The following is a 52,041-nucleotide window of genomic DNA, read 5'->3' as shown; positions in this document are numbered from 1 at the left end:
TTCAATGGCTTAACGGACAGTGTTCGCTATCCGTTCACGTCCAACTGTTCAAGTTGGGGTTGACAGCCAATCTGCGATCTGAAAACGTATAAAGTGCTCGAAGGGATACATTTGAGGAGATGTCCCCGCGGCCGACGAGTAAAGCCGCTCGCCTCGATGCGAAGCGGCATGGGAGAGAAACCTGGAGGATACCTATGACGAGGTTCACACTCGGCGGTGCCGTCCTGCGCGGCACTGTCTCCACTGCATTGATCGCATCGTTGATGTCCGCACCGGCTCTGGGCGCGGCGCCGGTCGACTTGAGCAAGTGGTCGCCGGAATATGTGCGCTCCATTGCGGGCACGCAGGAATTTGACACCGCGGCCGATTGCGCCAAGGTCACCCCGCTCGATTACAAGGGGCGGCTGACCTTCTGGTATCAGGGCGTGTTCGAGGGCGACCCCGATCTCTTGCGCCAGTACTACAAGGACTTCTTCGAGACCTTCCGCAAGACCTATCCGAACATCCAACTCGAGGAACAGGCCCTCACCTACAACGATCTCCTGGACAAGTTCCGCACGGCGCTCCTTGGCAATGCCGCGCCGATGGCGGTCCGCCTGCAAATCCTGGGTGGCACCGAGTTCGCTTCAAAGGGCTATCTGCAGCCGCTCAAGCCCGAGGATGTCGGCTATTCGACCGATGATTTCTGGCCCGGCGCCATGAAAGCCGTGACCTGGGACGGCGTGACCTACGGCATTCCAACCAACAATGAGACGATGGCGTTCATCTGGAATGCCGATATCTTCAAGCGCGCGGGCCTCGATCCGGACAAGGCTCCGGCAACCTGGGACGACGTCGTCAAGTACTCCAAGCAGATCCACGACAAGCTCGGCATTGCCGGTTACGGCCTCGTGGCCCGCAAGAATGCCGGCAATACCCCTTACCGCTTCATGCCTCAATTGTGGGCCTATGGCGGCGGCGTCTTCGACGAAGCCACGGCGAACCCGACCTATCAGCAGATCGAGCTCGACAGCCCGCAGAGCAAGGCCGCGCTGCAAGCCTCTTACGACATGTATGTCCGCGACAAGTCGGTTCCGGTTTCGGCGCTCACCAACCAGCAGGCCGACAACCAGCCGCTGTTCCTCGCCGGCCAGCTCGGCATGATGATCTCGCACCCGTCCGACTACAATGTCATGCTCGACCTGCAGAAGAAGGCGACCGGCACCGACAAGGACAAGGCGCAGACCGTCATCGACAACATGCGCTACGGCCTGATCCCGACCGGCCCTGACGGCAAGCGCGCGGTCGTCTTCGGCGGCTCGAACATCCACATCCTCAAGCCCGAATATGTCGAGGGCGGCAAGGTGGATGAACCGGCCGCGAAGGCCATCATCTGCATGTGGTCGAGCCCCGAATGGTCGCTGAAGATGGCCTATGCCGGCTCGAACCCGGGCAATCTCAACGGCTTCAAGACCAAATGGATGAAGGAACGCCTGGACAAGATCAAGTTCCTCGATGTCACCACCTCGATGCTGCCATACGGCATCCCGTTCCCGGCGCTGCCGCAATCTCCCGAGATCATGAACATCATCATCCCGGACATGCTGCAGAATGCCTTGACCGGAGCGATGACCGTCGATCAGGCAGCGGACGACGCGGCCAAGAAGGTGAAAGACCTGATGGGCGGACTCTAGTCCGAGCCTGACCTGCGATCTCAACCGGCTGCTCCGAGGATCAGCCGGTTCGTTCCGAAGAACAAGGGCACGCCAAAGTGACGATCGTGACCGGCAAGACCGAGGCTCGCCGAAGATTGCAACCCGGTAAATCCGGCGTGCTGCGCAATATCTGGGAGCATCGCGCCGACTATGCGTACGTGCTCCCAGCGATCGCCGTGATGCTCGTCGTCATCGCCTATCCGATCTACTACACGATCGAGCTGTCGTTCTATAATACGCCGCCTGGCCTGCAGCTCCGCGACAAGACCTTCGTCGGCTTCAACAATTACACCGCCATCCTCACCAGTGCGGTGTTCTGGAAGGTCACCTGGAACACGCTGATCTGGACGGTGGGGTCCACCGGCATCTCCTTCGTCCTGGGGTTTGCCGCCGCGCTGGCGCTCCACCGTGACTTTTTCGGCCGTGGTGTCCTGCGCGCCATCCTGATCATTCCCTGGGTCATCAGCGCGGTCGCCGCATCCTACATCTGGAAGTGGATCTACCATTCGGACTTCGGCATCATCGGCGCGGTGCTGGTCGGCCTCGGATGGGCAGACCGGCCGCCGAATTTCATCGACAGTGTCTCAACGGTGCTGCCCTCCCTGATCGTCGTCAACATCTGGCGCGAATTTCCGTTCGCCATGATCATGATGATGGCCGGCCTGCAGACGGTCCCCGACCAGTTGCTGCGCGCCGCCAAAGTCGACGGAGCCAATGCGTGGCAGCGCTTCTGGCACGTCACCTTCCCGCATTTGAGCAATGTCTCGACAGTGACGATCCTGCTGCTCGCGGTCGCCAACTTCAATTCCTTCATCATCCCCTGGATCATGACCGGCGGCGGGCCGTCGAACGCATCGCATATCTGGATCACCCACATCTATGAGCTCGCCTTCGGCCGGCAGCGCTGGGGGGTGGCATCGGCCTATTCGGTGCTGCTGTTCCTCATCCTGATGACACTGGGCTACTTCTACGTCCGCGCGCTGAGCGGCAACGACCGGAAGGATGGCAGCGCATGAGCACGATTGCCGAGACTTCTCCTCGTGGCCAGGCCCGTCGCCGCATACGCTTCGACGGATGGCGGTGGGGCGGGCGCATCTTCCTGGTGTTCATGCTGCTTTACACCGCGTTGCCGATGGTCTGGATGCTGCTCACCTCGATCAAGTCCGGCTTCGCCGCGATGCAGTTCCCGCCGCAATGGTGGCCGGACCAACCGACCCTTGCCAGCTACCAGAAGCTGCTCGATCCGCAGAACAGCGTCGGCCAGGATTTCCTCCGCTTCTTCTGGAACAGCCTTTTCGTCTCCACCGCCACCACCATCCTTTCGGTCATCGTGGCGGTTCCCGCGGCCTACGCGTTTTCGCGCTTCACCTTCCCGGGCCGGAACTTCCTGTTCTTCACCGTCTTGCTGCGCAACATGTTCCCGGCGGTGATCTTTCTCGTGCCGCTCTTCATCCTGATGCGCGCGATCGGGCTGGTGAACACGCATGGCTCGCTCGTTCTCACCTATCTGACATTCGGCCTGCCGCTGGCGATCTGGCTGCTCAAGGGCTTCTACGACAACATCCCGGTCCAGCTCGAGCAGGCGGCGCGCATCGACGGGGCAACGCGGTTCCAGGCCTTCATCCTGATCGTGATGCCGCTGTCGACGCCGGGCATCATCGCCACCGCGATCTATTCCTTCATTGGCGCATGGAACGAGTACATCTACGCCTACACCTTCCTCTCCAAGAACGAACAGCTGACGCTGCCGGTCGGCATCCAGCGCTTCTTCTCGGAAAACACGACAGACTTTCCGGGCCTGATGGCGGCCAGCTTCATCATGAGCGTGCCCGTCGTGGTGCTGTTCCTCGTCCTGCAACGATACTTCGTACGCGCCCTGACAGAAGGCGCGGTCAAGCACTAGGGAGTTGCCGATGGCCCATGTGGTCCTCAAAGATCTCGTCAAGACCTATGGCAGCTTCAAAGCCGTCAACGAGGTCTCGCTGACGGTCAATGATGGTGAGTTCGTTGCGCTCGTCGGCCCCTCGGGCTGCGGCAAGACAACGACGCTCAACCTCATCGCCGTGCTGATCCCGATCACATCGGGCGACATCGTCATCGGCGATCAGGTGGTCAACGACCTCGACCCCAAGGATCGGGACATCGCAATGGTGTTCCAGAACTACGCGCTCTATCCGCAAAAGTCGGTCTACATGAACCTCGCCTTCCCGCTGCAGATGCGCAAGCTGCCCAGAGCCGAGATCGACAAGAAGGTTCGGGAAGCGGCACGGGTGCTCGACATGACGCAGTTGCTCGAGCGCAAGCCGCGCGAACTTTCGGGCGGACAACAGCAGCGCGTGGCGCTCGGCCGCGCCCTTGTCCGGGATCCGGCGGTGTTCCTGATGGACGAACCGCTCTCAAATCTCGACGCAAAGCTTCGCGTGCAGATGCGGTCCGAAATCAAGCGGTTCCATCAGGACCTCAAGGCGACGATCATCTATGTGACGCACGACCAGCTCGAAGCCGTGACCATGGCGGACAGGATGGCCGTGATGAACGGCGGCTATCTGCAGCAATATGATTCGCCGGCGCAGGTTTTCGCGCATCCCGCCAACATGTTCGTCGCGAGCTTCGTCGGCAGCCCGGCGATGAGCCTTATTCCGCTGGAGGCATCGACCGCCAACGGCGACACCGTCCTGAAGAGCGCCGAAGGCTGGAGTCTCGGGCTGTCGCAACCCAACGCGCGCAAGGCGCAGGGAGCGACCAGCAGAAAGGTCGTGCTCGGTGCGCGACACTCGACGATCAAACTCCACAAGAGCGCGGTTCCCGGCGCAATTCCGGCCAAGGCCTATACGGTGGAACCAACCGGAGACGTCACGTTCGTGCAGGCGCTCCTCTCCGGCGCCATCGTCAACATCAGCGTGGCTCCCAGCATTGCCGTCAAACCTGACGAGCAGATCTGGCTCGAGTTCGACCAGGAGCGGATGCACCTGTTCGACGGCGAAACTGAAATGGCTCTCGAGGCCGCCTGAGACAGGCGTTTGGGACGTAGGCGTGGATGACGACGAAGCTCAAGATCACCGCGATCAAGCCCTACCCGGTGTGGGTGGGAACGCGCAACCAGATGCTGGTGAAGGTCGAGACCGACCAGGGCATCTTCGGCTGGGGCGAGAGCGGCCTGAGCGGTCGCGAGAGGGCCGTGACCGGCGCGGTCGAGCATTATCGCGAATTCCTCATCGGCCGCGATCCCCTGCAGATCGGCCGGATCTGGCAAGAGGCCTATCGCAGCCAGTATTTTGAAGGCGGGCGCGTTCTGCAGGCGGCGATTTCCGCCATCGACATCGCCCTCCACGACATCAAGGGCAAGGCGCTGGGGGTGCCGGTCTACGAACTGCTCGGCGGCAAGCAGCGCGACAGCATCCCCACCTTCGCCTCGACCGGAGACGAGGCCGAGGGCGATGTTGCCATCGAACGAGCCCGTGAACTGCACCAACAGGGATGGCAGGCGATCCGCTTCTTCCCCGCCGGGCAAAGCAGCAAGGACATCTTCGAGCCGCGCGAGTCGATCGGCGTGACCGCGCGGATGCTGAACAAGGCCCGCGAGGCGCTGGGCGACGATGTCGTCCTCGGCATCGACTATCATCATCGGCTGTCGGTGGCCGAGGCGGCGAGCTTCTGCAACAAGCTCGGCCGCGGCGTGCTCGATTTCCTCGAGGAGCCGATACGCGACGAAACACCGGAAGCCTACGAATCCCTGCGCACGATGACCGACATCCCCTTCGCCATTGGCGAGGAGTTTGCCAGCAAGTGGCAGTTCCTGCCCTACATCGAGCGCGGCATCCATCAGTTCAACCGGCTCGATGTCTGCAATGTCGGCGGGCTCACCGAAGCGATGAAGGTCGCAGGCTGGAGCGAGGCGCACTATGTCGACCTGATGCCGCACAATCCGCTCGGCCCCGTATGCACGGCCGCGAGCGTGCATCTTGCCGCTGCGGTCGCCAATTTCGCCTGGCTCGAGACCAGGGTGCCCGAAAGAAGGCTGGGCTTCGACAGTTCCGAGTTCTTCCCCGTGCAACCACAGCTCGACGGCCCCGCCTATCCGGTCGGCGATCTGCCGGGGCTCGGCGTCGAGGTCAACGAGGCGGCGATCCAGGCGCAGAGTTTCCGCTTCTGGGAAGCGCCCCACCTCAAACGCCGCGACGGTTCTGTCACCAACTGGTAGTTCAATTCAACCGGAGTCCACCATGACGCATACCTCCGACATCATCCGGCCGCCCAAGGACCTGATCGAGGGATTGAGGGAGATCGGCGCCGCGACCGTTGCCGGCACGCTCGGCCATATGGGCTTCCGCAATCCGCATATGGTCGGACCGGTGGCGCAGAACCACGGCAAGTCGATCGTCGGGCCGGCGCTGACGCTGCAGTTCATGCCGCAGCGGCCGGATCTCTTCAACGAGGGAGAGTATGCCGACCCGGAGACGCAACTGCACCGGCACGTGCTCTATCATGCCCAGGAAGGCGACGTCGTCGTGGTCGACGCGCGCGGCGACATGAGCTCGGGCGTCTTTGGCGATATGATGTCGACCTATTTCAAGGGCAGAGGCGGCGCGGGCATCGTCATCGATGGATGCATGCGCGACAGGCCCAATGTCGAGAAACTCGACCTGCCGCTTTGGCTGCGCGGCTGGACGCCGAACTATCATGTGCAGACCAGCATCTATCCCAATGCCGTCAACGTTCCGATCGCCTGCGGCGGTGTCGCGGTGATCCCCGGCGACATCATCGTTGCCGACGATGACGGCGTCGTGGTGGTTCCCGTCGCGATGGCCGCAAAGGTCATCGAGGAAGCCAAGAAGCATCACGATTGGGAAGAGTTCTCGCGAGAGAAGCTCATGCAGGGAGCCCCGTTGCAACGCTATTATCCGCTGCATGACGACGCGCGCGGAGAATACGAAGCGTGGCGCAAAACAAACGGCTTGGAGAACCCCAATTAATCTAGAGCAATTCCAGGAAAAGTGTGAGCGGTTTTCTCGGGAAAAGCGCGCAGCGCTTTCCCTAGGGAACTGCGTTAAAACAAAGAGTTAGAGCGGTTCGCCGTTTCCATGAAACGGTGAAACGCTCTAAAGAAAACGTGACGTATCGAGCAGCTCTGCCACGCCGTCCAGTTCCTTGTGCAGGCGATGCCAGCGACGGTCGAGATAGACCAGCGAATGCGCCTCCGGCGGGACCTCGTCCGGCTGCACCTCGCCTTCCAGGAGCTCCGCCGCGACCAGCGTCGCGCCCTCGATCGGCAGCAGGCCGAGCCGGCGGGCGCGGAACCAGGTCGAAACGCCGGTGTAGCGCGGTTCGCCCGTCGGCAGCCGCGCCCAGGTGCCCCCGGGCGGGAAGCGTTCCGCGCCGCTCGACGCGCAGAGTTGCGCAAGGTCGATATCGGTGAAGCGCAGCAGGTGGATCACCATGGTCTCTGCCCGCAGCAAGGGCTCGGACGAGGTCGATTTCATCGAAAGCGAGAAGGCGACGACCGGCGGCGCCGCACTCACCGAGATCAGCGAGGACACGGTCATCGCCACCGGCCTGTCGCCGGGATCGGCCGTGATCACGGCGACACCCGCCGGATGGCGACGAAAGGCTTCGCGGAAGGCGTTGGTCATCGGATGCGGCGCGTTCATCGACATATCTCTCTACGGCTTAGGGGGGAAGGCCGGACGGCATCCGCCGTCCGGCCCTTCGGACTACTTCTTCTCGATCAGGTCGTAGAACTGCCAGACGCGGTCGCTCCACATGCCGCCGATATCGCGGCCAGCCGAGGTCACGATCGACGGCGCGATCGTGAAGTGGTTGGCCGCCACCATCATCTCGCGGAAGGTGCGTTGGATCACGCCGGCGCGCAGCGACGCACCGCCGCCCGCGCGGTAAGCGAAGTTGCAGATATCGACGCCGACCTCGTGGATCTCGGACTTGGCCAGATGGACAAGGCTGATCTGCCGCGTCGACATTCTGTTGCCGGCCTCCACCGTCGCCTCGACGTCGCGCCAGGTTTCGAAGACAAAGGCGCGGGCGGCACGGTAACGGGCCTCGGCACGGCCATAGTCGTGCCAGAACTTCTCGCTCTCGCCGATCAATCCGGCGCGGCCCGACTTCGAGCGCGCGAACTTGGCGATCTCGTCCAGCATCCGCCGGCCGGCACCCAGAGCCCGGCCGGTATGGCCGATGGCGGCGAGGCCCACGACGCCGAGGCTGAAGAACTCCTTCTGCCGCAGCGGCGGCGCGGTCAGGATCGGGAAGACGAGATCGTCGGCGATGAAGACGTCCTCGGCCGCGTAGTCGATGCTGCCGGTGCCGCCGAGGCCCAGCACGTCCCAATTGCCGAGCTGCTTGTGCTCGGAGATCGGCGCATGCGCGCACATGACGATGACATTGCCGTTCTCGTCCTTGGCGGGCTTGCCGGTGCCGTCGTCGACGAAGGCGGCGCTATGGCTGTAGGTGGCGTGGCTGAAGCCGCTGCCATAGCTCCACTTGCCGTTCAGCCGGTAGCCGCCGTCGACTTTTTTGAGCATGCCCAGCGGCGCGCCCTGCCCCGAGAAACGGTTGTCGGTGCCCGGCGCGAAAAGCCGCGCGACCGCACTGTCTGGCAGGAAGGCCGCCGACATCGCGCCAATGCAGCAATGCACCATCGAAACCCAGCCCGCCGATCCCGAATACCAGGTGATCGCCTCGATCAGTTCGAGGCCCTGCGTGGGTGGCAGTTGCGCGCCGCCAAGGCTTTCGGCGGCGAAGATATGCGACATGCGCAGCGGCTTCAGCGCCTCGAACGTGGCCTGGGTCAGTTCGCCGCTCTCCTCGTCGGCGGCGGCATTGGCTTCCAGGATCGGTCCGATCTCCGCGATCTTCTTCAGCAGGTCGCGATGGTCGACGGTCGTTCCCCATGAACCATGCTTGATGGGTTTGTTCATCGTCTTCTCCTCCTTGTTTGAAATGTGATCAGCCGGCGAGGAAGTCGCCGATCTTGCGCAGCGTTTCGGGTTTTTCCTGCATGACGAAATGACCGGCATCCTCGACCAGGACCAGGCGTGCGTCCGGGAGCGCCTCGACGAAGAGTGGCGCCTGGCTGGCGGGCAGCAGACGGTCCTTGGTGCCCCAGACGACCACCGCCGGATTGGTGATGCGCGCCAGGAAACGGCGCAGGTTCGGGTGACCCATGCCGAATGGCGCCAGCAGGCGGCCCAGCGTCTCGCCTTCACGGGCGCGGTCGGCGCCGAAGGCCTCCGCAAAGGCGGGGTCCGAGCCGTCGGGGAAATAGCGCAGCGCCACCGAGACGTCATGCGCCAGATAGGCCGGCAGTTCCTGCGGCGCCACCGCGCCGAGATCCGTGGCCGGATGCGCGGGATCGTTGAGCCCCGCCGGCGCGATCAGCACCACCTTGTCGAAACGCTCGCGGGCAAGGCCGGCCAGCTCGGTCGCCATCCAGCCACCCATGGAAAAGCCGATGAGATGAGGCTTCTCCGACAGTTTCAGGGCATCGAGCAGGTTCAGATAGTGCAGAACCATGTCGGACATGCCAGCCACGTGCGGCGCGGCTCCCGAAAAGCCGAAGCCGGGATGGCTGGGGCACAGAACGCGGAAACGGTCGGCGAGACCTGCTGCGAAGTCGAAACCTTCCAGCGTCGAGGCGCCGTGCAGGAACAGCACGGGTTTGCCCTTGCCGATGGCCTTCACCACCGTCTTTACGCCGCCGACATCGTATTCGAGCGTTTCGAACTGAAGGGTCATTCTCATTCTCCTCAGACAAGGTCGGGCTGGATCAGCACTTTGCATTGCGTGGTGCGGCGGCGAAGGCTCTCGAAGACTTGCGGAACCGGCGAGAGGCCGATCCGATCGGTGATCAGCGCCTGCGGCGCGAAAGGTCCGCCGCGCAGCGCATCGAGGGCGACGCCGAACTCGTTGCGCTGATGGAAGAAGACCGAAAACAGCAGGTTCACTTCCTTGGTCAGCGCGATGAACGGATCCCATTCGTCGCCACCGATGCACAGGCCGACGCCGACCACCGTGCCCTGCAGCCGGACCGCCTTGACCGCCGCGTCGATGAGGCCGCGCTTGCCGACGCATTCGAAGACGATATCGGGTGCACCGCCGCAGAGATCGGCAAGGTTCTCGGCCAGCCTGTTGCCCGATAGCGCGAAACCGGTCGCGCCAAGCGCCAGCGCGCGGTCCCGCTGATGGCTGTGGACATCGGCCACGACCACGCACGATGCCCCCATCCGCCGCGCCCAGAAGGCGACGAGCAGGCCGATCGGTCCGGCACCCAGTATGGCGACCCGGTCTCCCGGCTTCATGCCCGAGCGGACGATGCAATGCAGCGCGACCGAGAGCGGCTCGGCCAGCGCGCCGTCCTCCAGTGCCACCTCTTCGGGCAGGACGTGGCACTGGCGCGCGGCGACGGCCGCGTATTGCGCATAGCCGCCACCAATCAGCACCATGTCGGGACAGCGGCCTGGATCGCCGCGCCTGCAAGCCTGGCATTGCCCGCAGCCGCGCATTGGAACGACAGCGACACGGTCGCCGATCCCAAGGCCCGCCACCCGCGATCCCAGCGCGATGACGTCGCCGGCGAATTCATGGCCGAGAACGAAACCTCCACCGATGCCGAAAGGCACCGGATCCTCGGTGATGTGCAGGTCGCTGCCGCAGATGCCGCAAGCGGCGACACGCAGGACGACCTCGTCGGGCGCCGGGGTCGGGTCCGGCACCGTGCCGATGCGCAGCGGACTGCCGACCGTGTCGAAGATGGCTGCTTTCATAAAACCCTCCCTCAGCGGTCCGGATCGACGAGCTTGCGTCGGATCGGGAACCATGGCGCATCCCATCGTTTCGAGATCAGGCCCCAGATCCCCGTGCGGGCGTAGAGCGCCACCAGCAGCGTCATCAGGCCGAGGACGACGAAATAGGTTGCGCCGTATTCACCGAACCAGCGGTCGGCGATGAAGAAGATCAGGGATCCGATCAGGACGCCCTCGATGGAGCCGATGCCGCCGACCATGACGATGAAGATCGCCACATTCGCCCACATCGGATCGAAGGCCGAACCCGGGGTGATCCGCAACTGCGCCATGAAGTAGATCGCGCCCGCAAGGCCGCAGCCGACCGCCGACGCGACGTAGACGAGGAAGCGCAGCTTTGCGACATTCACGCCCTGGCTGGCGGCCGCGACCGGATTGTCGCGCATGGCGATCAGCGCAAGGCCGAAGCGCGAGCGAAGCAGCCAGTAGCTGCCGCCGAGCGTGACCAGAAGCATGCCGGCGCAGAGCAGCGACATGGCGACATTGCGCTCGAAGGCCGAATAATCCTTCATCACCCGCAGCGACATGCCCGCGCCGGAATTGACCAGCGGCAGGTTCGAGGCGGTCAGCCGGAAGACCTCGGCCACCACCCATGTGCCGATCGAGAAATACGGGCCGTCCAGGCGATGAAGCAAAAGGTAGATCGGCACCGCCAGCGCCGCCGGCACCAGCAGCGACAGGAAGACCGCCGCGAACGGATTGATGCCGTAAGTCTGCGCCAACACGAAAAGCGCGTAGCCGGCCGCGCCCATGAAGGCGTGCTGACCCACCGAGACGAGGCCGGCATAGCCGGCGAGCAGGTTCCACATCTGCGCGACGGCGATGTAGCAGCACAACACCAGGATCGAGCGGATCGTTCCGGTCGAGGCCCACCACGGCATGGCCGCGACAGCGATCATCGCCAGCACCGCCAGCGTCATCGCGATGCGACCCGACCGGGTCTGGCGCTGAACCAGCACCTCGGGCGCCTCGGTTTCCACATAAGGGATCGCACTCATGCCAATGCCTTTCCGAACAGGCCCTGTGGGCGGGTCGCCAGCACGATCAGGAAGACGATGTGTCCGGCGAGCACGCCGAAGCCCGGATCGATGCGGAAGCCGATGGCCTGCGAGATGCCGAGGACCATCGAGCCGACGAAGGCACCCCACACCGTACCCATGCCGCCGATGATCACCGCCTCGAACGCGTAGATCAGCTGGGCCGGTCCATCGGCCGGCGCGACGGTCGACCGCAGCGCCTGGAAGACGGCGGCAAAGCCGAGGATTCCGACCGCGGCCGCCGTCGCCATCGCATAGACGGCGCGCGGGTTGATGCCGGTCATCGCCGCCGCCTCGACATCGGCCGACGCGGCGCGCAGCGCCCGGCCGAAGCGCGTGCGCTTCAACGTCAGATCGAGCCCCCAGGTCAGACCCGTGGCGACCGCCAGCACGATCAGCGGCAGGAGGCCGATATAGACGCTGCCGATCTCGATGGATTGGCTCTCGATCCCATGGCCGGGCAGCGACCGGCTGTTGGCGGACCAGATCTGAAGCATCAGGTTCTGAAGCGCGATCGACAGTCCGAAGGTCGCGATCAGCGAAGGCAGCGGATCGCCGCCCACCACCCGGTTCAGAACGGCCTTCTGCAGCAGCCAGCCCATCAGCACCGCCAGCGGCACCAAGACGATCAGCACGGGCAGCGGTCCCAGGCCCCAGGCCGTGGCCATCGAGATGCCTATCAGCGAGAGAAGGATCACCAGGTCGCCATGGCTGATGTTGACGATGCGCATGACGCCGAACATCAGCGCCATGCCGAGCGCGTACTGGGCATACATGCCGCCCAGCAGGATCCCCTGCACCAAGGCGTCAAACCACTCCATGGCCCGCTCCAAAATAGGCTTTGCCGATCTGCTCGCGCGTGATTTCGGCCGACCTGCCGGTCAGGGTCACGCGCCCCTCCAGCATGCAGTAGAGACGGTCCGAGGCGGTCCGGGCGAGGCCGACATCCTGTTCGACCACGATCATCGCCGTCCCGGTGGCTCGGATTTCGGGCAGAGCGGCATAGATCTCGCGGATCACCTTGGGCGCGAGGCCGAGGCTGATCTCGTCGCAGAGCAGCACGCGCGGCTGGCACAGCAGCGCGCGGCCGATGGCCACCATCTGCTGCTGCCCGCCCGAGAGGCTCTGCACCTGCGTGCGCGCCTTCTCCTTGAGGATCGGGAACAGCTGGTGCAACCGTGGCAGCGTCCATCCGCCCTTGGCGCCCATGCGCGCGGCCTGGTCGATGGCGACGCGCAGATTGTCCTCGACCGACATGCCGGTGAAAAGGCGGCGACCTTCCGGCACGATGGCGACGCCCTTCTGCACCATGCGGTCGGTCGCGGTGCCGCCGACAGGGTCGCCGTGCAGCCGCACCATCTCGCGTCCGACCGGGAGCAGGCCCATGATCGAACGCAAGAGGGTGGACTTGCCTGCCCCGTTGGCGCCGATCAGGGCCACGGCTTCACCCTGGTGCAGTTCGATGTCGATGCCGTAGAGCGCCTGGAAATCGCCGTAGCGGGCCAGCAGCCCGTGAGTGGAAAGAACGGCTGTCATGCCTCGATCCCCATATAGACGCGCTGGACCTCGGGCAGCGCGATCACTTCCGCCGGCACGCCTTCGGCGATCTTCTCGCCGAAGTTCAGCACCAACAGCCGGTCGGCCACCGCCAGCAGTGCGTGCAGCACGTGCTCGATCCAGACGATGGTGATGCCGCGGTCGCGGATGCGGCGAACCAGCGCCACCAGCGCTTTCGATTCATCGTCGGTCAGCCCGCCGGCGATCTCATCCAGCAGCAGCAGCTTCGGATCCGACGCCAGCGCGCGCGCCAGTTCCAGCCGCTTGCGGTCGAGCAGCGTCAGGGCGCCGGCCGAGACATTGGCCTTGTCGGAAAGCTCGCAATCGCGCAGCACCTGGGCGCAGAAGGCATAGCTTTGCTTCTCCGACCGGCCGCCGCCGAAAGCGGCGGCGACCAGCAGGTTCTCGAAGGCGGTCATGCCGGAATAGGGACGCGGGATCTGATAGGTCCGTCCGATCCCCATCTGGCAGCGGCGGAAGGGCGGCTCGCCGCGCAGCGCCGTGGCGCCGAGCTGGATCTCGCCGCCGGACGTCTTCAAATCGCCGCTGATCATGTTGAACAGCGTCGTCTTGCCCGCCCCGTTCGGGCCGAGGATGCCCAGCACCTCGCCCCGCTGCACGTCGAAGCTCACCTCATGCAGGACGCGGACGGCGCCGAAGGACTTCGACACGCCGCGCGCTGTCAGCAGGATTTCCCTGTTCATGGATCCGTCCGCGTCCCTGCTCATGTCACCAGGCGATCGGCTTGATCGCCTGTTGCGGCGCGAAGAGCTGATTGACCGTGTTGTCCACGATCTTCAGGTCGTAGGGCCATTTCTCGCCCTTCACCCACTGGCCGCCGAAGATCGGCGTCTTGCAGATGTTCTTGTGCGGCGAGCCGTCGAACTTGATGTGGCCGACCAGCGTCTGCAGATCGGTGGCGACCAGCGCGTCGCGGTTGGCCGTCCGGTCGAGCGGATTGGAGGAGCGCTTCAATATGTCCAGCGCGACCTCTAGCAAGGCATGCGAATAGCCCAGCGGCTGCGTCCACTGCCGCTTCGAATCGGCTTCCCATTGGCTGGCGATGTCGCTGCTGACCTGGCCGGTCAGCGACGACTTGAACGGGAAGGCCGGCGTCCACCAGACCTCCGAGGACATGCCGTTGCCCAGCGGACCCATCGCCTCGACGCCCCCCGGGAACAAGAGCGCCGCAGCCACCGTGACCGCCTTCGGCTTGAAGCCCTGTTGGTTGCACTGGGTGACGAAGGTCTTCAGATCGTCCGGATAAGTGATGCCGCCGATGATGTCGCAGCCCTGCTTCTTGAACTCGGAGATCTGGGCGGAGAAGTCATTGGTGCGCGGCTGGAAGTAGCCGGGCACGACGACCTCGTAGCCGGCCTTGCGGGTCGGCGCCGGCAGGCCGTATTCGTCGTTGCCCCAGGTTTCACCGTCGATGTTCTGGGGAAACAGCATCCCGACCTTCTTGTTGGTCTCCAGATGGTTCCAGAGCCCGACAAAGGTGTTCAGCGCCTCGTCGAGGCCCCAGAAGAAATGGTAGGTCCAGTCGAAGGTCTGCTTGCCGCCGCCGCGCGGCATGATCACCGCCTGCCAGGGCGCGCCGGAGGAGATGCACGGCGTCTCGTAGAGTTCGGACTGTTCGGCAGCGGGCAGGATCGTGTCGGTGGTCGAAGCCGGGACGAGCAGGTGCACCTCGTCGTTCAGGATGAGGTTGCCGGCGATTTCCGATGCCTTGTTCGGATTGGACTGGCTGTCGCGATCGAGGATCTCGATCTCGTAGGTATTGCCGTTGGCGCACTGCAGTTGGCCGCCGAGCAAAGCGCGGATCTTCTGCAAGGTGTAGCCGTCCGTTTCGCCGAAGAGGGCGAGCGGACCGGTGGTGGGGCTGAGATAGCCAAGCTTGATCTTGCCCGCCGTCGCGGCGCGCGCATAGCGCGGCATGGCCAGCGTACTCGCGGCGGCAACACCAGCTCCAAGCCCCTTCAGAACGGTCCGGCGGCTGGGCAGGCCCGATTTCACGAGTTTGTTGTAGTAGGTCATGGTCATTTCCTCCCTTGGTTAAGCCGGCCCGTCCCCTCGACGAGACCGGCGTCAGTTCAAAGCTTGTTCAGGTCATGCGCAGCAGCGAGCCGCCATCGATGACGATCAGCGAGCCGGTCACGTAGGATGCGGCGGGCGACGCCAGATAAAGCGCAAGGCCCTTGATCTCTTCCGGATCGCCGATCCGGCCGACGAGCGACTGGGCCTCGAAGGCCTTGCGGTCCGCCGGGTTGCGCAGCCTGCCGCCGGCGATGTTGGTGATGAACGGCCCGGGCAGGATGGCGTTGATGCGGATGTTGTAGGCGCCGAGTTCCATCGCCATGTGGCGCACGAGATGGTTCACCGCGGCCTTGGCCGGCATGTAGGGCGTGCCGACGATGCTCTCGTTGATCAGCGAGGCGATGGACGATGTGACGATGATCTGGCCGCCGCCATTCGGCTTCATGTGCCGCACGGCGTGCTTGATCGTGGTGTAGACCGAAGTCAGGTTGATCTCGATTACCTTGTCCCAGTGCTCGTCGGGCAGGTTCTCGATGGCGCCGTCGGGGTTCCTCTCGCCGGTCGGGGTGTTGAAGCCCGGGCCGGCGTCGATCCCGGCATTGGCGAACACGACATCGATCGAGCCCGCAGTCTCGGCCACCTTGTCGAAGGCTTGGGCCATCGCCGCGCGGTCGCCGACATCGACGACCTGACCCCAGATATCGCCACCCTCGGCCCTGATCTCGGCGACGGTCTTCTCCAGCCCGGCAGGGTTCAGGTCGAAGATGCAGACCTTCGCCCCGTGCTCGGCCATGATCTCTGCATAGGCCTGGCCGATGCCGCTGGCGCCGCCGGTGACGATCACCGACTTGCCTCTGACATCGAACATCTTCTCAAGTGCGGCCATCAGTTTCCTCCCTTTTGCGCGATACCGGCCTGCGTGCGGGCGCGCCTTCGCGGCCCCCGCGGCGCGGCGGTTCACTTCTTCTTTCGCGAAAGCACGAAATCGAACTCCACGTCGTAGAACGGCGCGGCCACCTTGGCCTTCGCCGCGGCGTCGGCATCCTCGACCTTGCGGAATTCGGCGAGCAGGCTCTGCTTCACACCGAAGACGGCGTCCGTATCGATATACGGGTCTTCCGGATCGAAGATGTGCGTGGTCAGCGCCTCGAAGCCCTCGGCCTCGACGATGTAGTGGAGATGCGCCGGCCGGTAGGGATGGCGTCCCAGCGCGCCGAGCAGCTTGCCGACCGGCCCGTCATCCGGGATCGGGTAGTATTTGGGCTTGGCGCCGCGGAACCAGTAGCGTCCGTCCGCGCCGGTGCGGAAGACGCCGCGCAGGTTGAAGTCGGGCTGTATGCCCTTCTGCTGCACGTCGTAGAAGCCTTCGTCATTGGCTTGCCAGACATCGATCTTGGCGCCAGCGATCGGCTTGCCCTCGGTGTCGAGGATGCGGCCATGCACGAACATCGGCTCGCCCTTCTGGTCGAGGCAGATGTTCGAGCCCATCGGCAGTTCGGGCGCGTCGGCGACATGGAATGGCCCCAGCACGGTGGATTCCGAGGCGCCCGACGGCTTGCGGTTGTTGATCGCGTCGACCAGCATCGAGACGCCGAGGATATCCGACAAAAGGATGTACTCCTGCCGCCACTCGTTGCAGATCTGGCCCGTCCGCGTCAGGAACATGATCGCCTCGAACCATTCCTCCTGCGTCGGCTCGATCTCCTTCACCGCCTCGTGCAGCTTGCGGGTGATGACCTCCATGACCTCAGCGAGCCGCTGGTCCTTGGCGTTCTTGTTGCGCGCCACGACGACTTCGGCCGAGTTGGCTTCGGTGAAATAGCCGTGTTCGTGTTCGTCGATCATGGGATCCTCCTCAGCGCGCCAGAACGAATTTGAAGACCCGGCGCAGTTCCGCCGCCGGATCGGCCGCCAGCGCTTCGGAGCGCCAGGCAAGGTGGTGGTCGGGACGCACGACCAGGCAGCCGGCGTCGCGGATTTCGCGTGCGCGCGCCCAGTCGCCGGTATGGTCCTCGATCGCGCGGCGCGGGCCGATTACATGGGTGCGGATCGGCAGGCCGAGTTCCGCGGAGACCGTCTCCGCAGCAGCGACCCACGCCTCGCCGCCAATGCCGGTCAGCAGCGTGAACTCGCCATGTCCGCAGAGGTCGAGTGTCGAGACCTTCCGGCCCGAGCGTTCGAAGACCCAGACATGCGGCAGGCGCGCGCCGGGCCAGGTCGTGGGCGCATAGTGCAGCTCGCGATCCTTCTCGAAAGCCGGCTCGCGCTGGCCGTCGGTCACCACGGCGCCCGACGCATAGCGCTGGTTCATCTCGACGCCATGGGCGTCGAACTCGTATTTCTTGAAGGCGATGGCCTTGCGCAGCGCCTCGCGCTGCGCCTCGGCGGCAGGCGTGGCGTCGGCGCGGGCCTCCATGTTCCTCTGGATCTTGTCGTGATCCACGCCGCCATCCATGCCGAGCGCCTCGAAGATCGGGCCGAATTCGGCGATCGACTGGTTCGCGCGCGTCACGATCTGGCGCGCGATCGGTGCTCGCTCGGCCGAGTAGCTGTCCAGCAGCCCGATCCCCGCCTGCCCCTTGACGACCTTGGCGAGTTTCCAGGCGAGGTTGAACCCGTCCTGGATCGACGTGTTGGAGCCAAGCCCGTTCGAGGGCGGATGCCGATGCGCGGCATCGCCCATGATGAACACCCGCCCCTTCTGCATGTGCGTGGCGAAGCAGTTGTTCACGGTCCAAGTGTTGGCGCCCAGGAGTTCGATCTCGAGCTCGGGATCTCCGACCAGCTGGCGCGCGACGCCGGTGGCCAGTTCCGGTGTCACATCGGGCGGCGGCTGGTTGATGTCGTAGCCCCAGACGATGAGCCACTCGTTCCACGGCCGCACCATGCGGACGAGACCCATGCCGATCCCGCCGACATCGGCACCAGGCTGCATGACCCAGTAGAGGACGCTCGGCCGGTGAGCGACGTATTTCGAAAGATCGGCCCGGAACAGGATGTTCATCGACCCGCCGACGCCCATCTTGCCTTCGAACGGCAGGCCCAGATGCTCGGCCACCAGCGAGTTGCCGCCATCGGCGCCGACGAGGAATTTCGACCGCACGGTGAAATCCTTGCCCGACAGCCTGTCGCGGCAGGTCGTGGTGACGCCGTCGGGATCCTGGACATGGCTGACATATTCGGTGCTCATGCGCGCCTGCGTGCCGCGCGCGCACGCCGTCTTGAACAGGATCGGCTCCATGAAGGTCTGGGGCAGATCGTTCATGAAGGACGGCGACGATTGCAGATGTTCGGCCTTGGAGAGCGGGTCGGTGCCCCAGCTTTTCATCCGGCCAAGCTCTTCGCCGGCCAGGCTTTCGCAGAACACGTTCTCGCCCATCAGTTCCTGCGGCGAGGCGTGCATCACGGCCTCGGCCTCGACCTCCGGCCCGAGGTCGCGCAGCACCTCCATGGTGCGCTGGTTGGTGATGTGGGCGCGCGGCGTATTCGACAGCCAGCGGTAGCGGTTCACGACCATGTTGGCCACGCCGGAGCTGGCGAGAAGCGCCGCGGTGGCCGAGCCGGCCGGGCCCGTGCCCACGACCAGCACGTCGGTTTCGATATCCGCCATCAATTTCCTCCCTCGATCTTCGGACCGGCCAGCCTGCGGCGGACCGGAAACAGGTGCAGGCCGGTGCGGGCCGAGATCAGCCCCCACAGCCCCTTCGGTGCGAACAGCATCACCGCGATGGCGGCGAGGCCGAGTGTCATCAGGTACCAGCTGCCGTAGTCGGCCAGCGCCGAACGCAGCGCGAAGAACACCAGCACCCCGACGATGGGTCCCTCGATGGTGCCGATGCCGCCGATGACGACGATGAAGATGACGTAGGCCGTCCAGTCGGTGACGGCGAAGGCCGCCTCCGGCGAGATGCGGGCCGTCTGCACGAAGATCAGCGCGCCGGTCAGTCCGGTGGCGGCCGCGGCGATCAGGAACACCGCCCATTTGAGCCGCCCGACATCGACGCCGACCGCCTGGGCCGCCTCGACATTGTCGCGCACGGCCGCAAGCGCCAGCCCGAGGCGACTGCGCAGCAGCCAGTAGATGCAGCCGGTGACGACCACGACCAGCGCCAGCGCCAGCCAATAGGCGAGAATGTCGCGCGCGGCCGCCTCGCGCACGCCGAACAGCGCCCGGATCGCGTCCGTGCCCATGATGTTGCTCGTCGCCTCGCGTGGCAGCGAGGTGCCGGTGCCGCCGCCGAGCGCCTTCCATTGCGCGATCAGCAGCCGCGTCACCTCGGCAATCACCCAGGTGCCGATGGCGAAATAGGCGCCCTGCAGGCGGAAGGCGAAGAAGGCCGTGGGAACGGCGAGCGCCAGCGCCGCAAGGCCGCCCAAAAGGATCGCGGCAACCGGGTTCCAGCCCAGCAGGATCACGCCGGCGAACATCGCATAGGCGCCGATGCCGACGAAGGCCTGCTGGCCTACCGAGACCAGACCGCCATAGCCCGCCAGCAGGTTCCAGATCTGCGCCAGCGTCAGCATGGTGAGGATGAAGAACAGGTCCTGTATGACACCGCGCGGGGTCACGGCGGGCAAGGCGAGCCCGGCCAAGACGAGAACGAGCACGGCGATCTCCGTGGCGGTTCCGGCGCGGGTGCGGGTTGTCAGCCGATACATGCCGCCCTCAATCCACTGCGCGCGGGAACAGGCCCCGCGGCTTGAGCAGCATCACGACGAGAAAGGCGATGTGGCCCGCCAGGATCTGCCACTCCGGATTCACCGCCGCGCCGGCCGTCTGGGCCACGCCGATGATGATCCCGCCCGCCAGCGTTCCCCACAGGCTGCCGAGGCCGCCGATGATGACCGCCTCGAAGGCATAGATCAGCCGCGCCGGCCCGATCGACGGATCGAAGTTCGCCCGCATGCCGAGATAGAGCGCCGCCAGCGTCACCACGACCATCGCGATACCGGTGGCGATGGCGAAGACCCGCTTCGGCTCGATCCCCATCAGGCCCGCCGTCACGGCGTCGTCCGAGGTGGCGCGGAAGGCACGACCGAGGGCGGTGTGATAGAAGAGCCCGTTCAAGGCCATGATGGCAAGGATCGCCGACGCAAAGGTCATCAGCGGCATCACCCCCACCGTGACCAGCCCGAGATCGAGCGAGGCCCCCTCCAATGCGCCTGCCGGAATGCGCCGGCTGTCGGCGGAAAAGGCCTCGAGCAGCCCATTTTGCACGGCAACCGACAGGCCGAACGTGACGAGGAGCGGCGGCAGGATATCCTTGCCCAGCACCCGGTTCAGCACCGCGGCCTGCAGCAGCCAGCCAAGCGCGAACATCACCGGCATGGCGATGAGCGCGGCGACCCAGGGCGACAGGCCGAGCAGCGTCACGCCCGTCAGCACCAGATAGGCGGCAAAGACGATCAGGTCGCCATGGGCGAGGTTCACCAGCCGCATGATGCCGAAGACGAGGCTCAGCCCCGCCGCGAACAGCGCATAGAGCCCGCCCAGCAGCATTCCCTGCACGAGGGTGTCCAGCCACATCATCGCCGCGCCCCCGTCATCAGGCGGCGGGAAAATTGCTGGGGCACGCGGAGCTGCCTCGTCATGCCGCGACCCCGAAATAGGCGGAATGGATTTCTTCGCGCGTGACCTCGGCCGCCTTGGCGACCAACGTGACGCGGCCCTCCATCATGCAATAGACGCGGTCGGCCACCGCCAATGCCTTGCCGATGTCCTGCTCCACAAGCACGATCGCGGCGCCGCCTTCGCGGACCTTGGGAAGCGCTGCGTAGATGTCGCGGATGACGACGGGGGCGAGGCCGAGGCTGATCTCGTCGCACAGCAGCAATTCAGGATTGGACATCAGCGCCCGGCCGATCGCGACCATCTGCTGCTGGCCGCCCGAGAGCGCCGTGCCGGGGTTTTTGCGCCGCTCGCGCAGGATCGGGAAGAGGTCGTAGACCGCCTCGAGGCTCCACGGCCCCGGCGCCTTGCGCGCCTGCCCGCCGATCAGCAGGTTTTCCTCGACGCTCAGCGAGGCAAAGAGCCGGCGCCCTTCCGGCACCATGGCGATGCCGCGCTTCATGATCTCGGCCGAGGACAGCGCGCCGATGGGCTCGCCCCGGTGCAGAACCATGGCGGCCTCGTTACGGATCACGCCGGTGATCGAGCGCATCAGCGTGGATTTGCCGGCGCCATTGGCGCCGATGATCGCCACGCATTCGCCCGCCGCGACAGTGATATCCACGCCGAACAGCGCCCGGAACTGGCCGTAATTCGCGGTGAGGGCGCGCGTCTCCAGCAGCATCAGACCTCGAGCCCCAGATAGATTTCGCGAACCTGCTGCGAGGCCATGATCGCGTCCGGCGCGCCGATGCCGATCACGCGCCCGAAATCCAGCACGAGAAGCCGCTCGACCACCGACGTCAGAGCATGCAGCACATGCTCGATCCAGATGATCGTGGTTCCCTTGGCGTGGATGGCCTTGATCGTCGCGACCAGCGCCTTGCATTCGCCCTCGGTCAGCCCGCCCGCGATCTCGTCCAGAAGCAGCAGTTCGGGTCCCGTCGCCAGGGCGCGGGCGAGCTCCAGGCGCTTGCGGTCGAGAAGGCTCAGCGATCCGGCGAGGACATTGGCCTTCCTGAGAAGTTCGGTCTCTTCGAGGATGCGAGCGCAATCGTCGACCATCTCGGCTTCGCGGCCGCCCCGCCCGAACGCGGCGGCGGTCAAGAGGTTCTCGAACACGCTCAGCCCCTCGAAAGGCTGCGGGATCTGGAAGCTGCGGCCGACACCCATGCGCACCCGATCCATGGCCGGGGCGCGGGTCACGTCGCGGCCGAGCAATTCGATACGGCCCTCATCCGCGAGCAGATTGCCGGTGATCAGGTTGAAGAGCGTCGACTTCCCCGCCCCGTTCGGGCCGATGATGCCCAACGCCTCGCCGCGCGGAACCGTGACGGTCACGCCATCGGTCACCTTCAAGGCCCCGAAGGACTTCGAGACGTTTTCCAGCCTGAGTATCATCGCTGTCATCCTCGGGTCGCGCCGAACGGGGGCGGCGGCATTCGCCGCCCCCGTTCGGCGTCAGGCCAGGGCTTCCATCTTGCCTGCGGTGGGGATTTCGGAGGCGGTGGCGTTTTCGACGATCACCAGATCGAAGCCGCCGCCTGCCTTCTTGCGCCACTGGCCGCCGACGAGCGGCGTCTTGCAGACGTTCTTGGCGGCGAAAGGCGGCAGCCCCGCACCGCTCCAGGCCACCTTGCCGACCACGGTCGTCATGTCGGTGGCCGCTATCGCCGCCGCGATCGCCTCGGCACTCGTCGGATCCGAGACGCGACCCATGACATTGGCGGCCACCTCGAACAGCGAATGGACAAAGCCGATCGGCTGGGTCCACGGACGCCCGGTCTTGGCGGTGAAATCCGCCGCGAGGTCCGCCGAACCCTGGCCCGTCACCGACGACTTGAACGGATGCGAGGCCGACCACCAGACTTCGGACGAGAGGTTGTGGCCGGCGTCGCCGAGCGTCTCGACCGATTGCGGGAAGAGGATCGCCTTGGCCACCGTCACCGCCTTGGGCTTGAAGCCTTGCTGGCGGGCCTGGTTCCAGAAGGTGGTGAAGTCGGGCGGGATGACAACGCCGGTGACGATCTCGGCATTCGCCGCCTTGAAGGCGTTGACCTGCGCCGTGAAATCGTCCGAGAGGTTCTGATAGCGGCCCGGATCGCTGAGACCGAAACCGGCGGCATCGAGGCCGGGCTTCAGCCCGTTCTTCGGATCGCCCCAGGCATTGCCGTCGGCGTCGTTGGGGAACAGCCCGCCCACCTTGCCGTTGGTGGAAAGCTGCTTCCACATGCCGGTGTAGACGGCAATGATGTCTTCGAGGCCCCAGAAATAATGATAGGCGAACTTGAAGGGCTTCCACGACGATGGATCGGCCGGATTGCCCTGTTGGCCAATGAACCAGGGTTGCCACGGCGCCATGGTCGAGATGACCGGCACGCCCTCCGCCTCGCAGGTGGTGGCGACCGGGTTGGTGTTCTCGGGCGTCGAGCCGACCAGCATCAGGTTGATCTCGTCGTCGACGATCAGGCTCTTGGCCACTTCGGCCGCGCGATTGGGGTTCGACTGGCTGTCCTTGACGATGACGTCGAAATTCTTGCCCGCCTCGGACGCGAGGAAGGCCTTGATGTTGTAGGCATCGCTTTCGGCGAAGCCGGCGAGCGGCCCCGTCTGCGGCGAAACATAGCCCAGGCGAATCTTGGCGCCCTGCGCGATCGCCGGCGTCGCCAGCCGAGAACCGGCAAGCGCAAGACCTGTCGCCGCCGACGCTTTCAGTAAGCTCCGTCTCGTAATCATCTGCTCTTCCTCCCTCTTGCCTCTTGTCAGCCCCCCGGACGGCGTCCCTCAAACGCCGCCTGGAGGAGTTCCCTTATCGACCCCAAATCGATTGGCCTCGGATTCGCATAGGCGTTCTTCACCGCGATCGCCGCCGCGCGGTCGAGATCGGTTTCCTCGATGCCGATCTCCTTCAAGCTCAGCGGAGAGCCGACGGAACGCGCGAAATCCCAGAGCCCGCCGCCCGCCGAGCCGCCGCCGAAGGCTTCGGCCATCGGCCGCAGCAGATCGGGAACCGCCGCTTCGTTGAAGGCGGTCGTGTAGGGCAGCAGGATGGCGTGGGTTTCGGCATGCGGCGTGTCGAACGAGCCGCCGAAGACATGCGCCAGCTTGTGATGCAGCGCCATCGAGACATAGCCGAGCGCGGTCGAGCAGCACCAGGCCGCATAGAGCGCTTGCGTGCGCGCCGCGCGATCCTGCGGATCGGCGATCAGCCGCGGAATGCCGTCCCGGAACGCAGCCATGGCATCCCTGCACATCAGCACGATCACCGGGTTGCGGTCGGGGGCGTAGAAGGCCTCCATGGCGTGGGCGATCGCGTTCATCGCCGAGGTTACGGTGAGACCGACCGGAAGGCTCAGTGTCAGATCGACGTCGTAGATCACCGTCTCTGGACGGATGTCCGGCAAGCGGCGGGTGGTCTTCTCGCCGGCCGCCGTCTCGCCCAGGATGTCGGTCATTTCCGAGCCGGCATAGGTGGTCGGGATCACCACCTGATCGGCGCCGGTGCGCACGGCGATGGCCTTGCCAAGCCCGGTGGTCGAGCCGCCGCCGAGGCTGACGACCGCCGTGGCGCCGCTGGCGCGGAAGGCGTCGACGGCCTTTTCCGTGACCTCGACGGGGGTATGCATGACCGCGCCGGCAAAGACCCCGGCGGCGAGGCCGCCAAGGCTTTGAGCCAGCTTTTGCGCATCGGCCTTCTGATGCGGCGTCGACAGCACCAGCGCCTTGTCATGGCCCAGCCGCCGCACCTCCTCCTCCGCGCGGGCCATGGTGCCGGCACCGAAGATCACCCGCGTCGTCAGCCCGGGAAAGGTGAAACTGTCCATCATCGCGCTGCTCCCATGCGTGCACCCCGGCCGGCCTCGAGGTCGGCGATGATGGTGCCCAGCATTGCAATCTCGGCATCCGAAACCTCATGGCTCCGGCCGGGAAACAGATCGGCCCGCAGGCTCGCGCCACCGCGGCCCAGCGACTGCGCCGTATCGGCAAAGGCCGAAACCGGAATCCAGGGATCGGAGTCGCTGCCGGAAAGATAGACCGGCACGCCGGCCGGCACGGCTTCGGAGCGCCCGTCCGCTGGCACACCGACGCGGCAGCCCGTGAAGGCCGCAAGCGCGTCCGGCGGCGGCAGCCCGGCGCAGAGATATTCGATCGACAGGCACGCCCCTTGCGAGAAGCCCGCCAGAAGCAGCGGCAGTCCGGGCAATTCTGCCCGTGCCGCCACCACGGCGGCCGCCAGGTGGTCGAGCGCGTCGGAAAGGTGCGCGCGGGCGACTGGCGTCAACGGGTCGACGGCGCGCGCCTCCCACCACACGCCGAGTGGCGCGCGCGGCAGGATGAATGCCACGGCCGGCGCGGAAAGTCGCGACAGCACATGCGACTGCATCTCCTCCGGCGATTGGCCGCGGCCGTGGACGAAGACGCAGATCGCCTTCGCTTCCGCGCCCTTTGGCCCGAGCCGAAGTGGACCGCTGCCTGAACTCACGCGAAATCCGCCTGTTCCAGACCGGCCTGCAATTCGCCCTCGCGGTCCTTGAACCACGGCGGGAAGACCAGCGTCTTGCCGATCTGGCCCGGGGGTTCGTCCTTGGCCCAGCCTTCCGGCGTGGTCCAGGCAAGCTCGAACAGCGCGCCGCCTGGCGAGCGGACATAGCAGGACTTGAAATAGTTGCGGTCCTTCTGCTCCGAGATATCGGTGAAGCCGAGGCCTTCGATATGGGCGCGCAACTTCAACTGGTTCTCTTCGTCGCCCGTGTTGAGTGCGAGGTGGTGGATCGTCCCGCCCGCCAGCGTCCAGGTGCCCTGCGCGCTGTCGCGATCGACGATCACCTCGACCCGCTGATTGACGCCTGTCGCGTCCGGAACGCGGAACACGAGCCCCTCGTGATTGTCGGCCTCCTTCTCCAGCGGCAATGCGATGGTCAGGAAGTCGTCCATCGCGGTGCGATCCATCACCGCCACGACGGCGCCGTATATGCCCTTGATGCCGTGGGCCTTGCCGATGCCTTGCGCCTCGTTGGTGATGGGCGCGCGCGGATCGCTGTCGCTTTCCACCAGCTCATGCGAGATGCCGCAGGGATGCGCGAAAGCCACGCGGTCGGCGCCAAAGCGGGTGAGCTTGGTGGCCTTGATGCCGCGCGCATTCAGCCGGTCCACCCAGAAATCCGCGGCCCCCTTGGGGATGGATTGCATGATGGTGCGCGACTGGTTGGTGCCGCGGCGGCCATAGACGCCCGGCTTGCGGAACGGGAAGGTGGTGATGATCGTCGAGGCATCGCCGTCGGGCGAGCCGTAATAGAGGTGATAGACGGGGATGACGCCGTCGAACAGGACGGTGCGCTTCACCGAATGCAGGCCGAGCGCCTTGGTATAGAAATCAAAATCTTCCTGAGCACCATCAGTCGACAGCGTCAGATGGTGGTAGCCGCTGACACGGGCCATCGGTCATCTCCTCCCAGAGGTTTCGGTTTCGCCCGGCCGCTGCGGGCAGAGCACGAGATTGAGGTCGAGCGCGTGCTTCCGCTTTCCTCCATGGGGCGGCAGCGCGCGGAACTCGGCCATGAGTTCGGGTTTGACCCCGAAAATGGCATCCCGGCCGATCGCGGCGTCCGACCGGTCGAAAATGTGGGTCGTCAACGTTTCGAAGCCCGGTGCCGAAACGCGAAAATGGATGTGGGCCGGTCGCTCGAGGCCAAGACCGAGCGCGGACATCAATTGACCGACCGGGCCGTCCGCCGGCAGCGTGTAACCCTTCGGCTTCACCGTCATGAAACGGAACCGCCCCTGCGGATCGGCACGGAAGCGTCCGCGCAGGTTGAATTCCGGTTGCCTGTCCGGCTCCTGGTTCTCGTAGAGGCCCTCGGCATTGGCCTGCCAGATCTCGACCATGGCATCGCCGATCCCCGCGCCGCCGAGCGCCACGATCCGTCCCGTAACCTCCAGTGGCTCGCCCTTGTGGTCGCGCGAGATGTTCCCGCCGAGCGGCATCTCCGGCACGTCGGCCCGGTAGAAAGGTCCGGCCAGGGTGTTGGGGGTTGCCCCGGCGGGGCGTGGACTGTTTTGATCCTCGATCAGCGACGAGACGCCCAGCACATCGGCGAACAGCACCCATTCCTGGCGCCGCGCATCGGCGTAATGGCCGACCTCGGTCAGGAAATCGATCGCCAGCCGGAATTCCTCGCCGGAGGGTCGCAACTCCACGATCAGCGCGTGCAGACCGTCGACCGCGGCCTGTGCCGCCGCCGCCAGGCGGGACTGGCCCATTGCCGCCAGGCGCCGCGCGAATTCTTCGGCCTGCGTCGAGATCGCCTTGGGGAAGTCATCCCTCTGGGGGTCGTGCTGGCCGTCCATTTCGCCGGGGCCTCCCTTCCCCTTGCCAAACGGGATAACACGGCCCGACACGATGCTTGATGAGATGTGATGGCCCTTGTATAGCGTTTTGCTATGAAGCTGAACGAGCGCCACTTGATGCAGCTCGCCGCGGTGCTGGATGCTGGCGGCGTGTCGGAAGGAGCCGCCATGCTGGGCCTGACCCAGCCCGCGGTCAGCCGATCGCTGGCCATGCTGGAGGCGCGCGTCGGCGAGCCGCTCTTCCTCAAGGGCCGTCGGCCGCTGCAGCCGACACCGCTCGGCTTCCAGCTGGCTGCGCAGGGCCGCACGATCATCACGGCCTCGCGCAAGGCGTCGGATGCGGTGCAGGGCTTCATGAAAGGCACCAAGGGTGTCGTCCGCGTCGGCGGCGTGCCTTTCTTCATGGATGCGATGATCAGCCGGATGATCGGGGAATTCCAGAAGCTCGAACCCGAGGTCACCGTCCAGCAAAGCTATATGAATCTTCCCGAGATGGTCGCGGCGCTGGAGAGCAACCAGATCGACCTCGGGATCGTGCCGATCGGCGTGCTCGACCTCGGACCCGGCTTCGAATTCACTGAGATCCTGCCCGGACGCAATGTCGTGGCTTGCCGGCCGGACCATCCGCTGCTGCGCAACCGCCGCCTCAGGGCGCATGACTTGACCAGCTTTCCCTGGGTAGCCCCCCTGCCCGGCTCGCCGTTGATGTCGGACCTGCAGATGATCCTGATGAGCATCGGCATGTCGGACTTGAACGTGCGCTATTCCGGTGGCTCGCTGATGAGCGTGATCAACTTCCTCGCCGAAACCGATGCACTGGCCGTGCTGCCGTTTTCCGTGGTCTTCGCGCAGCGCAAGGAGAACCGGGTGACGGTGCTCCCTTATGAAATCCCCCAGCCCAGCCGCTCGCTCGGCATCCTGCGCCGGGTTGGCGGGCCGCGCTCTCCGGCGGCGGAGCGCTTCGCGGGACACGTCACGACCGCTTTCGAGAATCTGAAGCACATCATCAAGCGGCACGAGAATGCCGTTGTCTGGGGCCGCTAGCAATTCCCGGAAAAGCGGTTTTCCGTCAGGAAATTGCGTCAAAACAAGGAGTTAGATCGGTTCGCCGTTTCCATGTACGGTGAACCGATCTAGCGGGCTCGACTGTCCGCCCTCGGCCTCACCGAGCGCGAAGGCGGACTGATATCACGATTGCGGCGGGAGTGCCGCGCAAACGCCAGGGATCCAACGGCAGTTAGCCGCCGGCACGGGCCGCAGAAATGCGACGCGAAGCCGGAGCATTCCTATGTCACGCTTGACTTGCTCATATTTTTCATAATAAATCATACATAATAATCGTAAAAAAGACGACGCACCTGGGAGCATCCATGAAAATTACGGCCATCAAGGCGCTCGTCTGCAATGCGGAAATGCGCAACTGGGTTTTCGTTCTGGTCGAAACCGATGAGCCCGGTCTGTTTGGCTGGGGCGAGGCAACGCTGGAATGGAAGACGCGCGCCGTCGTTGGCGCGCTTCAGGATCTTGAGGCACTGCTCATCGGGCAGGATCCGCGCAATGTGGAGCAATGCTACCAGATCCTGACGCGCCACGGTTTCTGGCGTCTCGGCGTCGAGGGAATGTCGGCCGTCAGCGGAATCGAGATCGCGCTCTGGGACATTCTGGGCAAGTCGCTGGGCGTCCCGGTCTGGCGGCTTCTCGGCGGCCAGGTCCGCGACTATCTGCGCACCTACACGCATCTTGGCCTGGGCGACATGAAGGCGGTCTATGAGAGCGGGTCGGCGGACACGATCGTCGAGCGCGGACGCATCGTCACGCAGGCCGGCTACGACGCGGTCAAGGTCGTCTGCATTCCCTACACCCACTATGTCTCACCGGCCAAGGCGGTCGACTCCGTCGCCAACATGGTTGGCGCGCTGCGCGAGGCCGTCGGTCCCGATATCGACATCATGGTCGACTTTCACGGACGCCCGGCCTCCGTCAACGCGGCGATGGACTATCTCAAGGCGATCGAACCGGCCCGCATCATGTTCGCCGAAGAGCCCGTGCCGCCTGAAGACGTCGCCGGCCTGGCGCATATCACGGCGCGATCGGCGATCCCCATCGCGTCCGGCGAGCGGCTGATCGGGCGCCGCGAGTTCACGCAATCGATCGCGGCGCGCGCGTTCAACATTGCCCAGCCCGATATCTGCCATACTGGCGGTCTGCTCGAGACCAAGAAGATCGCCGCTCTGGCCGAAACCGCCGGCATCGGTCTTGCGCCGCACAACCCGCTCGGCCCGATCGCCGGCGTCGCGGCGCTTCACTTCGGCATATCGACGCCGAACGTCATCATCCAGGAAGAGATGTCGGGCGCGGTCGCCTGGTACGACGACGTCGTCACCTGGCCGATCGATCGCAAACCCGGCCGCTGGGACGTGCCCGACCTGCCGGGCCTCGGCGTCACCGTGAATGAAGACGTCATCGCGCGCCACCCCTTCAAGCAGGAAGTGCTGCATGCCCGTAACGCCGTCATGCCCGACGGCACCGTGGTCGATTGGTGAGCGCCATGACAGGCAGGCTTCAGGGAAAGATCGCAATCGTCACCGGCGCCGGCCAGGGCATTGGCGCCGCCACCGCCTGGGCCTTTGCGATGCAGGGGGCAAAGACCGTGATTGCCGAGCTCAATGCGGCAACCGGCAAGGCGATCGCCGACGAATTGCGTGCCAGGGGCGCCGACGCCCTTTTCGTCGAAACCGATGTCACCGACACGGCGGCAGTGGCCGACATGGTGGCCAAGACGATCGCGGCCTATGGCAGCGTAAACGTGCTCGTCAACAATGCCGGCGCCAACGTCTTTTACGAACCCTTGTCGATGCCGGACGAGGAATGGGACCGCTGTCTCAGGCTCGACCTCCAGGCCGCGTGGTTCTGCGCCAGGGCGGTGTTGCCGACGATGCTGGCGAACGGTTCGGGGTCGATCGTCAACATAGCCAGCTGCCACGCCTTCAAGATCATTCCCCACACATTTCCCTATCCGGTCGCCAAGCATGCGCTCGTCGGCCTGACCCGCTCGCTCGCCATCGAATACGCGGCGCGCGGCATCCGCGTGAATGCGATCGCCCCAGGCTACATCGAGACGCCGATCGCGGAAGCCTATTGGAACACGTTTCCAGACCCGGCCGAGGAGAAGCGGCGGGCCTACGACCTTCATCCGCCCAAGCGCATTGGCCAGCCGGACGAAGTTGCAATGACGGCGGTTTTCCTCGCTTCGGACGAAGCGCCGTTCATCAATGCCGAGACGATCACCATCGATGGTGGACGCTCGGTTCTCTACCACGACTGACAACCAAGCAGGGAGGATCCACATGAAAACGACGACAAAGGCTCTGGCAACATTGGCGCTACTGGCTGCCGGACTGATGGCTGGCGCGGCAAGCGCCGACGACATCAAGATCGGCTACATCAACAAGATGGGCGAGCATCCATGGTTCGTCGCCGAAGTCGGCGGCGCCAAGAAAGCGGCCGAGGCGGCCGGCGCCACCTTCGTGTCGCAAGACGTCCAGTTCGACTCCAATCTGACGATCACCACCTTCGACACGATGGTCGGCGACGGGGTGAAGGGCATCGCCATCGTGGTTCCCGACAAGGCGCTGGGACCGGTCATCGCCGAGAAGGCCAAGGCGGCGAAGATCCCCCTGGTGGCGGTCGATGACGATATCTACTATCAGGACGGCACCCAGGTCCCCTATGTCGGCATGAATGCCTACAATATCGGTGCGCGGGTGGGCGAAGAACTGGCCAAGCTCTACAAGGCCGACGGCTGGGCCGGCAAGGAGGTGCGCATCGCCTCGATCGAGGACCGCAAGGCCGACACCTGCATGCAGCGCAACAAGGGTGCGGAAGAAGCGTTCCTGAAGGCGGTGCCCGATTTCAAGCCGGCGAACATCCTTCGCGTCCCCTATGACAACACGATGGTCAACGCCATCGACGTCATGACCACCACATTGACTGCCAATCCCGGCGTCACCAACTGGATCTTCTATTCCTGCAACGATGACGGCGTGCTGGGTGCGGCGCGAGCGCTGGAAAACGCCGGCTATGCCGCGGACCAGGGCATGGGCATCGGCATTGACGGCAGCCGCGCCTGCGAAGCCTTCGGATCAGGAAAGCCTTCGGCATTCCGTGGTACGATGTGGCTCAATTCGGCAAACCATGGCGCGCTGGCGGTGAAGATCCTGCTGGCCTCGATCAAGGACGGAACGAAGCTGCCCGTTCAGTCCTTCACCGACCCGGAATACATCACCGCCGGCAATTTTGCATCGGACTACAAGGCCAAGCTCTGCCACTGAACCGGACCTGCGTCATGCGCCCCCAGGGCGCATGACGCTTTCCAGTCGGCAGGTTCGCTGGCCGCCATGCCACCGGACACGGATCGATCCTTGGGAGTGAGCCTTGACGCAACCGGAATTCTTCTCGCTCGACGGCATATCGAAACGCTTTGGCGTCGTGCAGGCGCTCGACAACGTCTCGATCGCTTTCCGGCCAGGCGAGGTGCTCGCTCTGGTCGGCGAGAACGGGGCCGGCAAATCGACGATGATGCGCATTCTCGAGGGCGTCTTCGGGCCTGACAGCGGCACCGTGCGGCACGGCGCGACGCCGATCGTTTTCGGCGAACCGCGCGACAGCCACCGGGCCGGGATACGCGTCATCCATCAGGAGCCGGAGATCGTGCCGAACCTGACGGTGGCCGAGAACATTTTCGTCGGCGAATTGCCGCGCCTGGCAGGCGTCCTGCTCGACTGGCGCAAGCTGGAGGAGCAGACCGACCGGGTGCTTGCGACCTTCGGCATGCAGCACGACATGCGGCCACGCCAACTCTGCGGCACGCTCGGCCCGGCGCAGCGCCAGATGATCGAGATCATGCGCGCCATTCGTGCCGGCGGCCGGCTGATCGCCTTCGACGAGCCGACCTCGTCACTGACCGGTGATGAAGCGCGTCGCCTGTTTTCCGTCATCCGCCGGCTGCGCGAGAAGGGCACGTCGATCATCTACATCTCGCACCGGCTGAACGAGATCATCGACCTTGCCGACCGCATTGTCGTTTTGCGCGACGGCAGGCTGGTCGACGATTCGCCGGCGGCCGGCGCTAGCGAGCAGACCATCGCCAGGCTCATGGTCGGCCGCAACATCGCCGATCTGTTCACCCGCGAGACCTGGCGGTCCGGGGAGCAATTGCTTGACGTGGCGGGATTGACCACCGACCGCGTCAGCGATGTCAGCCTCAGGGTCCGTCGCGGTGAAGTGCTCGGCATCGCCGGTCTCATGGGCGCGGGCCGCTCAGAACTGGCAAAGGCGATTGTCGGCTATGACCGGCGCATCGCCGGCACCATAGCCATGAACGGCGTGCCCGTTGTCCCCAACAGTCCGCATGCGGCGATCGTCGCGGGCATCGGTTTTGCTCCCGAGGACCGCAAGCACGAGGCGTTGCTCCTGTTCAGAAGCATTCTCGACAACGCTTCGCTTTGTGTGCCCGACAAGACGTCGAGCTTCGGCTTCTTCAACCGGCGCAAGGCGCTGGAGATTGTCTCGCCGCTGGCAGCCAAGATGTCGATCAAGGCACCCAACCTCGACGAGCAGGTTTCGAAACTGTCGGGCGGCAATCAGCAGAAGGTCGTTCTGGCGCGCTGGCTTGCCCGGCAGCCGATGCTGCTCATCCTCGACGAACCGACGCGCGGCATCGATATCGGCGCCAAGGCGGAAATCTATCGGCTGATCGATGAACTCGCGGCAAGTGGCATTGGTATCATCCTGATTTCCTCGGAAATGCCGGAACTGATCGGTCTCGCCGACAGGGTTCTTGTCATGGCGGGCGGCCGGATCACGGCAGAACTTGCTCGCCCCGACATCGACGAGGCGACGATCCTCAAACACGCAATGCCGCAATCCGCACCAGCGCCCGGAGACCACATTCAATGAACAGCCTCGAGCTTCGCGCATCGAAAGCGCAGACCGACGCCAGGGGCGCGTCCACGCGCCTTGTGGAGCGCCTTGGCGTTCACAACATCAGCCTTCTGGTGGCGCTTGCCATTCTCATCATCATCTTCGGCTCGTTGCGCGGCGACGTGTTCTTCTCCAGCCGGAACCTGCTCAACATCGGCCTTGGCGTCACCATTCTCGGCGTGCTGGCGATGAGCCAGACCGTGGTCATCGTCGCCGGCGGTCTCGATATCGCCGTCGGCGCCACTGTCGGCCTGACCACAGTCTCGACGGCAATGGCCATCCAGGCGACCGGATCGCCGGCGGCCGGCATTGTTGCCGGCCTGGTGCTTGGTGGTCTTGCCGGTCTCGTCAACGGCATCATCATCACCTACGGGCGGGTCAACGCGGTCATTGCCACGCTTGGCACCATGGCGATCTTTCGCGGCATCGCCTTCATCATGTCCGACGGCCAGTCGATCGCCATCTTCAGCGACACGTTCCGGTTCATCGGCATTGGACGCATCCTCGGCCTGCCGCTGCTGGTCTGGATTCTGGTGCTGACCGCGATCGCATTCCACCTCTTCCTCGCGCGGTCGATCGTCGGCCGCAACATCTATGCGCTCGGCGGCAATCCCGTTGTCGCCCGCTTCTCCGGCATCAACATCAATCGCTACCGCGTCGGCATCTACATCATGAGTGGCGTTGCCGCCGGGTTGGCCGGGATCCTGCTGGCTGCCCGTACCGGTTCGGGTCAGCCCGTATCCGGATCCCAGGGCCTGGAACTCGAGGCTATCACCGCGGCCGTGCTGGGCGGCTGTGCCTTGCAGGGCGGCAAGGGCACGATTGTCGGCGCGCTGCTCGGCGTCGCCATCATTGGCGTCCTCAACAACGGAATGATACTGACGTCCGTTCCAACCTTCTATCAATTGCTTGCAAAAGGCTCACTGCTGATCCTTGCTGTGGTCATTGCCGAGTACCACTTGAACAGGACATGACGATGGACGCGGCGACTGCTGCAATCGATCAAGGCAAGCAGGACCTTCCTGCCGGGGATGGCGCCACCTCGTCCCTGAAGGATCGCATCGCACGCGATCTCGGACAGCGCATTCTCGCCGGCACCTACGCGCAGCACGCGGTCCTGCCGACGGAGGCTGAACTGTGCGTCATCTACGGCGCCAGCCGCACGGCGCTTCGCGATGCGCTGCTGACACTTTCGGCCAAGGGGCTGATCGAGGCGCGCAAGCGGGCTGGCACGCGTGTGCGCGCGTCGAGCGAATGGAACAGGCTTGACGCGCAGGTCCTCGAATGGATGCGCGATATCGAGCCCGATCTCGATTTCGTCCGCGGCCTGATCGAGGCGCGGCTGGTCATCGAGCCGGCTGCCGCCCAGCTTGCGGCCAGGATGGCGACCTCGGCCGATCTCGCGGTGATCGAAGCCGCATATGAGGCCATGCGCATCGCGCCGGAGGACGACCTCGCGGCCTGTCTCGATGCCGATGTCCGCTTTCATACCGCCATCCTGCGCGCCAGCCGCAACCCGGTTTTCGCCAATCTCGGCAATATGCTGGCAGCCGCACTCAGCTTCTCGTTCCGACTGACCACATCGGCCACCGCCAACTATCAGCAGACACTCAGCGCCCATGGCGATGTGCTGGAGGCAATCCGCATGCGCAGGGTCGACGAGGCTCACGACCAGATGAAAGCGCTGATCGGCATCGCCTCGAACGACCTTCTCGCTGTCGCCCGCAAGGGCCACCACCAACAGTCGGTCCCCACCGCCAGTGCCGATCCCATCTGAGTTTGATGATCCGCACCATCGAGATTCGAAATGGCGACCTGTCCGCCGAAATCGTTCCGTCGCTTGGCGGCGGTGTGGCGCGGCTCGACCGTGGCCGCGCGCCGCTGTTCAGGCCGTGGCCTGACGGCGGCAGCACGAACCCAATCGACTTGCGATCGCGACGGGAACCGCTATGAGCGTGTTGCACTTTAGGTAACGGCGCCTTGGCATGGCAGCTCTGAGTCTTTGGACTTGCCATTTCGGCCAAGTTCAGTAATTGCGCCAGTTGACCACCCGGCAGGGCAGCCGGAAGATACAACGAGGGCTTGAACAACTTGGTCGATCTCAACACCCACACTGCGGATGCTGCGCGCGATCGGAACTCCCCGCGAGTCGTCGCGGTTCTTACAACACGGAACGAAGAACGGTTCGTCGCCGGATGTCTTGAGAACCTCTTTCGTCAAGGCGTACAGGTCTACATTTGCGACAATCAGTCGACGGACCGAACGCTTGAGATTGCGCTACGCTACCGCGGGGCCGGATTGATAGGATCCGAAAGCTTCCCGCATAACGGCTTGTATTGCTGGGAGCAGCTTCTTCGTCGCAAAGAGGAACTATTTCAGTCGCTCGAGGCTGACTGGTTCATGCATCTTGACGCTGACGAGATTCACCTTCCGCCTGCTTCGTACTCATCGTTGGTCTCCGCAATTGCGGCAGCCGACGCACTCGGTTTCAATGCGATCGAGGCTTCCGAATTCACGTTCATTCCCACCAGGGAAGCCCCCGATCACGACAATCCCGATTATCAACAAACGCTTCGCACCTATTACCCGTTCCGGCCGACCTCCCCACACTGCGTCCGTGCGTACAAGAAACAGGACGGCCCCATGGAGATCGCGTGGTCAGGCGGCCATCGCGTACGCTTCAGGGGTCCGGTGAGGCTCTCCCCCGTGCGTTTTCGCATGAAGCATTATCTGTTCCTGAGCGCAGAGCACGCCGCGCGCAAATATGGTGGCCGCCGCTTCCGGAGCGAGGAGGTCAACGGTCTTGGTTGGCACGGATGGCGACCCCGCTTGCGACCAGGCGATATCCAACTGCCGAACACCACCCAGGTGCGCACCACCACGACGGACGATGATCTGGACGAGGCCAATCCATGGTTGGCCCACTGGCTTGAGCGGTACGCCTCATGAGCGATGTACACCTCCCCCGCATCCTGGCGATCGCGGACCGACCCGGCTGGGCGATCGATAGAAAGACCCAGAATCTTCAGCGCGTGCTGGCAAGAAGGTTCGAGATCGTCGAACGATTTCAACATGATGTGACTGAGTCCGACGTGAACGCGGCGGACATCGTGCTCATCTTCTATTGGCTCCAATTCGCGAAACTGGCCCTCCCGGAATCGGTCTTCGCCCGGCGGTCTGACAGGCTGGTCATCGGGATCTGCAGCCACAGAGAACTGGAGGGCGAGTTCCGCGAGCCCGGGCTCGCTACCCTGCAGCGGTTGGCGCGCGCTGTCTTTGTCAACAATCGGAAGCTCGAGCACGAATACGCTCCTCTGCTGCGTATTCCGGTCCACTACACGCCCAACGGAGTCGACACGACATTCTTTTGCCCCCCGCCAGAGCCGCAACCCCGTACTGGCGAGCTCCGCGTCGGATGGGCGGGAAGTCTCGGCAACCATGGTCCAACACATCGCGGCTTCCACGACGTCATCGAGCCCGCAGCCGCTGCGGTGCCGGGCGTGCGACTGCTGACTGCGATTCGGGAGCAACGCTGGCGTAGCGCTGACGAGATGCTCGACTTCTACCGGGATCTCGACGTTTATGTCTGCGCCAGTCGCAGCGAAGGCGCTCCCAATCCTTGCTTGGAGGCGGCCGCGTGCGGTGTCCCGTTGGTGACGACCCGTGTGGGAACCATGCCCGAACTGGTTCGGGATGGCGACAACGGGCTGTTCTTCGACGGAACCGCGGAAGGGCTCGCGAACAAGCTCGCCCTGTTGCGGGACACGCCATCGCTCGGGCCGCGGATGGCCGCCCGCATGCTCGAGACCATCCGAGAGTGGGATTGGGGTGTGCTGGCGGAGAACTACGCGCACATGTTTACCTCGTTACTGCAGGCGGAGCAGTCGGGCCTGTGAGCCGTGCCTGACCTTTGGCGAGAGCCGCATCGGGGATGACGCAGGCTTGCGGCCGCACGACTACGGTCAGAGCTGCCGTTCAGACAGCTTTCGACATCGACAGAGTGAAAAAAGCTGCTGCCCGCCCGGTCCATGGTCGTGCAGAAATCGTCGATCGGCTCACCAGCCTGTGGCGCGCGCCCCCTTGGCCGGCCGTCGAACCAGGGTCATTGTGCGGCGAGTAAGCATTCACTAGTCTTCCGGCCGGGTCGAGGATCGCACGCATGACGCCGAAACTGAACCGCTGGAAGCGCTTCGCCGACTGGGACGAGCGGCCGTTGCGCCTGGACAGGTTCGCGGCGGAAGACCCCGCCAACGGCTTCTCCGCCTTCTCCAGTCCGGCCGATCCAAAACCAGGCATCGGCATCAAGGACGGGCGCGTCGTGTCCCTCGATGGGGTGCTCGAACACGACTACGACATGATCGACCGCTTCATCGCCCGCCATCACATCGATCCGGAGGTGGCGCCTGAAGCGATGGCGCTGGACTCGGCGACCGTCGCACGCTGGCTGGTCGACATGAACGTGCCGCGCGAAACGCTGGTGCGGCTCGCCCATGGCATGACACCCGCCAAACTCGCCGAAGTGGTGTCGCAGCTCAACGCGCTGGAGATCGCCTTCGCCTACTCGAAGATGCGGGCCCGCAAGACGCCGGGCAACCAGGCGCACGTCACCAACGCCAAGGACGACCCGCTCCAGCTCGCCGCCGATGCGGCGACCGCCGTTGCCTTTGGCTTCGACGAGATCGAGACGACGATGCGCGTGTCGCGCAACGCCTGGTCCAACGCGGTGGCGTGCGCTGTGGGCGGCGCCGTCGGTCGCTGGGGAACGCTGTTCCAATGCTCCAGCGAGGAAGCCGAAGAGCTGCGCATCGCCATGGCCGGCTTCACCTCCTACGCCGAAACCGTTTCCGTCTACGGCACTGAAAAGTCGTTCACCGATGGCGATGACACGCCGTGGTCCAAGGGATTCCTGGCCGCCGCCTACGCCTCGCGCGGCGTCAAGATGCGCTGCACGTCGGGTGCCGGCTCCGAGTTGCTGATGGGCTTCCACGAAGCCAAATCGCTGCTCTACCTGGAAGCGCGCTGCCTCTGCCTGCAGCGCGGCATGGGGGTGCAAGGCACGCAAAATGGCGGTATCGACGGAGCGCCGTTGACCGCCACCATACCCGGCGGTGTCCGCGAACTGATGGCCGAGAACCTTATCGCCGTCTGGCTCGATCTCGAATGCGCCTCGGGCAATGACGCGCGCTCGACCGAATCGGAAATTCGCGTCGGCGCCAAGATCCTTCCCTACCTGATTGCCGGCTCGGACCTGATCTGCTCCGGGATGGGATCGATCCTGAAATACGACAATTCGTTCAACCCGTCGCTGATCAACGGCGAGGAGCTGGAAGACTATCTGGTGCTGCAGCGCGATTTCGAGGCCGATGGCGGGCTGACGCCGCTGCCCGAGTCGCGCGCGATCGAGCTGCGTGAGCGAGCGGTGGAAGCGATCTCCGCCGTGTTCGAGGAACTCGGCCTGACGACGCCGACCGAGGACATGAAGAGCAGCGTGGTCTACGCTTCCGGTTCCGACGATACGCGCAGCCTGATGCCGCGCGACGTCAGCTTTATCAGCGAGGCCATCAAGGAGCGCGGCATCACCGTGATCGACGTGGTCAAGGCGCTGGCCAAGCGTGGGTTCCGCGAAGAGGCGGAGAACCTCCTCGACGTGGTCAAGCTGCGCCTTTCCGGTGACTATCTCCAGACATCGGCGATGATCCGCAACGGGCGGATCGTCAGTGCGGTCAACGATCCAAACGACTATCTCGGCCCGGGTTCCGGCTACCGCGTGTCCGAAGAACGGCGCCTGCAGCTCAACGACATCCGCGATGTGCTGGACCAGAAGGAAGTGTTGCGCTCGGAAGCCCTGCACGAGAAGGACGAGGCAAGGCACATCCGCTATCGCAACCTTGGGCCGGCGGCCAACGGATCGGCGAAGGACGATGTGGTCATCGGCATCAGCCCGGCCTTCGGGCTGAAGCTTTACCGGACGACGGCCGGACATCGGCTCTCCGAGGTGCTCGGCGCCATGCTCGATGCGATCCGCGCGCGCGGGCTCAAGGCGCGCGTCGTCCGCTTCCGCCATACGGCCGATACCTCCTTCCTCGGCCTGTCCGCCGCCCGGCTTGCCGGCAGCGGCATCGGCATCGGCATCCAGGCCAAGGGCACGGCCGTCATCCATCAGCGTGACCGCCAGCCGCACAACAATCTGGAACTGTTTTCCAATGCGCCGATCACCCGGCTCGAACACTATCGCGCGCTCGGCGCCAACGCGGCGGCCTATGCGTTGGGCGAAATGCCGGAGCCTATCGTGGTGCCGCAGCGCGGCGAGGCCATGGGGTCACGCCACCATGCCCGCGTCGCCCTCATCTACGCCATCGAAACCGGGCTGACCGAGGCGGGTGCTGCTCCCGAAGAGGTCGACATCACCCTGACGGGAGCGAAATCGTGACCCATACGCGCGCCGACTATCCGCTTGCCGAAACCCAGCCCGGCGCCGTCACCGGCAAGCACGGCAAGGCGCTTCCGGAGATAACGCTGGATGCGGTGCTCGCCGGCCACGTGACGATGGAAGACCTTCGCATCACGCCGCAAGCGCTGCAGGCTCAGGCCGATGTGGCGCGCGATGTCGGCCGGCCGACTCTCGCCCTCAACTTCGAGCGCGGGGCGGAGCTTGTCGAGGTGCCGCAGGATTTCATCATGCAGGTCTACGAACTGCTGCGTCCCGGCCGCGCCAAGTCCAAGGAAGAATTGCTCGAGGCCGCCGCCACGATGCGCGATACCTACCAGGCCGAACGCATTGCCCGTTTCATCGAAGAAGCCGCCGAGACCTATGCGGCGCGCGGCCTTTTCACATTCCGCTTCTGAAAGGACCGCATGAGCTGGAAAACCGGATTCCGTTCGCTCTACTACCTCGGCGCGCCCGAGCCGGATGATCCGGAGCTGGTGCCGGCGCAAACCGCCATCCTGGTCATCGACGTTCAGAACACTTACCTGGAACGGCCGGATCGCGCGTCCCTTTCGCCGCAGGAACAGCACCGCTACGATCTGTGGACGCCGTTCCACGAGCGCATGCACGCCACGGTCATACCGAACACGGCAAGACTGCTGGCGCTGGCACGGCAAAACGGCATCGAGTGCCTTTTTGCCCGCATCGCCTGTCACACGCAGGACGGGCGCGACCGCTCGCTTTCCCAGAAAATGCCGGGCTGGAACAATTTGCTGCTGCCAAAGAACGACGCGCCATCGCAGCTCGTTCCGGAGCTTCAGCCGGCCGGCGACGAAATCGTGGTGACCAAGACCACCGATTCGGCGCTGACGGGAACGAATCTGCGCCTGATCCTTCACAATCTCGGCATCAGGAATGTCATCTGCTGCGGTATCTTCACGGACCAGTGCGTGTCCTCGACGGTGCGCAGCCTGGCGGATGAGAGCTATGCCGTCATCGTGCTCGAGGATTGCTGCGCGGCGGCGACCGAGGAGCTTCATCGCAAGGAGCTCGAGATCATCAACATGATCTATTGCCACGTGATGTCGAGCGGCGAGCTATGCAAAATCATGGCCTTGGCAAAGTGACGCAGCGTCCGTAGTGTCATGGCTGCACGAGCAGGCTGGGACACATCGGCCGCCCTGTGCGGGGAACTGCATACAGCTGTCACGAATGGAGAGGGCTTCATGGCCATAGAAACTGCACGCGGGACGATCGACGTCTCGAAGAGTAACAGCATCAATCTTTTGCACTCCAAGGCCGTTGGGCTCGCCGGAGTGCTCTTCCTGGCCGTCACCGGTGCGGCGCCAATGTCGGCGATGCTGGGCAATGTCCCGTTCGCGGCAGGCTACGGCATCGGCAAGTACACGCCGGCAGCCTTCCTGATGGCCACGATCGTGCTGACCGTCTTCTCGATCGGCTATGCCGCGATGGCATCGCGCGTATCGTCGGTCGGCGGCTTCTACTCCTTCATCAGCCAGGGGCTCGGCCGTGAAGTCGGCATGTCGGCGGGCATCGGCTCGCTCGCCTGCTACTCGCTATTCGAAGCTTCCCTCACCGGACTGTTCGCCTTTTTCGGCAATCTGTGGCTTTCCCAGCATTTCGGCATCAACGTGCCGTGGATCGTGCTGGCGCTCGCCATGATCGTGGTCATCGCGGCGCTCGCCTACCGCGATGTGAAAGTGTCGGCACGGCTGCTCGGCATAGCCCTCATTCTCGAAGTGATCATGCTGGTGATCTTTTCGCTGGGCGTGATCTTTGCCCATGGCGGGACGAATTTTTCCGGCGATTCGCTCAATGTGTTCAAGGTGTTCACGCCTGTCGCCGAGCAGAAGGTCGGCACTGTCGCCATACCGGCGGGCGAAGCGGCCGTCGGCATCTTCATGGCGTTCTGGTCGTGGGTCGGCTTCGAGATGGCGCCGAACTATGCCGAGGAATCCCGCGATCCGAAGCGCATCATTCCGCAATCGCTGCTGATTTCGGTCATTGGCCTTGGCCTGTTCTACACCTTCGTCAGCTGGTGCGCGGTGGCGGCCTATCCGACCGAGGCCGACATGGTGGCCAAGGCCTTCTCCGACGGCGTGAACTTCTTCCTGACGCCGGTTCAGAATTTTGTCGGCGGCTGGGGCTACCAGCTGATGTCGCTGCTCATCCTGACCAGTTCCTTCGCCTGCGGCATGGCCTTCCATAACACCGCTTCCCGCTATTTGTATTCGCTGGCGCGCGAAGGCGTCCTGCCGCAGGCGATCGCCGAGACGCATGACCACCACAAGAGCCCACACAAGGCATCGGCGCTGCAGTCGGTGCTGGCGGCGGTATGGGTGCTGCTCTACGGTCTGGCCTACGGCTTCGACGATCCGTCGGGACAGGCCTGGCTTGGCGTCTATACGCTGTTTGCCGTGCTTGGCACCGGACTGCTTCTGGTGCTGCAGGCCGTTGTCTCGCTGGCCATCTACATGTGGTTCAAGAAGAACGGCGGCGGCAGCATGCTGACAACTGTCATCGCGCCGTTCATCTCGCTGGTCGTGCAGCTGGTCCTCGTCTACACGCTGGTCGCCAATCTGGCGACTCTGGGCGGCACCAATGGTTTCGCCACGAGCATCCCCTATGTCGGGCTTGCAATCCTTGTCGTCGGCCTGATCTGGGGCTTCGTGCTGAAGTCGGCCAACCCCAAGGCGTATGAGAACATCGGTCACATGGTGAACGAGGGCTAGGGCATTCCTCGCCCTGGCTTTCCAGCGTCAACGGGGGCGGAGCATCACTCTGTCCCCGTCTCATTTTGGAGCTTCAAATCATGACCCAGTCTTTGAAGGGTCGGTCCGTCGTCGTTACCGGCGGGTCGAAAGGCATCGGCAAGGGCATAGCGCGGGTGTTCGCGCTCTCGGGTGCCAAGGTCGCCATCATTGCGCGCCATCCCGACCAGGCCGAAGCCGCGGCCGCCGAGATCGGCCATGGCGCCTTTGGCGTGGTTGGCGACGTGACCTCGCTCGCCAGCATCGAGAGCGCGCTTGCGGCGGCAGCCGCGAGAAACGGTAGTATCGACGTGTTGTGCGCCAATGCCGGCATCTTCCCGCAGGCGCGGCTCGAAGACATGACCTCGCAGCAATGGGACGAGGTTGTCGACACCAACCTCAAAGGCACTTTCCACGCGGTCAAGGCAGCGGTTCCCTATCTCAAGACATCCGACCAGGGCCGCATCGTGCTGACGTCGTCGATCACCGGCCCGATCACCGGTTTTCCCGGCTGGTCGCACTATGGCGCCACCAAGGCTGGGCAGCTCGGCTTCATGCGAACGGCCTGCATCGAACTGGCGAAATACGGCATCACCGTCAACGCCGTCATGCCGGGCAACATCCTGACCGAGGGCCTTGTCGGCCTGGGCGAGGACTACCAGAAGACCATGGCCGCCTCGATCCCGCTCAAGCGGCTCGGAACCGTGGAGGACATCGGCTACGCCGCGCTCTACTTTGCGTCGAGGGAAGCCGGCTACGTGACGGGGCAGACAATCATTGTCGACGGCGGCCAGATCCTGCCGGAGAGCCTGGAGGCACTGGCATAGAATGGTTCAAAACTTGCTCAGATAGGCCTCGCACAGCCCGACCGTTCCCTCGGTATAGGGAAGGCCCATCGACTTGGCGAGGTCGGTCTCGGCGTGCGAGCCGATCCACGCGACCAGGAGCAGACGGCGCAGCATCACGAAGGTCGGGATCTCGTCTTCGTCCGCGCTCGGCAGGTCAAGCACACGGCGATAGCCGGTCGTCCATGACCGGATGAGATCGGCTGCCTGTGGCTCGTGCTCATAGAAAGAGATGGGCGTCGCCGCGTCGTACATATACCAGCCGAAGCCGCAGTCGTCGAAGTCGATGACCTTCACCGTCTTGCCGTCGATCAGAAGGTTGGCGAGCCGCAGGTCGCAATGGATGAGGCCGAAGCGGTCATGGCCCTTGCCGAAGGCGGCGAGCCGGCGGCCGACCAACTCCGCGGTGCGGCCAAAAAGCCTGGCTTTCGCGGCGTCGACGCCGATGCCGTCACGCCAGCGTCCCCAATGCGGCCTCTCCTCACCAAGGCTTGTTTCGAAATCCCACACATGCCGGCTGAACCAGGCAGGGCGCTTCCACTGCCTGGCGTGGATGTGCATGCGGGCCGTCACCTCGCCCAGCAGCTCGAACGGTTCGCCAAGCGCCTCGCCTATGCCCGGCTCCGAACCGGTCTCCCATTGCGACAACACGACATGGCGTGGTTGCGCCAATCTGGCATGGCCGACACGCTGGATCTGTTCGCCGTCCTTGCCCGCGACAGGCACGGGCGTGGGGACGATCCCGGTCTGGCGCAGATCGGTCAGCCAGGCCAGTTCAGATTGAATGGCCGTCCTTGAATGGTAGCCGTCGCGATGGATGCGGAGCGCCCAGCGCCGGCCGTCGCGAGCCGCAATCTTGTAGGTCGCGTTCTCCGACAGGTTGATCATGTCGACGGAAACGTCCGCTGGCAGATCGTAGTTGGCGATGGCCGCTTCCGCCGTTTCCTGCAGGATCCCGAGTTGCTGGTCGTGGGTGAGCGCGTCGAAATCCATCACTGTCCGTCCTGCCCTGTCCCAGCACACCTGTCTCCTGCCGGAATCCGCGCGATCCCGGCCGGCCCAGCCGCCTGTTCGCGCTGGACGCCCGACAATTTCAACGAGGGTTGGACCATGTCAACTCGCCTTGCCTGCCTGATGCAGCAACGCCCGGGCGCGCGGCATTGCCGCGTCGAAGCGATCCATGATGTCCCGGCAGGTTTCGTGATCCAGAAGAACACCGGGCTTCCACTGCAGCACCCGCTTGTCGAGCGACGAGAAGATCGCCCAGACGCCCTGCTCGTAGAGCGCACGCGACACGAAGACGGCGCCTTCCGGGTGATTGCCGAATTCCAGCCCGAGGATCACGCCTTTCTGGCGTACCCCGGTGAAGATATCGCCGTGACGAACCAGCATCTCGCGCATGGCCTGCGCCATGAACTCGGTCACGGTGCCGACATTGGCCACCAGTTCGGGCCGCTGCAGCATCTCGATGACCTTATGGGCGACGACACAGCCGAGTTCGGCCCCGCCGGTGGTCGAAATGTGGGCTGCCCCATCCTCGTTGAGCCAGCCGCCGGCCCTGTCGTTCACCAGCGCCGCGCTGATCGGATAGAGGCCGCCGGACAGGCCCTTTGCCGTCACCATGATGTCCGGCTGGATACCGTAGGCCTGCCAGCCCCACATGCTGCCGGTGCGCATCAGGCCGGTCTGGACTTCGTCGGCGATGTACATCGCGCCATGCTTTTCGCACAGCGCCTTGCAGGCGCCGAGATAACCATCCTTCGGCATCGGGAAGCCGTAAGTGGCGGGGATTGTCTCCATGATCAGCGCCGCGACGTCCTCGCCTTCGAGCACCCGTTCCATGGCGTCGATATCGTTGAAGGGAACCTGGATGAACGTCTCCGGCTGGTCGGAGAGAAAGATCTTGGTGAAGCGATCGTCGCCGGTCGCCACCGCGAGCCCCGAATGCCCGTGATAGCCCTTGATGATCGACACGATCTTGCGCCGCTTGGTGGCATAGCGGGCGCTCTTGATGGCGATGTCCACCGCCTCCGCGCCGCCTGGTGCGAAGATCGCGTATTTCATTCCCGGCGAGACATTGACGAGGGATTCGGCCAGCGCCGTTCGCGCCACGGAAGGGAACCAGTGGTTGCCGATGTCGAAATAGTCGAGCGCGCTCTTCAGCGTCTCGACCAGCTCCGGGTTGCGGTGACCGAGATTGTAGGTACCGCCATTGAGGTGCAGGTCGATCAGGCGGCGCCCCGACATGTCGTAGAGGAAATAACCCTCCCGCCTGCCAATCACCAGATCGATCCCGGCCTTCTGCCAGAACCTGGTCTTGTCGGGATTCCAGAAACGCATTGCCTTGTCGAAAAAATCCTGCTTCGACTCGAACTCGAAGGGGCCGAAGTCGTACATGCCTGTCTTTTCCTCAAAGGTTGATCGGCGCGCACCGGAGCGGGCGAGGTTCGCCCGCCCGATGATGCAGGATTACAAGCCGGCGAGAAAGGGTGAAGAGGGATGATCCTGAAGGACAGGACCGCGATCGTAACCGGGGCGGGATCGGGCATCGGCAGGGCGGCGGCGCTGATCATCGCGCGCGAGGGTGCGGTGGTCGGCGTGGCGGATCGCAGCGCCGACGGCGCCAACGCGACCGTCGAACAGATTCTTGCCGCCGGTGGCCGGGCAAAGGCGCTTGTGTTCGACCTGACCGACGATCAGGCGCTTGAAGCCGGTTTTCACGATTTCATCCACACTCAGGGCAGGATCGACATCCTGCACAATCATGCCGGCGTACAGGTCGAAGGCGACGTGCTCGGTGTGAGCGTGAAAGGCTTCGACACCTCCTGGGCGCTCAATGTGCGGGCTCACTTCCTCGGTGCCCGCATCGTCATGCCATTCATGAAGAAGGCAGGCCGCGGCGTGATCCTCAACACGTCGTCGAGTTCCGGCGTGCTCTACGACCGCGAGATGATCGCCTATACGACGACCAAGCACGCGGTGATCGCGATGACCAGGCAGATGGCCGGCGACTATGGTCGCTTCGGCATTCGCGTCAACGCGCTTTGCCCGGGTTGGGTGGACACGCCCTTCAATGCCCCTTTCATCGCCCAGATGGGAGGCAGGGAAGCCATCGAAGCCTACATCCGCGAAAAGGTGCCGCTTGGCCGTTGGGCAATCGTCGAGGAGATCGCGGAGGCAGTGCTGTTCCTGGTGTCTGACCGGTCCTCCTACATGACGGGTCAGATCCTGGTTGTCGATGGAGGAGAAACGGTGATCTAGCCCTGAGCCTTCAGGAGGCTGTCAATTCGTCCTGGAGATAGGATCTTTGATTTCATTGGCTTTTTCGCGAGCCAAAACTGAAGCCTTTCCGCCTTCCGCGCCAATCCAGCAATGTCAACGCCCCTCCAGGAGGGTGGCTGGCGACGTGAAGATCATGCCGCCGATCGAGTGCAGATGAGACCAGCAAGGACGAGGCGACCCTCGCGAGCGGCGACATCAACAAGATGCCGTCTACTCGATGGTGGCCTTGGCCTCAAATCCCGACTTGGCTAGAGTTCCTGGCATGCTGAATGCCATTCACCACGTCGCGCTCATCTGCACGGATTACGACCGGTCGCGACGGTTCTACGTCGAACTCCTCGGCCTCGATTTGATAAGGGAGATCTATCGGGAGGAACGGCAGTCGTGGAAGGCCGATCTGCGGATCGGGTCCGTCCAGCTGGAATTGTTCTCCTTCCCTGCACCAGCGATGCGGCCGTCCTATCCAGAGGCGGCAGGCCTGAGGCATCTGGCGTTTGCCGTGACGAACCTTGATCCCGTAATTATGCGCCTGGAAGCCGCCGGCGTTGCGGTGGAGCCAATCCGGATCGACCCATATACAGACCAACGGTTTACCTTTTTCAGCGACCCGGATGGATTGCCGCTGGAACTCTACGAAGCCCCATAAGGAAGCAGCCATGGCCAACTGGGGTGCCTGATGGTCATGCGCCTAGCACAGATGGTGGGCCCGGAGGGGTGTCTCAAAATCATTGATTTCATTGACTTTTTCGTGGGCCAAAATCAGAAATCTTCCCGTATCGTTCCGTGTGGTTCCGCTATCGACCTCGTCCAGTCCAATTTCGCTGGCCTATAAGCGCCCTAGAAAAGTCCTGAACTGAAGGTCAGAGACTGCGCCCAGAAACGGACGGCTTTTGATCAGCCCCGGCCAGTGGCGAAAAATCGGATCTGGCCAGCACCCCGGCTATCCTGGCAAAGCTGACAAATGCCTGTCGCGCCTGTTCGGTTGTCATCTGCCCGGCGATTGCGGCGTTGCAGCTCCTCACCGCGCAGTTGTATACCGGCCCCCGACGGGCCTTCGGCCATTGATTCAAGTATACGAGCGCCTCCCGCACCGATCCGATGTCGTGTCTCACGTCACTGGTCTTAACCTGCACGGGGGCAAGGAAAGCCAGACTGGTCATTTGCTAACTCCTGGGGTTGCAAGGTTGATTCAGCATCCCATGACGGCTCTTTCATTTGAGGCTGTTGGACGTCATTCGACCATCCTCGCTATCTGCGAAGGCCGGGGCTTCATCGAGCCCCGGCCTTGCTTCGCGACCGTCATTTGTTGCCGTTGATTGCAATGCGCTTGGCGTTTGCCTGCGCCTTTTTGGACTTGGGCAATGTCACGGTGAGCACACCGTTCTTGAACGTCGCCGCCACCTTGTCGTCTTCAACCTCACGACCGAGACTAAAGCGCCGCTCAAAACGCCCATAATAGCGTTCGCTGAACTGGCGGTCCTTGTTCTCGGTCTCCGCCTTCTTCTCGCCGCGAAGTGTCAGAACACCATCATCCAGCATGACCTCGACGTCGTTTTCATCGAGGCCAGGGATTTCGGCCGTCACCCGGATTTCCTGATCGGTTTCCGAGAACTCCACGCTTGGCCAAGTGCCGTTGAGAGGGGCCATGCGGCCCAGCGCCGAAGGTGTGTCAAAACCGCGGAACACCTCGTCGAATAGCCGGTTGACATTGCGGTGCAACGACAGGAACGGATCCATGTCGTCACCGCGATAAAGGCTCGGTGCCTGGCTGCTGCCACGGCTCCAGGGAATCAAGTCACGTACGCTCATTTCCTTCTCCTTTCCGTGTTGGGTCGCACCCGGACCCCACCTACGACAGGACGGGTGCGGGCCGACTGCCAAAGATCAGGCCGCCGCGCTTTCAATGCGCTTGGACGCCGCCTTCTTGTCGGTCTCGACATTGATCGCGATGCGGCGCGGCTTCATCTCCTCGGGAATTTCTTTCTTGAGGTCGATAGTCAGCAGACCGTTTTCGAGCTTTGCCCCGACAATGGTCACATGATCGGCCAGTTCGAAGCGGCGCGCGAACGACCTCAACGCCAGGCCATGATGGAGGTACTGGACCTCGTCGTTCTCTGTCTTGGCGCCCTCGATCACGAGCATATTTGGCTCCTGCGTGATCGTAAGCTCATCTTCCCCGAAACCGGCGACCGCGAGGACAATGCGGTAGGTGTCTTCGCCGAGCTTGGCGATATCATAGGGCGGCCAATTGTCCGCGTTCTGTGGCGGGCTGGCGTTTTCGAGCAGGTTGAAGATGCGGTCAAAGCCGATGCTCGACCGATAGAAGGGGGAAAAGTCCAGGTTCGTTCTCATAACTACATCCTCCTTGGAGCAACATAGGTACGAGGGAACGCCAAGAAGCATGGCGCTCCCTGACACATCGGCCCCTTGTGCGGCGACCGACGAGGAATGACTTGGGAATTGACTTCCGCTGCGTCAAGAGGGACCGCCAAGGCAGTTTCGCGACCGCCTTCGAAATGGCTGGTGGCAAGCGCTCCATCGAATACCCATCTGCTTCGCAGGTATTTCGAACGGAGGAAAAGGATGCCCATGACACGCCAAGACGTTGTCTCGGTCCTCGGACCCGTGGACAACGCGACGATTGCGGAAATCATAGCGTCCGGTGCCTCGCTTGAGCAGTTGAGAGAGGCATGGGCCTGGGCCTTCGGTGACGAGGCGTTGATGAGCCGGGGACGACCGCTGCCGGGAACAAGGGTGGCAGCGCTGATCGACCTGATCGACCCCGACGACGAAGCCGACCTGGTGGGTCCGGCCCAAGGGGACCCGGGCGCCGGCCATTGAATGGTGAAGATGCCGTCTATGGCTTCCCATTCAGGCAGACTTTCGTGCGATCTGCTTGGCAAATGTTTGTGCCGAAGGAAGTTATCCGAAATCTAAACAGGCAACAGTAAGGGGCTTGGCTTTCCCGCGGCGTTGCCCCCGGTGACGCGCCACTCTGATGCTGCGGCGGCAGATTACCGCCGCAGTGAATTCAGCCGTCACTTTCCATAAGATGGTCTGCATTGCCGATCTTCGGCCCTGTCATCCACGGCGGCGCTACGGGCACGTCCTCGATGACACCGACCCTGCGTGCCCAAGTCGTAAAGGCCTTGTTCGCCGCCTCGACAGACTTCCGACCATCGTAGGCGGAATAGCATGCATCAGACGCTGCTGCGTGGAGGAGGCCGCGCCTTTCAACCGGCCATTCTTCGAGAAACTCTATCGCATCCATGACACAGCCGATCTTTTGGACACCGTAGCCGTCGTCTCTGACGAAAACCGGCTGTTTGAACGTTGCACCTTCCATTAGTGACCTCCCTTCAAACCGTGGGTAACTGATCCCTGCCTCACCGTGTGCGGCGACGATGTCAGTTCCCGACAAACCCATGCCGGCGAGCTTGGCACAACCAGGACGGAACCGGCATCTTCAAAGAAAATCGTTTCCATGCGAACCTTCCGCTCCTGTTCGACATCCGGCAAGCGCACTCGGCACGTGGGAAAAAGATTGGAAACACGTCTTTTCAGTTCAAGGGGAGCTGGCGAGACGAACGGCACCTTTATGAATCGGATGCCGGCAACTACAAAGGAGCCTGTCCTGTTGCCGCTTGGCGGGTCCGGCCTGGGTCCGGCTATTGAACTGTGAAGATGCCGCCGACGGCCTGCCATTCGGAAGGCCGGATCAGGCGGTGATGGGCGACGCGTACGGAATGCAGCGCGCCTTCGAGTTCGCGCTCCCAGTAATCCAGAAACCCTTTCAGAGTGGGGAATTCCGGTGCGAGATCGTATTCCTGCCAAACGTAAAGCTGCAAAAGGCTTGGATGATCGGGGAGATGATAGTGGATCTCCGCAGTTGTGAGACCGTAGCCCTCCATCTGCAGTCGGAATTCCCTGCTGACCATGCGTCTCTCCTATCGCGCGCGTTCAGGCATCAAGTCCTTGCGGGCGTTCTCTGGCCCGCCATTCCTCGAGGTCACAGCCTACCTCGGCGCGACTATCGTCCAGTCGGCGAAGTGCGTCCATGACGGCGTCAAACGTCACCGGGCTCGCAGCACCCGGTGGCTTTCGCAGCGCAGGCATGGAGACGACGGCGCAAGCATCAGAAGCCCATGAGGCAAGAATGGCGCGCTTTTCCTGAGGGTCGAGCGTGCGGTCGCCCACCACCTCATCGGGGTGACTAAAGTGCCGCGCCGGAAACAGCAGGCGGTCAAGCGAAGGATCAGAGGTTTCAGGGGCGATCGAGGGGATGTTTTTTGGGAAAGTTCGTTCCATCGACAGTCTCCGCTTCCTAACAATCTCCTTGGCATCGTTGTGGCGCAGGAGGCCCGCTACGGGACCCCAGCGCCAAAAAATTTCGTGGAACTCGAATCGAATTTCAAGACCTAAAAATCATGCGCCCTGGCGAAAATAGCTGCATGAATTCATACCGCTAGCACTCTCACACGCCGAGTGCCAAAATTTTTCCGGCGAGCCCTTGAAACTCGAAAATTCCAAAACTAGCTCGATATGCGCGCGATGCCTGAGAAGGGGTCGCGACGCCCTACACCGGCCCGATATTGCCGGTCCGGTGTGGAGGAACCTCAAAAATCTGTTTGTCCTGAAGGAGAACGACATGACGTTCCGTCCATTGCACGATCGTATCCTGGTTCGCCGCATCGAGGCCGAAGAGAAGACGGCCGGCGGTATCATCATCCCCGACACTGCCAAGGAGAAGCCGCAGGAGGGCGAAGTCATCGCCGTCGGCCCGGGTGCGCGCGACGAGAGCGGCAAGCTCACGCCGCTCGATGTCAAGGCCGGCGACCGCATTCTGTTCGGCAAATGGTCCGGCACCGAGATCAAACTCAACGGCGAGGACCTGCTGATCATGAAGGAAAGCGACGTGATGGGCGTGATCGAGCAGACCGCGGCGGTCAAGAAGGCCGCCTGACCGAGGCTCCAACCGCAATCCAGTCAATGAAGCTGCCTATTGAAGGAGTGATCCAATGGCTGCCAAGGAAGTGAAATTTCATTCCGACGCCCGTGAGCGCATGCTGCGCGGCGTCAACATCCTCGCCGACGCGGTGAAGGTGACGCTCGGCCCCAAGGGCCGCAACGTCGTCATCGACAAGTCGTTCGGCGCCCCGCGCATCACCAAGGACGGCGTCACCGTCGCCAAGGAAATCGAGCTTGAGGACAAGTTCGAGAACATGGGCGCGCAGATGGTCCGCGAAGTCGCTTCGAAGACCAACGACATCGCCGGGGACGGCACCACGACCGCGACCGTTCTCGCGCAGGCGATCGTCAAGGAAGGCGCCAAGGCCGTTGCCTCGGGGATGAACCCGATGGACCTGAAGCGAGGCATCGACAAGGCCGTCGAGGCGATTGTCCAGGAGTTGAAGACCAACGCCCGCAAGGTGACCAGAAATGACGAGATCGCCCAGGTCGGCACCATCTCGGCCAATGGCGATGCCGAGATCGGCCGCTTCCTTGCGGAAGCGATGCAGAAGGTCGGCAATGAGGGCGTCATCACCGTCGAGGAAGCGAAAACCGCGGAAACGGAGCTGGAAGTCGTCGAAGGCATGCAGTTCGACCGTGGCTACCTCAGCCCCTACTTCATCACCA

The 52,041-nt window shown here is 63.8% G+C and carries 55 protein-coding genes; 26 read left to right on the top strand and 29 right to left on the bottom strand.

Features of this window, described 5'->3' with window-relative positions:
* The first annotated feature begins 194 nt into the window (after window positions 1–194).
* From QQK95_RS00330 to QQK95_RS00305, 6 genes are all read left to right on the top strand, one after another.
* Window positions 195–1,673: an ABC transporter substrate-binding protein gene (locus QQK95_RS00330; protein ID WP_284267601.1), complete on the top strand. Its 1,479-nt coding sequence runs from the start codon at window positions 195–197 to the stop codon at window positions 1,671–1,673.
* 77 nt (window positions 1,674–1,750) lie between these two features.
* Window positions 1,751–2,710 (top strand): carbohydrate ABC transporter permease, encoded by a 960-nt coding sequence (locus QQK95_RS00325; RefSeq protein ID WP_284267599.1) that lies wholly within the window; start codon window positions 1,751–1,753, stop codon window positions 2,708–2,710.
* Complete coding sequence (locus tag QQK95_RS00320) at window positions 2,707–3,597, top strand: carbohydrate ABC transporter permease (protein ID WP_284267597.1); 891 nt, start codon at window positions 2,707–2,709, stop codon at window positions 3,595–3,597. Before QQK95_RS00325 ends, QQK95_RS00320 begins: the two co-directional genes overlap by 4 nt.
* Window positions 3,598–3,607: 10 nt before the next feature.
* On the top strand, window positions 3,608–4,705 hold the full coding sequence (locus QQK95_RS00315; protein WP_284267595.1) for an ABC transporter ATP-binding protein: 1,098 nt from the start codon (window positions 3,608–3,610) through the stop codon (window positions 4,703–4,705).
* A 26-nt stretch (window positions 4,706–4,731) separates the two neighbouring features.
* Window positions 4,732–5,895 carry a mandelate racemase/muconate lactonizing enzyme family protein gene (locus QQK95_RS00310; RefSeq protein ID WP_284267593.1) on the top strand — a complete coding sequence of 388 codons (1,164 nt, stop codon included), beginning with the start codon at window positions 4,732–4,734 and terminating at the stop codon, window positions 5,893–5,895.
* A gap of 22 nt (window positions 5,896–5,917) precedes the next feature.
* Window positions 5,918–6,667: a ribonuclease activity regulator RraA gene (locus tag QQK95_RS00305; protein ID WP_284267591.1), complete on the top strand. Its 750-nt coding sequence runs from the start codon at window positions 5,918–5,920 to the stop codon at window positions 6,665–6,667.
* A gap of 126 nt (window positions 6,668–6,793) precedes the next feature.
* On the opposite strand, the gene QQK95_RS00300 is transcribed toward QQK95_RS00305, so the two are convergent.
* The 21 genes from QQK95_RS00300 to QQK95_RS00200 form a co-directional block, all read right to left on the bottom strand.
* Window positions 6,794–7,342, bottom strand: coding sequence for a flavin reductase family protein (locus QQK95_RS00300; RefSeq protein ID WP_284267589.1), 549 nt, complete (start codon window positions 7,340–7,342; stop codon window positions 6,794–6,796).
* Between the two features lie 63 nt (window positions 7,343–7,405).
* Window positions 7,406–8,626 carry an acyl-CoA dehydrogenase family protein gene (locus QQK95_RS00295; RefSeq protein ID WP_284267587.1) on the bottom strand — a complete coding sequence of 407 codons (1,221 nt, stop codon included), beginning with the start codon at window positions 8,624–8,626 and terminating at the stop codon, window positions 7,406–7,408.
* A 28-nt stretch (window positions 8,627–8,654) separates the two neighbouring features.
* Complete coding sequence (locus QQK95_RS00290; protein ID WP_284267586.1) at window positions 8,655–9,443, bottom strand: alpha/beta fold hydrolase; 789 nt, start codon at window positions 9,441–9,443, stop codon at window positions 8,655–8,657.
* A gap of 11 nt (window positions 9,444–9,454) precedes the next feature.
* Window positions 9,455–10,471 (bottom strand): zinc-dependent alcohol dehydrogenase, encoded by a 1,017-nt coding sequence (locus QQK95_RS00285; RefSeq protein ID WP_284267584.1) that lies wholly within the window; start codon window positions 10,469–10,471, stop codon window positions 9,455–9,457.
* A gap of 11 nt (window positions 10,472–10,482) precedes the next feature.
* Window positions 10,483–11,508, bottom strand: a complete 1,026-nt coding sequence (locus QQK95_RS00280; RefSeq protein ID WP_284267582.1) for a branched-chain amino acid ABC transporter permease — start codon at window positions 11,506–11,508, stop codon at window positions 10,483–10,485.
* Window positions 11,505–12,368: a branched-chain amino acid ABC transporter permease gene (locus tag QQK95_RS00275; RefSeq protein WP_284267580.1), complete on the bottom strand. Its 864-nt coding sequence runs from the start codon at window positions 12,366–12,368 to the stop codon at window positions 11,505–11,507. The genes QQK95_RS00280 and QQK95_RS00275 overlap by 4 nt, the downstream gene beginning before the upstream one ends.
* Complete coding sequence (locus QQK95_RS00270) at window positions 12,355–13,083, bottom strand: ABC transporter ATP-binding protein (protein WP_095789856.1); 729 nt, start codon at window positions 13,081–13,083, stop codon at window positions 12,355–12,357. Before QQK95_RS00270 ends, QQK95_RS00275 begins: the two co-directional genes overlap by 14 nt.
* The gene (locus QQK95_RS00265) at window positions 13,080–13,808 is read right to left on the bottom strand and encodes an ABC transporter ATP-binding protein (RefSeq protein WP_284267575.1); all 729 of its coding nucleotides are present in this window, start codon (window positions 13,806–13,808) and stop codon (window positions 13,080–13,082) included. The genes QQK95_RS00270 and QQK95_RS00265 overlap by 4 nt, the downstream gene beginning before the upstream one ends.
* A 25-nt stretch (window positions 13,809–13,833) precedes the next feature.
* A complete protein-coding gene (locus tag QQK95_RS00260) occupies window positions 13,834–15,141 on the bottom strand; it encodes an ABC transporter substrate-binding protein (protein ID WP_284267573.1) in 1,308 nt (435 codons plus the stop codon).
* Window positions 15,142–15,208: 67 nt separating this feature from the next.
* On the bottom strand, window positions 15,209–16,027 hold the full coding sequence (locus QQK95_RS00255; RefSeq protein WP_284267571.1) for an SDR family NAD(P)-dependent oxidoreductase: 819 nt from the start codon (window positions 16,025–16,027) through the stop codon (window positions 15,209–15,211).
* 71 nt (window positions 16,028–16,098) lie between these two features.
* Window positions 16,099–16,986 carry an intradiol ring-cleavage dioxygenase gene (locus QQK95_RS00250; RefSeq protein ID WP_284267569.1) on the bottom strand — a complete coding sequence of 296 codons (888 nt, stop codon included), beginning with the start codon at window positions 16,984–16,986 and terminating at the stop codon, window positions 16,099–16,101.
* 10 nt (window positions 16,987–16,996) lie between these two features.
* Window positions 16,997–18,751: an FAD-dependent oxidoreductase gene (locus QQK95_RS00245; protein WP_284267568.1), complete on the bottom strand. Its 1,755-nt coding sequence runs from the start codon at window positions 18,749–18,751 to the stop codon at window positions 16,997–16,999.
* On the bottom strand, window positions 18,751–19,800 hold the full coding sequence (locus QQK95_RS00240; protein ID WP_284267567.1) for a branched-chain amino acid ABC transporter permease: 1,050 nt from the start codon (window positions 19,798–19,800) through the stop codon (window positions 18,751–18,753). The genes QQK95_RS00245 and QQK95_RS00240 overlap by 1 nt, the downstream gene beginning before the upstream one ends.
* A gap of 7 nt (window positions 19,801–19,807) precedes the next feature.
* Window positions 19,808–20,671, bottom strand: coding sequence for a branched-chain amino acid ABC transporter permease (locus tag QQK95_RS00235; protein ID WP_284267566.1), 864 nt, complete (start codon window positions 20,669–20,671; stop codon window positions 19,808–19,810).
* A 58-nt stretch (window positions 20,672–20,729) separates the two neighbouring features.
* The gene (locus tag QQK95_RS00230) at window positions 20,730–21,437 is read right to left on the bottom strand and encodes an ABC transporter ATP-binding protein (protein WP_284267603.1); all 708 of its coding nucleotides are present in this window, start codon (window positions 21,435–21,437) and stop codon (window positions 20,730–20,732) included.
* Window positions 21,434–22,150: an ABC transporter ATP-binding protein gene (locus tag QQK95_RS00225; protein ID WP_284267565.1), complete on the bottom strand. Its 717-nt coding sequence runs from the start codon at window positions 22,148–22,150 to the stop codon at window positions 21,434–21,436. The genes QQK95_RS00230 and QQK95_RS00225 overlap by 4 nt, the downstream gene beginning before the upstream one ends.
* 60 nt (window positions 22,151–22,210) lie before the next feature.
* Window positions 22,211–23,485 (bottom strand): ABC transporter substrate-binding protein, encoded by a 1,275-nt coding sequence (locus QQK95_RS00220; RefSeq protein WP_284267564.1) that lies wholly within the window; start codon window positions 23,483–23,485, stop codon window positions 22,211–22,213.
* A 26-nt stretch (window positions 23,486–23,511) separates the two neighbouring features.
* Window positions 23,512–24,576: a maleylacetate reductase gene (locus tag QQK95_RS00215; protein ID WP_284267562.1), complete on the bottom strand. Its 1,065-nt coding sequence runs from the start codon at window positions 24,574–24,576 to the stop codon at window positions 23,512–23,514.
* Window positions 24,573–25,232, bottom strand: coding sequence for an alpha/beta hydrolase (locus tag QQK95_RS00210; RefSeq protein ID WP_284267560.1), 660 nt, complete (start codon window positions 25,230–25,232; stop codon window positions 24,573–24,575). Before QQK95_RS00210 ends, QQK95_RS00215 begins: the two co-directional genes overlap by 4 nt.
* Window positions 25,229–26,188: a VOC family protein gene (locus tag QQK95_RS00205; RefSeq protein WP_284267558.1), complete on the bottom strand. Its 960-nt coding sequence runs from the start codon at window positions 26,186–26,188 to the stop codon at window positions 25,229–25,231. The genes QQK95_RS00210 and QQK95_RS00205 overlap by 4 nt, the downstream gene beginning before the upstream one ends.
* Before the next feature lie 3 nt (window positions 26,189–26,191).
* Window positions 26,192–27,097 (bottom strand): dioxygenase family protein, encoded by a 906-nt coding sequence (locus QQK95_RS00200; protein ID WP_322415525.1) that lies wholly within the window; start codon window positions 27,095–27,097, stop codon window positions 26,192–26,194.
* A gap of 93 nt (window positions 27,098–27,190) precedes the next feature.
* Here QQK95_RS00200 and QQK95_RS00195 point away from each other — a divergent pair, with 93 nt between their 5' ends.
* The 15 genes from QQK95_RS00195 (at window position 27,191) to fabG (ending at window position 43,104) form a co-directional block, all read left to right on the top strand.
* Window positions 27,191–28,141 carry a LysR family transcriptional regulator gene (locus tag QQK95_RS00195; RefSeq protein WP_202358460.1) on the top strand — a complete coding sequence of 317 codons (951 nt, stop codon included), beginning with the start codon at window positions 27,191–27,193 and terminating at the stop codon, window positions 28,139–28,141.
* A gap of 326 nt (window positions 28,142–28,467) precedes the next feature.
* Window positions 28,468–29,640 carry a galactonate dehydratase gene (gene dgoD, locus QQK95_RS00190; RefSeq protein ID WP_284267550.1) on the top strand — a complete coding sequence of 391 codons (1,173 nt, stop codon included), beginning with the start codon at window positions 28,468–28,470 and terminating at the stop codon, window positions 29,638–29,640.
* 5 nt (window positions 29,641–29,645) lie between these two features.
* The gene (locus QQK95_RS00185; protein WP_284267548.1) at window positions 29,646–30,422 is read left to right on the top strand and encodes an SDR family oxidoreductase; all 777 of its coding nucleotides are present in this window, start codon (window positions 29,646–29,648) and stop codon (window positions 30,420–30,422) included.
* Window positions 30,423–30,444: 22 nt separating this feature from the next.
* Entirely contained in the window at window positions 30,445–31,428 is a 984-nt protein-coding gene (locus tag QQK95_RS00180; RefSeq protein WP_284267547.1) for a substrate-binding domain-containing protein, read from the top strand.
* Window positions 31,429–31,531: 103 nt separating this feature from the next.
* On the top strand, window positions 31,532–33,055 hold the full coding sequence (locus QQK95_RS00175) for a sugar ABC transporter ATP-binding protein (protein ID WP_284267546.1): 1,524 nt from the start codon (window positions 31,532–31,534) through the stop codon (window positions 33,053–33,055).
* A complete protein-coding gene (locus QQK95_RS00170; RefSeq protein ID WP_123168135.1) occupies window positions 33,052–34,053 on the top strand; it encodes an ABC transporter permease in 1,002 nt (333 codons plus the stop codon). Before QQK95_RS00175 ends, QQK95_RS00170 begins: the two co-directional genes overlap by 4 nt.
* Window positions 34,054–34,055: 2 nt before the next feature.
* Window positions 34,056–34,856, top strand: a complete 801-nt coding sequence (locus QQK95_RS00165; RefSeq protein ID WP_284267542.1) for a FadR/GntR family transcriptional regulator — start codon at window positions 34,056–34,058, stop codon at window positions 34,854–34,856.
* Window positions 34,857–34,861: 5 nt separating this feature from the next.
* A complete protein-coding gene (locus tag QQK95_RS00160) occupies window positions 34,862–35,032 on the top strand; it encodes a hypothetical protein (RefSeq protein WP_284267541.1) in 171 nt (56 codons plus the stop codon).
* A 129-nt stretch (window positions 35,033–35,161) separates the two neighbouring features.
* On the top strand, window positions 35,162–36,028 hold the full coding sequence (locus tag QQK95_RS00155) for a glycosyltransferase family A protein (protein WP_284267539.1): 867 nt from the start codon (window positions 35,162–35,164) through the stop codon (window positions 36,026–36,028).
* Window positions 36,025–36,975: a glycosyltransferase family 4 protein gene (locus tag QQK95_RS00150; protein ID WP_284267537.1), complete on the top strand. Its 951-nt coding sequence runs from the start codon at window positions 36,025–36,027 to the stop codon at window positions 36,973–36,975. Before QQK95_RS00155 ends, QQK95_RS00150 begins: the two co-directional genes overlap by 4 nt.
* Before the next feature lie 263 nt (window positions 36,976–37,238).
* Window positions 37,239–39,509 (top strand): propanediol/glycerol family dehydratase large subunit, encoded by a 2,271-nt coding sequence (locus tag QQK95_RS00145; RefSeq protein WP_284267534.1) that lies wholly within the window; start codon window positions 37,239–37,241, stop codon window positions 39,507–39,509.
* Entirely contained in the window at window positions 39,506–39,925 is a 420-nt protein-coding gene (locus QQK95_RS00140; protein ID WP_256749179.1) for a diol dehydratase small subunit, read from the top strand. Before QQK95_RS00145 ends, QQK95_RS00140 begins: the two co-directional genes overlap by 4 nt.
* Window positions 39,926–39,934: 9 nt before the next feature.
* Window positions 39,935–40,633, top strand: a complete 699-nt coding sequence (locus QQK95_RS00135) for a cysteine hydrolase family protein (protein ID WP_284267530.1) — start codon at window positions 39,935–39,937, stop codon at window positions 40,631–40,633.
* 99 nt (window positions 40,634–40,732) lie between these two features.
* On the top strand, window positions 40,733–42,259 hold the full coding sequence (locus QQK95_RS00130; RefSeq protein WP_284267528.1) for an APC family permease: 1,527 nt from the start codon (window positions 40,733–40,735) through the stop codon (window positions 42,257–42,259).
* An 80-nt stretch (window positions 42,260–42,339) separates the two neighbouring features.
* Window positions 42,340–43,104 (top strand): 3-oxoacyl-ACP reductase FabG, encoded by a 765-nt coding sequence (gene fabG, locus QQK95_RS00125; RefSeq protein ID WP_284267526.1) that lies wholly within the window; start codon window positions 42,340–42,342, stop codon window positions 43,102–43,104.
* A gap of 6 nt (window positions 43,105–43,110) precedes the next feature.
* On the opposite strand, the gene QQK95_RS00120 is transcribed toward fabG, so the two are convergent.
* Both QQK95_RS00120 and QQK95_RS00115 read right to left on the bottom strand, forming a co-directional pair.
* Window positions 43,111–44,115 carry a phosphotransferase enzyme family protein gene (locus tag QQK95_RS00120; RefSeq protein WP_284267524.1) on the bottom strand — a complete coding sequence of 335 codons (1,005 nt, stop codon included), beginning with the start codon at window positions 44,113–44,115 and terminating at the stop codon, window positions 43,111–43,113.
* A 120-nt stretch (window positions 44,116–44,235) separates the two neighbouring features.
* A complete protein-coding gene (locus tag QQK95_RS00115; protein WP_284267523.1) occupies window positions 44,236–45,519 on the bottom strand; it encodes a class-III pyridoxal-phosphate-dependent aminotransferase in 1,284 nt (427 codons plus the stop codon).
* A gap of 102 nt (window positions 45,520–45,621) precedes the next feature.
* Between QQK95_RS00115 and QQK95_RS00110 the strand changes: the two genes are divergently transcribed.
* Together QQK95_RS00110 and gloA2 are read left to right on the top strand one after the other, a co-directional pair.
* Window positions 45,622–46,383, top strand: coding sequence for an SDR family NAD(P)-dependent oxidoreductase (locus QQK95_RS00110; protein ID WP_284267522.1), 762 nt, complete (start codon window positions 45,622–45,624; stop codon window positions 46,381–46,383).
* 283 nt (window positions 46,384–46,666) lie between these two features.
* Window positions 46,667–47,050 carry an SMU1112c/YaeR family gloxylase I-like metalloprotein gene (gene gloA2 / locus QQK95_RS00105; RefSeq protein ID WP_284267521.1) on the top strand — a complete coding sequence of 128 codons (384 nt, stop codon included), beginning with the start codon at window positions 46,667–46,669 and terminating at the stop codon, window positions 47,048–47,050.
* 214 nt (window positions 47,051–47,264) lie between these two features.
* Here gloA2 and QQK95_RS00100 read toward each other — a convergent pair whose 3' ends face one another.
* The 3 genes from QQK95_RS00100 to QQK95_RS00090 all read right to left on the bottom strand — a co-directional run bounded on the left by QQK95_RS00100 (window position 47,265) and on the right by QQK95_RS00090 (window position 48,756).
* Complete coding sequence (locus tag QQK95_RS00100) at window positions 47,265–47,564, bottom strand: DUF982 domain-containing protein (protein WP_284267520.1); 300 nt, start codon at window positions 47,562–47,564, stop codon at window positions 47,265–47,267.
* 139 nt (window positions 47,565–47,703) lie between these two features.
* Window positions 47,704–48,213: an Hsp20/alpha crystallin family protein gene (locus tag QQK95_RS00095; protein ID WP_284267519.1), complete on the bottom strand. Its 510-nt coding sequence runs from the start codon at window positions 48,211–48,213 to the stop codon at window positions 47,704–47,706.
* A 75-nt stretch (window positions 48,214–48,288) separates the two neighbouring features.
* On the bottom strand, window positions 48,289–48,756 hold the full coding sequence (locus QQK95_RS00090; RefSeq protein WP_096448916.1) for an Hsp20 family protein: 468 nt from the start codon (window positions 48,754–48,756) through the stop codon (window positions 48,289–48,291).
* Window positions 48,757–48,993: 237 nt separating this feature from the next.
* On the opposite strand from QQK95_RS00090, the gene QQK95_RS00085 reads away from it, so the two are divergent.
* Complete coding sequence (locus tag QQK95_RS00085; RefSeq protein ID WP_409371639.1) at window positions 48,994–49,245, top strand: hypothetical protein; 252 nt, start codon at window positions 48,994–48,996, stop codon at window positions 49,243–49,245.
* Between the two features lie 190 nt (window positions 49,246–49,435).
* Here QQK95_RS00085 and QQK95_RS00080 read toward each other — a convergent pair whose 3' ends face one another.
* From QQK95_RS00080 to QQK95_RS00070, 3 genes are all read right to left on the bottom strand, one after another.
* Window positions 49,436–49,750, bottom strand: coding sequence for a DUF982 domain-containing protein (locus tag QQK95_RS00080; protein ID WP_284267517.1), 315 nt, complete (start codon window positions 49,748–49,750; stop codon window positions 49,436–49,438).
* 322 nt (window positions 49,751–50,072) lie between these two features.
* A complete protein-coding gene (locus QQK95_RS00075) occupies window positions 50,073–50,342 on the bottom strand; it encodes an usg protein (protein ID WP_284267516.1) in 270 nt (89 codons plus the stop codon).
* A gap of 22 nt (window positions 50,343–50,364) precedes the next feature.
* The gene (locus tag QQK95_RS00070) at window positions 50,365–50,712 is read right to left on the bottom strand and encodes a hypothetical protein (protein WP_284267515.1); all 348 of its coding nucleotides are present in this window, start codon (window positions 50,710–50,712) and stop codon (window positions 50,365–50,367) included.
* Window positions 50,713–51,052: 340 nt separating this feature from the next.
* Between QQK95_RS00070 and groES the strand changes: the two genes are divergently transcribed.
* Together groES and groEL are read left to right on the top strand one after the other, a co-directional pair.
* Window positions 51,053–51,367, top strand: a complete 315-nt coding sequence (gene groES, locus QQK95_RS00065; RefSeq protein WP_096448926.1) for a co-chaperone GroES — start codon at window positions 51,053–51,055, stop codon at window positions 51,365–51,367.
* 55 nt (window positions 51,368–51,422) lie between these two features.
* Window positions 51,423–52,041 (top strand): chaperonin GroEL (gene groEL, locus QQK95_RS00060; RefSeq protein ID WP_284267508.1); only part of this gene is annotated, 619 nt, incomplete at its 3' end.

This window comes from Mesorhizobium huakuii, from assembly GCF_030160235.1.
Classification (GTDB): Bacteria; Pseudomonadota; Alphaproteobacteria; order Rhizobiales; family Rhizobiaceae; genus Mesorhizobium; species Mesorhizobium huakuii.
This window is presented reverse-complemented; position numbering and strand designations above follow the sequence as displayed.

Bases quoted from the DNA above. Each gene is read 5' to 3' on its own strand.
- QQK95_RS00130 (WP_284267528.1), top strand. From the start codon at position 40,733: ATGGCCATAGAAACTGCACGCGGGACGATCGACGTCTCGAAGAGTAAC.
- QQK95_RS00110 (WP_284267522.1), top strand. From the start codon at position 45,622: ATGATCCTGAAGGACAGGACCGCGATCGTAACCGGGGCGGGATCGGGC.
- QQK95_RS00100 (WP_284267520.1), bottom strand. From the start codon at position 47,564: ATGACCAGTCTGGCTTTCCTTGCCCCCGTGCAGGTTAAGACCAGTGAC.
- QQK95_RS00075 (WP_284267516.1), bottom strand. From the start codon at position 50,342: ATGGTCAGCAGGGAATTCCGACTGCAGATGGAGGGCTACGGTCTCACA.
- QQK95_RS00315 (WP_284267595.1), top strand. From the start codon at position 3,608: ATGGCCCATGTGGTCCTCAAAGATCTCGTCAAGACCTATGGCAGCTTC.
- QQK95_RS00280 (WP_284267582.1), bottom strand. From the start codon at position 11,508: ATGAGTGCGATCCCTTATGTGGAAACCGAGGCGCCCGAGGTGCTGGTT.
- QQK95_RS00135 (WP_284267530.1), top strand. From the start codon at position 39,935: ATGAGCTGGAAAACCGGATTCCGTTCGCTCTACTACCTCGGCGCGCCC.
- QQK95_RS00080 (WP_284267517.1), bottom strand. From the start codon at position 49,750: ATGGAAGGTGCAACGTTCAAACAGCCGGTTTTCGTCAGAGACGACGGC.
- fabG (WP_284267526.1), top strand. From the start codon at position 42,340: ATGACCCAGTCTTTGAAGGGTCGGTCCGTCGTCGTTACCGGCGGGTCG.
- QQK95_RS00255 (WP_284267571.1), bottom strand. From the start codon at position 16,027: ATGGCCGCACTTGAGAAGATGTTCGATGTCAGAGGCAAGTCGGTGATC.
- QQK95_RS00275 (WP_284267580.1), bottom strand. From the start codon at position 12,368: ATGGAGTGGTTTGACGCCTTGGTGCAGGGGATCCTGCTGGGCGGCATG.
- QQK95_RS00165 (WP_284267542.1), top strand. From the start codon at position 34,056: ATGGACGCGGCGACTGCTGCAATCGATCAAGGCAAGCAGGACCTTCCT.
- QQK95_RS00115 (WP_284267523.1), bottom strand. From the start codon at position 45,519: ATGTACGACTTCGGCCCCTTCGAGTTCGAGTCGAAGCAGGATTTTTTC.
- QQK95_RS00295 (WP_284267587.1), bottom strand. From the start codon at position 8,626: ATGAACAAACCCATCAAGCATGGTTCATGGGGAACGACCGTCGACCAT.
- QQK95_RS00150 (WP_284267537.1), top strand. From the start codon at position 36,025: ATGAGCGATGTACACCTCCCCCGCATCCTGGCGATCGCGGACCGACCC.
- QQK95_RS00245 (WP_284267568.1), bottom strand. From the start codon at position 18,751: ATGGCGGATATCGAAACCGACGTGCTGGTCGTGGGCACGGGCCCGGCC.
- QQK95_RS00090 (WP_096448916.1), bottom strand. From the start codon at position 48,756: ATGAGAACGAACCTGGACTTTTCCCCCTTCTATCGGTCGAGCATCGGC.
- QQK95_RS00270 (WP_095789856.1), bottom strand. From the start codon at position 13,083: ATGACAGCCGTTCTTTCCACTCACGGGCTGCTGGCCCGCTACGGCGAT.
- QQK95_RS00290 (WP_284267586.1), bottom strand. From the start codon at position 9,443: ATGACCCTTCAGTTCGAAACGCTCGAATACGATGTCGGCGGCGTAAAG.
- QQK95_RS00265 (WP_284267575.1), bottom strand. From the start codon at position 13,808: ATGAACAGGGAAATCCTGCTGACAGCGCGCGGCGTGTCGAAGTCCTTC.
- QQK95_RS00170 (WP_123168135.1), top strand. From the start codon at position 33,052: ATGAACAGCCTCGAGCTTCGCGCATCGAAAGCGCAGACCGACGCCAGG.
- QQK95_RS00285 (WP_284267584.1), bottom strand. From the start codon at position 10,471: ATGAAAGCAGCCATCTTCGACACGGTCGGCAGTCCGCTGCGCATCGGC.
- QQK95_RS00070 (WP_284267515.1), bottom strand. From the start codon at position 50,712: ATGGAACGAACTTTCCCAAAAAACATCCCCTCGATCGCCCCTGAAACC.
- QQK95_RS00185 (WP_284267548.1), top strand. From the start codon at position 29,646: ATGACAGGCAGGCTTCAGGGAAAGATCGCAATCGTCACCGGCGCCGGC.
- QQK95_RS00085 (WP_409371639.1), top strand. From the start codon at position 48,994: ATGACACGCCAAGACGTTGTCTCGGTCCTCGGACCCGTGGACAACGCG.
- QQK95_RS00330 (WP_284267601.1), top strand. From the start codon at position 195: ATGACGAGGTTCACACTCGGCGGTGCCGTCCTGCGCGGCACTGTCTCC.
- QQK95_RS00180 (WP_284267547.1), top strand. From the start codon at position 30,445: ATGAAAACGACGACAAAGGCTCTGGCAACATTGGCGCTACTGGCTGCC.
- QQK95_RS00215 (WP_284267562.1), bottom strand. From the start codon at position 24,576: ATGATGGACAGTTTCACCTTTCCCGGGCTGACGACGCGGGTGATCTTC.
- QQK95_RS00310 (WP_284267593.1), top strand. From the start codon at position 4,732: ATGACGACGAAGCTCAAGATCACCGCGATCAAGCCCTACCCGGTGTGG.
- QQK95_RS00225 (WP_284267565.1), bottom strand. From the start codon at position 22,150: ATGATACTCAGGCTGGAAAACGTCTCGAAGTCCTTCGGGGCCTTGAAG.
- QQK95_RS00205 (WP_284267558.1), bottom strand. From the start codon at position 26,188: ATGGCCCGTGTCAGCGGCTACCACCATCTGACGCTGTCGACTGATGGT.
- groES (WP_096448926.1), top strand. From the start codon at position 51,053: ATGACGTTCCGTCCATTGCACGATCGTATCCTGGTTCGCCGCATCGAG.
- QQK95_RS00240 (WP_284267567.1), bottom strand. From the start codon at position 19,800: ATGTATCGGCTGACAACCCGCACCCGCGCCGGAACCGCCACGGAGATC.
- QQK95_RS00300 (WP_284267589.1), bottom strand. From the start codon at position 7,342: ATGAACGCGCCGCATCCGATGACCAACGCCTTCCGCGAAGCCTTTCGT.
- QQK95_RS00305 (WP_284267591.1), top strand. From the start codon at position 5,918: ATGACGCATACCTCCGACATCATCCGGCCGCCCAAGGACCTGATCGAG.
- QQK95_RS00250 (WP_284267569.1), bottom strand. From the start codon at position 16,986: ATGATCGACGAACACGAACACGGCTATTTCACCGAAGCCAACTCGGCC.
- QQK95_RS00195 (WP_202358460.1), top strand. From the start codon at position 27,191: ATGAAGCTGAACGAGCGCCACTTGATGCAGCTCGCCGCGGTGCTGGAT.
- QQK95_RS00320 (WP_284267597.1), top strand. From the start codon at position 2,707: ATGAGCACGATTGCCGAGACTTCTCCTCGTGGCCAGGCCCGTCGCCGC.
- dgoD (WP_284267550.1), top strand. From the start codon at position 28,468: ATGAAAATTACGGCCATCAAGGCGCTCGTCTGCAATGCGGAAATGCGC.
- QQK95_RS00160 (WP_284267541.1), top strand. From the start codon at position 34,862: ATGATCCGCACCATCGAGATTCGAAATGGCGACCTGTCCGCCGAAATC.
- QQK95_RS00145 (WP_284267534.1), top strand. From the start codon at position 37,239: ATGACGCCGAAACTGAACCGCTGGAAGCGCTTCGCCGACTGGGACGAG.
- QQK95_RS00235 (WP_284267566.1), bottom strand. From the start codon at position 20,671: ATGATGTGGCTGGACACCCTCGTGCAGGGAATGCTGCTGGGCGGGCTC.
- QQK95_RS00260 (WP_284267573.1), bottom strand. From the start codon at position 15,141: ATGACCTACTACAACAAACTCGTGAAATCGGGCCTGCCCAGCCGCCGG.
- QQK95_RS00220 (WP_284267564.1), bottom strand. From the start codon at position 23,485: ATGATTACGAGACGGAGCTTACTGAAAGCGTCGGCGGCGACAGGTCTT.
- QQK95_RS00200 (WP_322415525.1), bottom strand. From the start codon at position 27,097: ATGGACGGCCAGCACGACCCCCAGAGGGATGACTTCCCCAAGGCGATC.
- QQK95_RS00095 (WP_284267519.1), bottom strand. From the start codon at position 48,213: ATGAGCGTACGTGACTTGATTCCCTGGAGCCGTGGCAGCAGCCAGGCA.
- gloA2 (WP_284267521.1), top strand. From the start codon at position 46,667: ATGCTGAATGCCATTCACCACGTCGCGCTCATCTGCACGGATTACGAC.
- QQK95_RS00120 (WP_284267524.1), bottom strand. From the start codon at position 44,115: ATGGATTTCGACGCGCTCACCCACGACCAGCAACTCGGGATCCTGCAG.